Below are 46561 nucleotides of genomic sequence, written 5' to 3'. Positions count from 1 at the left end.
GGCGTTCAACTTCCGAAGTGAGGGCAGCGGTTTGGGGTGCTTCTTCGAGTATCACGTGGGCATTAGTTCCACTGAACCCAAAGGAGCTCACACCTGCCAGGCGTCGGCGGTTTTTGTCGCGGGGCCAAGGAGTCGTCTTAGTCGGAACTTTGAGAAATGACTGGTCCCAGGCTATATAGGGATTCGGTTTATTGAAGTGGAGATTCGGCGGAATTGCCTGGTTTTGTAAACAAAGTAACGTCTTAATGAGTGACGCCATACCTGCCGCCGATTCTAAGTGGCCAATATTCGTTTTGACAGCACCTAAAAGCAATGGGTTGTCTTTCGTTCTGTTCCTACCCAAAACATTTGAGAGAGCCTGAACTTCGATAGGGTCACCCAATGGTGTTCCAGTACCGTGTGTTTCAACGTACTGAATATCGCTCGAGTCAACTCTAGATTTTGAGAGGGTCTCAGAAATCAACGCTTCCTGCATCGGGCCGTTAGGAGCGGTTAATCCATTAGACTGGCCATCGTGATTAATCGCAGAATCGACTATGACAGCAAGTATATTGTCTCCTGCGTCGACAGCATCGCTCATTCGCTTTAGGACAACCATTGCACAACCTTCCCCACGCACGTATCCATCGGCATCTGAATCGAAGGTTTGGCAACGTCCGCTGGGTGATAGTGCGTTTAGTCGGCATAAGCCTATGGTGGCGTCAGGCGTTAGCATCAAATTTACAGCACCGACAAGGGCAGTGTTGGTCTCACCTTGACGAAGACTTTGGATGCCGAGGTGAAGTGCGACCATAGAAGAGGAGCATGATGTATCAACTTGTATGGCGGGCCCATGAAATCCAAAAGTGTGAGATATTCTTCCGGCGGCAATACTTCGTGTCGTTCCAAGCGCGACATGAGAGTTAAAAATTGCCGCGTCAGGCGATTTGACCGACAAACGTAAATAGTCATCGGTACTCATGCCAACAAACACGCCGGTTTTCGAATTTTTATAACTATCTATTGGAGCGCAACTGGACTCAAGGCTTTCCCAAGCAGTTTCCAATAGCAATCGTTGTTGTGGGTCCAACCCCTCAGCTTCTCTGGGAGAAATACCAAAGACTAGAGGATCAAAATTCTCGATATTGTCGAGAAACGCACCATACTTGGTGTAAATTTTCCCATCGGCACTTTTATCAGTATCGAACAACTCATCTGCGGGCCAACGATTGTCCGGAATTTCACTGACGGCATCGACGCCGTCGACCAAAAGCTGCCAATAGGATTCCGTGTCTGTTACATTCCCGGGAAAACGGCAAGCAACTCCCGTGATTGCAATGGGTTCGGCGTTTTTTGAACTATATTTTTTAAGGTCTGACTTTAATCGAGAGATTTCGAAATATGATTTCTCTAGTAATTTTCTAAAGTCTATCTCGTCATCGGTACTCATGGCTATAATATCTTCCAGTTGAACGATCTGTTGTTATTTGCTGGGCTCAGAAATTTCATCCGAGAGTAACTTTGCTAGTTCTTTATTGGACAATTTGGAGATATCAATACCATCTTCGGCTTCCTGGTACGTTGTACCGGGGGTGAAAAAAATTTGAGCCTCTTGATCTGTCTCATCGCAACCAACTTTGTTCTGAATCAAATATTCCTCGGCTAAAAAAGAAGCTGCTTCCTTAATCGTGGGATAGTTCCACGCTAACATCGGCGAAACCGGGAATCCAAGGAATTTCTCCATCGTTGCGGTAAGCTCTACAGCCTCTACCGAACCAAGTCCTAGCGACGAAAATGTTTGTTCTGGATAAATATTGTTTTCACTAAGATTCTGTGATTTTGCGATATATTGTGTTATCCACGCCGTGATATTTTCTTGGTTCCACGGTTGAGATGATTGGAAAGATGATTTTTTTTCGACAAATGTTTGGAAGGCGTGGTCATTACGAATAGGCAATTTCCATTCATCAATTGCCACTAGTCCCTCGGATTTATAGAGCGATTTAGTTTGTTTGCGCTGTATTTTTCCGCTCGTTGTTCTAGGTAGAGTCCCTAATGAAACAAGAATGAGCTCACTTGGCGTGATATTAAAATCGCCACTAGTGGCTTGGCGAATGGCGTCCAGCAGTTTCAGGGTCGAACCTTTATAACGTTTGTCGATTTCCTGTACTATAATTAGTTGTTCAGCGCGGTTTTGATCACTAACCGAGAATGCTGCTGTACTACCTCTCATAAACGCGTTGTGGCTATTTTTTGCGCTAAACTCCAAATCCTGTGGGTATAAGTTCCTCCCATTAATGATGATTAAGTCCTTTAGTCGCCCTGTGACGAATATCCGTTCTTGAGAAATAAAGCCCAGATCACCAGTTCGTAAAAAGGGGCCCTGCGAGGTATTCTTTATATAAGCGTTGAAGGTATATTCAGACTCTATTTTATTATTCCAGTAGCCCTTTGCAATACTTGGACCCTGAATCCAAATTTCGCCGACAACGTTGTCGGCGCATTTTTCAAGCGAAGCAGGGTCTACAATAACGATATTTTGTCCTACTAGCGCGCTTCCGCAACTGACGAGTTCGACGTGTGTTTTCAGTTCCGCCGTGGTACTTATCTCGATCTTTCCGGTCTCCAGAGAAGATCGGCTGACCGAAACAGAAAACGGTTCGTGTGGAGTAGGGGAGCTAGAGGCTATTAGCGTTGCTTCGGCAAGGCCATAACAGGGCCTCAAAGTCGTTGGGCTTAAGCCACATTCTTTAAAAGTTTCATAAAATCGATGCAACGTTTCTTTTCTGATGGGCTCTGCGCCATTAAAGGCAACTTTCCAACTAGATAAATTTAGAGTTGACTTCTGTTCAGATGTTATTTTCTGACAACACAATTCATATGCGAAGTTTGGGGCGCCGCTATGGGTTGCACCGAATTCGGAGATTGCACGTAGCCAGCGAAAGGGGCTCTGTAAAAATTGGGTGGGCGGCATCAAAATCGACAATACGTCATCATATAAAGGATTGAGAATCGCCCCAATTAAGCCCATGTCGTGATAAGGGGGTAACCAACTGACGTTTATGCTTGTCGGTTCAACTTGAAATGCTAGCGCACTTTGCATCGAATTGTGACTTAGGTTCCGATGGGAAATCATGACGCCTTTCGGGAAGCCCGTTGAACCTGAGGTGTATTGGATGATTGCAGTTGCGTCTAAATCAATGTCCTTAGGAGATACTATGGGTGTACTATGAATGCTTTCTTCTAGGGTGTCCGTGGCAAGCAGCTCGACATTTTCGAAACTGTCAGCGAATCTTCCACGCAATTTTTCAGTCGTCAATATGATATTGCAATCGGAGTCCTTAATAATATTGCGGATATTGTGCATCAGTCGATTGTTCATTGGTGGATAGGCGGGTATGGCAATGACTTCAGCAGAAATACAACCAATCAACGCCTCAATGTAAGCCAGGCCGGGGGGAAACAGAAGAAGGCAGCGATCATATTTAGATACATGCTCTAGTAACATTGCTGCTATGATTTGGCTGCGAAGAAAGAGACGTTCGTAGGTAATATCCGTCGCAATTTGATCGCTGGTGTTGAGAAACTTGAATACTAATTTCTGCGGTGTTTTTGAAAACCGGTTATAAATTATGTCTACGAAGCTAAAATAATTGTGTATATCCATATGTTCAATATTGTACTTGTAGTATTCAGCATGCCCATGGACATATTTACTTGGCGCTACATCCATACACCAAAGGGTAAAACAGCATTCATTTTTTTGAACGAGTTTTTCTAATTATTTATATACAGCAGCCTATTTCGGTTGGCGGTCTCTATCCTATTCTTGCGTTTAACTTCAAAGCATTAAACTACAACGCGACCAAGCATAAACTATTGGTTAATCACGCTCAAGTCTATTCGTTGATTTTAGTTTGAGTGTAAAACTAGAGCTTGTCATTTGATGAGGCAGTTACTAAGTGATCGACCTTGGTCGGAAAGGATGATATGAAATATTTATGTCTTATTGTCGTATTGATCCAACAAATTGGCTTGTAAGAAAAAAATATATTCTGCATAATCCAGCGTGCGCTATAAGATTTAAATTTAAAATGGAGTTCAAGAATAATGTCGCAAGAAGAAGATTTAACTAATTACCTAGTCGTTGTAAATCATGAAGAGCAGTATTCCATCTGGCCCGACTTTAAAGAGATCCCTGTAGGGTGGACACAGGTCGGGGAAAGCGGTCCCAAAGACAAATGTTTGCAGTATATAGAAACAGTATGGACCGATATGAGACCACTAAGTTTACGTAAGCAGATGGAAGAGTGGGAGAGCAAAGGGCAGGAAGCACTTGCAGCTAATGATAAAGCGGAAATCTCCGCTGATGATCCAGGAACGACGGTGCCAAAGGGCGAGCCAGTCAGTGCGGCTTGAGACAGTCGGCTGCAACAAAAATAAGAATCCATAATAAGGTTATATATGCGTTGCGACGGACGATGTTGGGCTGCACTTGACAACGTCCGGCGTGAGGATCGATCGCCGTAACTTTGCACAAAGTTGCGGAATTGCTAGGACGCCCTCTCATTTATTATGAATGGAAGAAAGTGGTTTCGTGTCAATGCGCCCGAAAATGGTGCGTCAATTAGGCTGTTTTGTTTCCCCTATGCTGGCGGCAGTGAGCATGTATTTGCCAGCTGGTCAAAACAATTACCCAAAGAAATTGCGGTTTGTCCTTTGCTGTTGCCAGGTAGAGGGGCTCGAATTCGAGAGAAACCTGGCGTAAAGCTATCTTTTCTTCTGTCTGAACTATCCATAGCCATAAAAGAATATTCGGATCTTCCATTTGCGTTTTTCGGTCATAGTATGGGGGCCATGCTTTCCTATGAATTGTCCGTGCGAATTCGTGAAGATCATGGATTGGTGCCGGAACATCTTTTTGTGTCAGGTCGGGGTGCTCCCCAGTGTGAGCGTCCGCCAACAAGTCGCAGGCCCAAATCGATGGCTGCTTTGTCCGATAGTGAATTTATTAAAGAGTTAAAAAAATTTGAAGGCACTCCCGAACAAATTTTTAGTGACAAAGAGCTTTTGAATCTATTCCTTCCCATTCTTCGATCGGATTTTGAATTGGCAGACAGATATGAATATCAGCAGAAGGAGCCTCTCAATTGTCCAATAACGGCTTTTGGTGGTCGCGGAGAGTTGGATGAGGTTTCAATTGAAAATTTGCGCGGGTGGTCCGACCGTACTTGTGTACAGTTCGACAAATTTCTGTTTGAAGGAGGGCACTTTTTCATAAAAAGTGCGGAACGGAGAATTTTGGAGACAATCGCTCATAAATGTAGGAATGCGTTTAGTCGAGGAGCCGGTACGCTGTATCGAGCTTCCTCTGTTTATAGTATATAAACGATGTGGCATCGAAATTCTTTAGCTGGAAGATATTTGATATGAAAACTTTAGCAATTGCTGTACTTCTAGTGATTTCCGTGGCGCTAGCGACGAACCATTTTTTGCAGTTCGGGGGGAATGAAACAGCAAAAGTTGAATCGGTCAATGTATCACAGGAGTCTATAAAAGAAACGCTAGTCATACCTGGGTACGTATCACCGTTAAAGCGATTGGATATATCCAGTCAAATTAGCGGGAAAGTTGCTAAAGTACATGTGCGTGAAGGTGATTCAGTCGTTAAGGGACAATTATTAGTTTCTATGACTGACGATGAGATGAAAGTGACTGAAGAAAAAGAAAAAGCGAATCTGGAAAAAACAAGACAAGATGAAAAAGCGGCGAAACGAAGCTATGACAGGTTAAGTGAACTGTTGCGCTTAGGGGGGGTTGCGCAACAAGAAGTCATGGATGCGGAGATCAAATGGGAAAGTGCCAAGAAGTTAGTCGAGGTACAGAAGAAAAATCTAGAGCTCGTTGCGTTGGAGTCAAAAAAACTAGCGCTTGTCGCCCCGTTTACCGGCGTAATATCTGAATTGCTCGTCGAGGAAGGGCAATGGCTGACGTCGTCATCTGTGATTGGCGGGATATTAGACAATACATCAGTCGAAGTAATTGCGGAAACAGATCCCGCAGATCTTCAGAAATTGGCGCTTAGTCAACCAGTTTCTATTGTTTTAACCACCACCAACGAAAACAAGAGTGAATATAGCGGTAAAATTTCTCGAATTGGCGTTGAGGCAAAAAGCGAAAAAAGAAGCAACGTAGTAAAGGTGTTTATCCAGCTAACAAATGAGCGCTCAGATTTGAGAATTGGGCAACTAGTCGATGTTGAGGTGGTAACACGGTTGAGAAAGGATGTCGTCGCTGTACCTGCTGCTTCACTAATACAAAGGCGCGGTGGGGCGTACGTTGCTTTGGTTTATGAGCGGAAAGTCAAATTGGTAAAGGTAGAAACCGGAATTGCGGATTTTTACCATGTGGAAATAGTTAAAGGGCTTGAATTGGGCGAAAGTATCATTTATGACCCCTATTCATCGATCGCAGACGGCGACGAGGTTGAGTTGCTGCATCTGAGTGCAGCTGAATGATTTCCTTGCAAGACGTTTGTAAATCGTACGCATTAAATAGTGATGTGGTACCAATTTTAAAAAATATTTCACTCGATATAAAAGCCGGGGAATACGTAGCGATCGTCGGTCCATCGGGATCTGGTAAATCAACTTTACTACATATATTGGGGATGTTAGATCGGGCTAGCTCTGGCCAATATCATTTCTTTGGTAAAGACATTAGAGCTTGCAGTGATGATGAATTGGCCGAGATGAGACGTTATAGCATTGGTTTTGTTTTTCAAATGTTTAATCTTATGCCAAGAGTCTCGGCATGGGAAAATGCGGAACTCTCTCTAATCTATCAGGGATTGACAAAAAAGCGTAGAAAGGCGATGGCTATGGAGGCCTTAGAAAATGTTGGGCTAGCTGATTATGCGAACTACAAGCCGTCGCAAATGTCAGGAGGTATGCAGCAACGAGTTGCCATTGCAAGAGCGTTGGTCAGCAATCCAGATGTCGTGTTTGCGGACGAACCCACTGGGAGTCTCGATTCGAAATCAGGGCAAGATGTATTGGAAATATTTAAGAGGCTGCACTCAATGGACAAAACTATTGTAGTCATCACGCATGACGAAAAAGTAGCGCAACATGCGGATCGCGTCATCGGAATAAGGGACGGCGAAATAGAATACGATAGATACACTGAAGACAATACGGCTCTAACTGCATGAATAACATGTTGTGTAAGTAAATCATGACCTTACTGTTGATGAAATTGCCGAATGTATAGCAAAGTCGTTGGGACAGTATCGCTTTTGGAGCAGGCACTTGCGAGTGCTATGCGTAATAAGGCACGAACTTTTGCCAGTATAGTTGGTGTCGCCATCGGAATTTGTGCCGTTATGGCCGTGAGTGCGATAAGTAAGGGTGGGTATTATCATATTCTTGGAGAGTTAAAAACCTTCGGCCTTAATTCTATTTGGGTGCATAGAGATTTTTCAAAATTTGATCCAGGCAAGGGTGATCCGGCGGGGACAGGGATTGAAAACTCGGATTATCTCGCTATAAATGAGCATTGTTGCCCTTCGATTAGTAGGATTTCGCCAGTCGTTCATCCTCCTCGTGATTCTACAATTAGGTTTGGACAAACCTACTTGAAGCCTAGTCTGCAAGGTGTTGGCGTGGACTATCTTGGTGTTAGCAATGATCACATTGCGCAGGGAAGAGGTTTCATAGAACACGATATTATCAGCGCAAAGCAGATAGCGATAATTGGACCACAAATAAAGCAAGAACTTCTATCAGCCGGTGTCGAGCCCATCGGTGCGCATATACGAGTCGGAGAATATCGTTACACCATAGTCGGTGTCGTCGAGGAGAAAAGTCGTAGTTTTCTTGAAAGTATTGGGTCTGTTAGTAAGACTGGCGTGAATAATAGGATTCTCGTTCCCTATACTGCTTTACAGAAACAGTTTTCAATCTATGAAATAAACATGCTACATGTGGAGAGTAAGCAACTAGAGCTAGCGCAAAAAGCCGCAGATGAAATTACCGCATTTTTGGGGGCTCGACATAGTTACAAATACCCGTACGTATCAAGAACGATGCAAAAGTATATTCACACCACGGACAATATCGTCGGTACTGTTTCAATTATAGGGATCGTCGGTGCGGCGATGTCTCTAATTGTCAGTATTATGGGTATTATTAATGTCATGATAACCTCGGTGTTGGAAAGAACTCGAGAGATAGGTTTGAGACAGGCGGTAGGCGCTCGCAAGAAGGATATTTTAGTACAATTCATTTTTGAAGCAATGCTTATGAGTTTTATCGGTGGGGTTCTTGGATTGTTTTTCGGCCTAATCATAAGCGTTATTTTATCCAAGATTACCGGGTTGCCTCTGGTGCCATCATCCTCTGTTATTGCGCTTGCGATCGCGGTATCTATTGGTTTGGGTGTTTTAGCCGGTTTATATCCAGCATTAAGAGCCTCAAAGATTCCACCGGTTGAGGCTCTTCGCTATGAATAGACTCATGTGTGTGTTGATATTTCCGTGGCTGCAATTTCTGCCTTATGCCGCCAATTCAGAGGATAGCATTTATTGGGATATGGAAAGAGCAATTGAGCATGCATTGAATAACCGAGTTGAGCTAAGAATAGAAAAATTGCAGGGTCGAGAGTTGCAAAAGGCGAAGGATGAGAAACTGTCGGAGTTCTATCCACGACTAGATTTCGAAACTGATTTGAAGCACCGACCAGAATCAGATCCCTATGTGCCAATCGAAATCGATGCTGTCGTTAATGGGCAACCAATATTGATAAATGAGGAACCGGTATCCGTATTAGTTACGAATAATCCTCCCGAGTTTTCGTCACGATCCTCAATAGAACTCGCGTGGAATGTCTATAAGGGTGGGCATGATTTGGCTAAGGTTAGGGAAACGAGACAGAAAATTGAAGGCCAAAATCTCGCTGAAGCAATTGTCGAAAAAGATATTATAAGAGAGACAATTGTTGCCTTCACGGAATTACTGAAAGTACAATTACTCGAAGATAATAAAAAAAATGAGCTTCGATATTGGCAGGATAATCTGGATATGAGTAAACAGATGTTAGTGTCGGGTGGGATATCAAATATCGATTATCAACGAATTCAATTGAATTATGAAGAAGTCAAAATCGAGAAATTGAAAATTGAGCAGGACTTAAGGAGACGCTCGACACTGTTTTTAAGCGTCATTGGCGTCAGTGATTCTGAACCGTTTAATAGGATCGTTTCTGCCAACTTTGATGAATTACCGACTTTAAAGCGAATGTTGAGTTATCAGTTGGATATATCTACTTTAAGGTTAGACGAATTGGCTACCAGGATTGGATCAGCAGACGAGGTTGTAAAGCAACAACGATCAGATTATTTGCCTGAAATAGATTTATATGCTTCGTATGGCCACTATGGTCGTAGTCGAGAAAATGTTTTTGATGCTATTGTTGATAGAGGAAGTAATGACACCCAGTATGGTGTGAGACTAAGGTGGAATATTTTTAACGGTCTCAAGACCAGCGCAAGAATGCACAGGGCAATTGCAGAGAAGGAGCGCATTTCCTTAGAACGAATTCAAAAAAGACTAGAAAATGAGGTCTCTAAGCGAGAAAAAGAGATAACAGTTAGTCTAGTAAACAAAAAAATTCAATTGGCGGAACAAAAACTCGATATGTTGTATTCGGAGGAGCGACTCGCATATACAAAGTGGAAGAGTTTACATGAAATTACAGAGTTGAAGTATCGAGAAGCGAAGTTGAAGTTGATGGAAGCTGAGACCGAGCTAAAGGTGTTGAAGCTAGATTACTATATTTCAGTGATAGAGCTTGCGTCTGTTGGGGGAAACCCTCAGTCATATTGAAAATAGCGTTGTAACTTACATTAAATTAGCAGGAGAAAAAAATGGCACAAATGGGTAAGTATTGTAAGGCATATCTGGCTGCAAAATTCAGAGGGTATGAAAATTGGAGGGAAATGGCAGAGAATGCATCTTCTGAAGGCAATGAAGAGGGAAATGGAGTAAACGAGCCTAGAAAGTTGAGTGACGACTCAATTTTATACTTACAGGAAAATTATACGGTAACAGACGGTATTTTTGTCGACGAACATGTGATATTCGACGACGTCAACGACGACTGGAAAAACTTTTGCAAAAATGAACTGGAGTTTGCTGTTCCAGAATATGTGCTTCAGATGGCAGAAGGCGACGCCGAATCGGAGTCTATTGAAGTAGAAGCCGATGCTGAGGAAATTGAGCCAATTGCAGAGAGTGCTTAGTTTCGATTGGTGAGCAAAAAAATACTCTTTGTTCTCGTAAAAAGGGTTATCTAGCTGAATGAGCAATTAGTTGTTAACTCATTGGCGGTAAAATAATGCTGCATTAGAGATGTTATGGGTATATTAAAAAGGATTGCAAAGGAAAATAGAAAGCAGCTCGTGACTTTAGCTATTGTTAGCCTTATTGGAGGCGGGCTTAATGCATCATTTTTGGTTTTAATTACGAAAGTCCTATCGTTGGAAGGCGGGGTAGAAAAGTATGGCTGGCTTGCTTTTGTTCTTATATGCGGCTTTACACTATACGTGAGGCATTACCATAGAACGTTCGCGGTGAAAGTCGCTATGAGAATTAGCAATGCGTTGCGTATAAGAATGGCCGACTTAATCAAATCGTGCTCTGCTGAGTATCGTAATAAGGGTAGTAAAGCGGATCTTTTGGTTATAGTTACTCAAGATGTTCAGACCATTTCTCAATTTATTTTGGCAATTCCGACATTGCTTTCAAATCTTGCGCTTGTTTTGGGCGCTGCCTTCTATATCATCTATATTTCAGAAGCAAGTTTATATATGGCTATGATTGCTTCAATAGCGGCAGGAGGTATAGTCTATTTTAGAATTATGTCACGTACAACGCCTCTGTTCAGAAAGATTAGAGCACAACAGAGGAAGTTTCTGGGGTATTTCGACGATTTAATTAATGGGTACAAAGAATTAAAAACAAAACCTAGATACGGTGAATTGATTCGAGATAGGCATATAAAGTGCGCGACGATTGAGATGGCGGATTTACAGGTAAAGGCGGCATCAAAACATTCTCACTCTATGAACATCACTCAGTTTCTAATTTATTTTTTAATTGGATACATTTTGTTCGTTTATCCAAATCTAGCTGATACGGCATTCGATACGAGCACAATGGTTACTTACGTCGTTGTTGTGCTTTTCGCGGCAGCTCCATTCGAAACCATACTCGGGATATTTCCACAATTTAAACACGCGGGTGTATCTGCAAAACGTATCAGTCAGCTTGAGCAGGAATTGGTGGAGCATAACGAGTTCAGTGGGAAAAAAGAAAGCGGACAAGGTGTTTTTGATGACTTAAAAGAGCTGAATCTGGTAAATGTTGCGTATCAGTACAATACAAATTCCAGTGGTAAGAGATTTTCTATTGGGCCAATCAATATAACAATCAGGAAAGGAGAAGTGTTGCTAATTGCCGGAAAGAACGGTAGTGGTAAATCTACATTGAGTAAGATAATAAATGGTTTATATTCAGCTAGTAGGGGTGATGTATATTGGAACGAACATAAGTTAGTTTCTGAAGATATATTGACGTATCGATCTCACTACGCAACGGTTTTTAGTGACTATCATTTGTTCGAGGAAACCTTTAACGTATACGATTTGGAGAAGCATAAAGATAGTGAGTGGCTGGATGTGCTGGAGATAAAGAGCATCGTGCTTGAACTGCTGGAAAATAGAATCAGGTCAAGTGAGATGTCTCAGGGACAAAAGCGCAGGTTGGCAATATTTGTCATGCTGCTAGAAAACAGACCTGTATATATTTTCGATGAGCCTGGAGCGGATTTGGATCCTGATTTTAAGGATGTATTTTATTACCGAATTGTAAGGAAGCTCAGATCACAAGGGAAAACCATCATTATTGTTTCGCACGATAGTCATTACTTTAATATTGCGGATCGGGTGATTGAGATGGCAAACGGGAAAGTTAAATCCGATCGGGTTTGTGATAGCGTATTTTCTACTGAAGAGTTAGTTGGGGCCTAGTGTCGGAAATGAGATTATTATGAGTAAGTTGAAAATTTATTGTTAGGCGCTAGAGCGAGAAAATGAAAATGGATGAGGAATTGCTCGGAATAGTAGGAGGAATGGGGCCCTATACGGATGTATATTTTCTAGATAGGTTAATCGCGTTGAATAAATCCGCCCAATGTGATCAGGACTATCCCAGAACATTGCTATACTCAAATACAAAGGTACCATGTAGAGTTGCCTCATTTCCAAAAGCAAAAGATGCGGTGATTGTGGAGATCGTAGATGGATTTAAGAAGCTACGGGAGGCCGGGGCAACTATTGGAGTTATGACATGTAATACTGCGCATATTTTCTATGATGAAATTGCAGCTCAGATCGATATGCCAATTTTAAGTATCGTAGAGCAAACGACAAGAACTATATCAGAACAAAGTCGTAGGGATATATCAAGTATAGGTATCTTGGCAACCGATGCTACAGTGAATTATGATTTATATGGAAGAAGCTTTCGACGTCGGGGAATTTTGGTATCCTATCCGAATGAAAGCGAACAAAAGCTCATATCTGAGGCTATTTTCGATAAACGCTTTGGCGTTAAGGCAACTGTTCCTGATATCTCAAACGAGGCTATGCGTAATATTGGTTACGTGATTTCTGAAATGAGGGCGAGAGATGATAGGATCAGGTTTTTGGCAGGTTGTACTGAGTTGTCACTTGCATTTGGCAAGATGAAAGATCGCGAAAAAGATATTATTGATCCATTAGAAATACTTGCAAGCGTTTGTCTGGAAAGAATTAGATCGGCGAATGGACGTGTTAAGGTTGCGTCGGCACCCCACGTCACGAATAGAGAAGTGTGTCATTCCTAGTTAGTATGTGAATTCATCATATATGCTTCATCTCAAACCACTTGAGAGCGATCCTGTGATCGAGACTAAATGGGTGACCGGGATAAAATAGGTTGCTCAGAAGTGCAGGAAGTAGAAATGAGGGTTGCGAGTAGTGAAATTCATCTTTGGATTTGCCGCAGTGAACAGGTAAAAGAATTTAACCTGCTATCGGGTTACTATGATATGTTGAGCGCTGATGAACGTGAGCAACATGATAGATTTTTCTTTGAAAAACACAGGAATCAATACTTAGTTACTCGTGCGATGATTCGAACAGTATTGTCTCAGTATGCGCGCGATATTGCACCAGAACAATGGGAATTCGAAAAAAATGAATATGGAAAGCCGTACGCTAGCAATAGTAATCTGAAAATACCTCTTAAATTTAATCTTTCCCATACGGATGAGCTAACTGTGGCAGCAATTACGCTTGGAGGCGAAGTAGGCGTGGATGTTGAGAAGATAAAAGAAGTAGAGGATATTCCAAATATTGTAAACAGTTATTTTTCGCCTATAGAACGCGAACAACTTACCGCATTACCATTTGATAAACAAACCGAAAGGTTTTTTGACCTCTGGACGTTAAAGGAGTCCTATATTAAGGCCTGTGGAAAGGGGTTGTCAATGCCACTGGATTTGTTTAGTTTTTCCATTTGTCGACATGGAAGTATAAGCATAGAGTTCTCTCCAAAAATTTATGATAAGGCGGAGCGTTGGCATTTTTGGCAGATTCAGTACAGCAATATACACAAAATGTCTCTCGCAAAAATGGATTGCGGGGAAAAAGAACAGAAATATTCAGTACGAATAAGAAATATTGTTCCAGGCAAGAATATAAGAGAAGTAGATTTGCCTATTTCATACAAGAAGTTGATTACGCATTGAACTGGTTTGTTTTTCGAGGAATTGTTTCAGTCTATTTGTATTTTTCAGGGGTAAAGGAACTAACGATAACAAGCAGTAAAAGTGGGAGAACATGTTTTATGTGTTACAAAGCTGGTTGCCTGGCATATGCGCGGATTTTGTTGTGGAACAGTCTATTTGTCAGGTTTCAGTTAAGTAATATTGTTCTATTGTCATTTTCGATAATTATATTTTCCTGCGATAGTGTGGAGGTAGAGGTAGAGGGAGAGCTAGCTCGTACCTCATCTCGAATTGATAGCCCGTTTGAAAGCCCCATCTGGAGTGGGAAACATGCTGTCGGTGTAAGAGACTTTTGGCTTGAGGACGAATCCAGGGATGAGACCTTGGCAAAGGAAGTGGGTGGCAAGCGCTCTATTTTTATACGTGTCCATTTTCCAGCGGTTCTTGATGAGTCTCTTCCTAAATTCAAAGTTGTAAACGACTTTGAGAAGGAACAATTTGCTTTCAGACTTGGTGGTGTCTCTCCTGACATAGCGTACAGAAATTTCGATAATGCCTTTTGGAATGTTTATTTAAATGCTGAAATCGATAACCGGTTAGACGCTTACCCCCTGTTAGTCTATTCCCATGGGCACGGGGCACATGCCTTATGGCAGGAGATCGTAAGCGCAGATGGGTACGAATTGGAATTTATTCAGGGCTTGAATCCCGCATGGATAGCTGACATTGCAAGTCACGGCTATATAGTTGTCTCGATTATACACCCCTACGGCATAGCGCACGTGCATTCTGACGGTAAGTTTCGGCCAGCTGTTAGTCTACCAAAGAATGACTTTGGGGCACATGGGCCTATTTGGATTAAAGATCAACGCTTTGTATTGGATGAAATTGAATCGATGAACCGGGATCCAAGCAGTTTTTTGTTTTCTCGTGTTTCAATGAATCAGATAGGAGTATTCGGTCATTCTTATGGTGGTGCGACTTCGTATCATACTGCGGTACAGGATGATCGAGTGAAAGCGGGAGTCGATATGGATGGAACGATTTTCCATAGTGATGATACAAATCTTTCAAAACCGTTTGCATTGTTCGTTAGAGACGATACGTTGATAGAACATATGTTCGATGGTGAACAATTATTCGCAACGATGCATGATGATACCTATCTTTTACGCTTTAAAGATTTTACCCATTCGTCGTTCGGAGATGGGGCACGTCTGCAAGATCAGTGGGATTTTCCGGATTCTCGGATTGGCAATAGTGATTTAAATGCCTACCGTGTGCATGAGTTACTTTCAGAGAGCATAAGACAGTTCTTTGATAAATACCTTAAACTCGACACTGCGACTTGGATCGATGAGACAGCGAAGAGCCCTCCAGAGATTAGTGTAGAGAAAATACATTAATGCCAATTGTGTGTTCGTAAGGTAAGCAAAGATTGCTATCCTATGCTTGCGTATAGTGGGCTAAACACCGATAGTAGAACGAGGAATTATACGATGTTAGCAGTTGTAAAGAATCAGATCGTGAGAAAATTATACCAGTTTTCGTCAATCAATAGGAAAACGAATATGCTTGAGGAATTGTCTGATCGGCCAACTGATATATTTAAATGTTCCTAAGAAATATCAGGAACGACGTGGATGCAAATGATAATGTTTCAACTACTAACGAAAGGCGAAATTACGGAAGGCAAGCAGGATTGGATGGATGCAAACTTGCCTGTGGAAAGCTCCCCGATACAACAGGCCGGGTGAGGATTGAAAGCTCTAATAAAAAAATCCCTCTTCCAAAGGAAGAGGGATTTTTTTTGGAACAATAATTAGGCGGCTTCTTCTTTCGCGTCGTCGTTCGCAACTGGGGTTTCGAACTTAGGAGCCTTTGTTCCTTTTGGCGGACGTGCGATCTCTTTGCCTGTCCGTCTCTTGATTTCTGCTCTGGCGTGTTCACCGGCCTTACCAGGGTGACCAGCCCAACCTTCTAATTGGATAAGCGACATCTCGGCAACTACTTTGCCTCTAATTTTCATACTCATTCTAAATCTCCTAGCAGTATTTGCTAGAATATTTATCGTCAAAAAATGCCGGAAATATAGGGAAATAGGTCTTTATAAATGAAAAAGATACATGAAATATGTTGACCAGTTTCTCAGATTTATATTTTGAAACAAAGTGGGACAAGGGCAAGCCCAAGATCCTTTTTGTAGATAAGTAAGCCCTACTGTGGTGGGATTGCGAAACCCCAGGATCTAAATACTGGGTCAATCAATAAGCAAAATGCTGCGCAGAGGTTGACACATGACAACTCGTAGAGAGTCAGCTTGTATTGACACCTCAATGGCATCCTTCAGAGGATAACTAGATGCAAAAGCATGTAAACAAGGTATCCATTTTTATATCAGCACAGTTTCCATAGAGCGAACAAGACCAGATATCAACCATTGCATTACCGTTTTCACTCGCATATTGCAGCGTGTTTGATTTTGGCAGATGGGAGTGACAGTAAAACTTTCGGCTATATTATTTTCGTGTGTTGTCGGTTGGTGCTTAACAATTCAATTTGTACACATTTCAATGCTGAAGTTAGTTACCAGTTACATATTCGCGTTACTACAATCTACATACACTAAATTGCAGATGTCATCAGGCTATTGCAGTTGATCTGCGATGTCTCAAATTAATATCCGATTGTAGCGATAGGGAATGAAACGATGGCATAACAATATGAATTGTTTTCGTTTGTTCAGCATTATATATTGAATAGATGCTGTGCAAGGAGTGCTTGATATGAAAAGAATAGTTATCTGTGCTGATGGTACTTGGAATATTCGCGATCAGATCGACAAGAAGACTGGAAAAAGACGCCCAACAAACGTAACTAAACTAGCGCGTGCTATCAAGCCTCGGTCAAGTCAAGGTGTAGACCAGATAGTTTACTATCATGACGGTATAGGTACGGGGGGATTTACTGATCGATTTACGGGCGGAGCCTTTGGTCATGGAATCGAGGAGAATATTCGCAATCTATACCGCTTCATCGTTTATAACTATGAGCAAGATGATGAACTTTATTTCTTTGGGTTTAGTCGTGGCGCCTTTACTGTACGTAGCCTTGCTGGATTCATGTATAAAATCGGTCTTATCGAAAAGGATGACGACTATTATGTTCCGGAAATATATGCCTGCTATGAAAGAAATGATGGACCCGATTCACCTCAGTGGAAGAAGGCATTTCGAAAAGTCAAGGGAACACGCCCTTGTCCGTTAATCCGCATGATCGGTGTTTGGGATACAGTTGGCGCGTTAGGTGCTCCTGGTTTGCTTGGACAAATATTCAACAAGAAAAAATACCAATACCATGCCGTAGGTTTACATTCGAAAATTGAAAATGCAATACACGCCATCGCAGTAGATGAAAAAAGAAAGCCGTTCGTTCCAGATATCTGGAGGCGCCCCGCTGACTGGAGTGGGCAGCTAGTCCAAGCCTGGTTTCCTGGTGTTCATAGCAATGTGGGTGGAAGCTATGACCCGGATGGCTTGGCTAATGAATCTTTACATTGGATAGTAGAACATGCAGAGGTACTTGGTCTTGAAGTGGATAATAATTATATTCAATATTTTCGTCCGTGCTTCAATTCAGTCTTAAACGATTCGATGACGACTATGTATAGAGTAATGGGGCCAATCACGAGGAAGATCGGTCAATATACTGACAGTTGCGAGGTACTACACCAAACCTGTATTGATCGTATGCATCACAGTGCTAGCCATTATTCGCCGGAGAATCTTGGAGTCTATCTCGAGAAAAGTCCCAATGCCAAAACTGTCAATACCACACGAATAGTAAGAGGAAAACCGTGTGTATAGCTTTCTCGTGGTTAATTGGGGTAAATCGATTTGCTCGAGAAAAATGTAGGGAGGTATGTCCATGCGAGGAATATTGGGAACTTGGGGTGCGCAACTTTCTGAGTCAGATCTAGCGATAGCAATTCTTGCTTTGGGATTGGTGCCGGAAGAGTTAAGAATTGGACTTTCCACGTCTGAGCAAGAGAACGGCCTATTGTCTCTCCTAGAAAATAATAGGGAAAATGTACTTAGCTGGTTTGTGGATTCGTTGCCAATAGAGGCGGGTAGTTGGTCATCAAAACTTCGATCCGAAACTTTAGTAGCTATAGTAAGAAAAGCACAAATTTATGAGAGGCGAATATCTCTGAAATGTTCAGGACAGATAGACCCTATTGCGTTCTGGATTTATTTAAAACAGCACACAAGCCAAGTTACACCAGGTATTGATCACTGGTCGTATTTCGTTTCTATGCCGGCACCCAAGACTATTCCAAGATTTCGCTGGCCAATTAGAATTGGCTACTTTTCTCATCCTGTTGGATGGGGCATTGGTCATTCACTCCAGGGAATGGATAGATGGAATGGTTGCGTTTATAAAGTCTTAGAATTGAACAGGCGCCATACAGAGTGCGATATTCTTGTTTGCGAAGGATTAAGTCTCAGTCACGTAGTTGAAGAATTATCAAGGGAATCTTTAAGACTGGGAGGCGTATCCGCCGACCTTTTATATTTGTGCATTAGTCAACCAATAGATCCTGGTATGCGTTATGAAGATCTGTCGCCTCTTTTCCGAGGGGTAGAAGCCAATGGTGCATACCTAATTAATGCGACGAATCCTGCATCTGGTGCAGAAAATCTGATCAAGGCGATAGAGGTGCTGTCGCACAATCTTCCAATAGATTGTGCGTTTACTGAGGTATCGGGAGGCAATGGTTTGCTGGTGATCGATGAGAGGCTTATTGCGAAGTCACGGATCTCAGATCGAGTTCATACCTTGGGAAAAATTTTGCAACGTCCGGAGAATGCCTCAAGGTCGATTACCATCGATAATTCTTCGGCTATGCTCTTGCGTCTGCCGAAGTCTACTCTTCTTCGGGAAGAAGCGGGGCGGGAAATCGAAAAAGTTCATCTGGATTATGGCTTTTTGCGCGAGTCGGATGAGGCGAGTGCTATTGGGCATACAGTAATGCAACTTCAGCAGGATGACGACAAGAGTAACGTCCCTCGTTACCTTCAAGCAGGTATATCCATGCCGGGGAAAGACAGCCCGGTTACCGATAAGCCTCTGGTTCGAAATAAACCGTATGAAGTACTTGTTTTTGTGGGAGCTCGAAATTCAGAATATTTGGCGAGTGTTGAAGCATTTCCAAAATTACAACCACTTGACGATGGTCGGTCTCATCAACTGACAGTCGTATTCTGGGAGCAGAATGTAAGCGAAGCTCCTCAGGTTCAACACATAGACTTGCCATCAGTTGGCGATAGTGAGGTATGTCGATTTTCTATCCACACGCCTGCCAGAATTGTTGAACTTCACGCGCGTATAACTCTACTACATAAGAATCGAGTATTGCAGACCGGGATATTAATTGCCCCAGTAGGACGTAAATCGTGTGAGTACTCTTTTGTTCTCGATGCTGTGCCAAGAAGAGTATTAAACGGACTTGATGAACGTTTAAATTTTGATTTAGCAATGGTTGTCAATGATATCGCTGGTCTGTCTCAAGTACATCTCTCAGGGGGAAGCCAGGCCGCGGTACTGAAATGGGACCATCAGGATATACAAGGTCTTATAAAAATCATTGGTGCATCTATAGGACAAATAACGGAAAATCCAGATGATTTTAGTGGCCTGTTCGCGTCCGGAAGTACCAAATTGTTGCGCCGTCTTGCTCAAAAAGGTGCCTCGTTTCGTAAGTACCTCCAGACGGTTCAGGGCTTCAATCTATCAAATGTTTCGCATATACAACTCATTATTGCTGATCCGACAAAAGTCCTCCCTATCGAATTCTTTTACGACTTTCCAGCTCCCGAGCCAACCGCTGCATTATGTGTCAATGCTGCAAGGGCCTTGGAATTTGCGAGAAATGATTCACTAGACAGCGGTCGATGTCCAGGAGGTTGTCCTGATCAACCGGAAGATCAAATTATTTGTCCAGTAGCTTTTTGGGGGATTCGATGCATTATTGAACGTCGTGCGCACAGACCTGATGAGGAAGATATTAATGGAGACGCAAGAGTGATCTCTGAGCCAGTTCTTTTAGGCGATAGAATTCTTAATCCGACTGTCTCAGCTGTTGTCGGTGCAACAGACAAAGCGAATCCTCCGTCGGACCCAGATGCAACCAAGAAGATGATTGAACGGATTAAGGCTGTAGTTGGCAAGTTTCGGGAAGTTCACAACTGGGATGAGTGGAAAGGTGCGGTTGCAGATATTAATCCGTCTTTGCTGACTTTAATTGTGCATCAGGAGGAAGATGACTACGGTACACCCGAGCTCGATATTGGTCAGCCACCGAATCTCAACAGCGATCTGATCAAAACTGCTCATGTACCGCAACTAACGCATCCAGTATTTCTTTTAATCGGCTGTGAGACGTCTCTGGCTGATATTAGTTATGAAAATATCGCGTTTCGTTTTCATACGGAGGGCGCGGTAATCGTTGTCAGCACAATTGCGCGAATACTGGGGCGCCAGGCTGCTCCTCTCGCAGCGGAGATAATCGAAGAATTAGCAAATCTACCTAGTTCAACTCCCTTTGGAAGTGTTTTGAGAAATGTACGATGTCGTATGCTTGAAAAAGGTACGCCAATGGTTATGGCATTAACGGCATTGGGCGACGCGGACTGGGAAGTTGTTGGGCAATCGGGAGTATAATTCATGTTTACTATTGAAATGTTACCCGCAAGAGAAGGTGATGCACTTTGGATAGAGTATGGAAATCCAAAAAATCCTAACAGAATTCTAATTGACTGTGGATATAAATCAACATACAGGCTCATTATGGATCGAATTGATAAGAATCCAGATATCACGTTTGAGCTTCTGGTTCTTACGCATATTGATGGAGATCATATTGCGGGTGCAGTGCCGTTTATTGCAGACAAACGCGTTACGACGGACCATATAAGTGAAATCTGGTTCAATGGACGTGAAATGATCGACGATACGTTGGGTGCTCGCCAAGCGGAATATTTTACAAAATATATTGAGGATAAGGGATTTAGTTGGAATTCTCAGTATGGAAATCGGGCAATATATTTACAAGATGTTGAGCATGTAGATCCAGTAAAGCTTCCCGGTGGATTGATTATTACCTTACTTTCTCCCGGAGGCGAACAACTGGATGATCTACTAAACAAATGGAATAAAGATCTCGACTCTCTACTAAAGGAGCAGACTTTAGATGAGATGCTGGAGGAAACTCCAACTGCACTTCAGCCCGATGTGCTCGGGGAGCCAGATATTGAACAACTGGCCAGAGGGACTTTCGAACCGGACAGCACTGCCCCTAATGGCAGCAGTATTGCCTTTCTCGCAGAATATACGGATATATACGATGACAACCGAGTAAAGCGAATTATTTTTAGTGGTGATGCCCATTCTCATGTTTTGGAAAGCTCAATAAAAAAGGTGCTTGAACAAACGGGGGCAGAGACACTCAATATTGATGCACTGAAGGTGTCACATCATGGAAGTAAGTCGAATACGAGTATGGAACTACTTAAGCTAATAAATTGCCAAAAATACTTATTTTCGACAAACGGTAGTAGGCACTCTCATCCGGATGTTGAAACTATTGCGAGAGTTATAAAATCAAACAGAAAGCCTGTTAAACTCTATTTTAATTACCTTTCAACAACAAACAAAATATGGAAAAAACCAAAGTATATAAACAAATATAAGTATGAAGCGTATTACCCGTCAGAAGATAATCCGGGATTGGTAGTGCCAATATAAAGTTTTCGTATATATCAATTTTGTATTTTCGTGGTTTTCATTTTCGAATTTCTGTAGTTTTAAATTTTTATAAGGTGTACAAAAAGCGAAAATATTAACTCGAATAAAAAACTAAATGAGTAGAAGAAACCTTTAAAAATATAGACAAACAATTCGATTAAGAAGGGTCTTCACCGTGATTATTTCTGAATTTTAAAATGAGAATGGAAATTCAACCAATAATCCAAGTTGACATACTTCGTCATGGCTGGTCAATTCGCAGTTTAGTACATGGATAAAAGATTTGCCTTGGCATATATTTTCTGTGAAGAAGATATTTAGAGACTGTGAGCTACGATCGTCCAGCAATAAATATATAGATGAAATGATGCTTTAGTCGGTTGTCGATATGCCGCTTATGTACCTTGTGTCTAATTCAAGCGAAACCGTATCGGAATTCGATAACGGACGGCCACCGCCACACCATCAACATTGGCTGGCATGAAAGTCGAATGACGAACACTGTCGAGTGCGGCAATGTCGAAATCTGCACCGCCGGAGTTGATGACCTCTGCCTGACGGATCTTGCCTTGTTTGTCGATCAGTATTTCTATCTTCACGGTCGCCTCACGTCCCAGGGCTTTCATTTGCGTGGGATAAACCGGCGCCTGCCAGTGAACGACACGCGGCAGTGTTGTTACCTGAAAAAGTGGTACGGGCACGGGCACGCTGTCTTGTGTGTCGTTCTCGACGACTTCCTCTATTGGTTCCGCTTGTACCTGTTCCTGGGCAGGCTCAATCGCGTCGGTGAGCACCGGTTTTTGTATAGGTGCTGGCTTAGGTGGCGCAATCGGTTTCGGTTTTTCCGGCTTAGGTTTAGGCCGCGGGTTTGGCGGCGTCTTTTTTGGCTTGGGGATTTCAGCCGGCATCTGTTTAACCGGTTCCTGCCAGGTAATAAAGTCCAGTGTGATTACTTTGGGCTCGGGCATTTTTTCATTGCTACCTAGCGCAGGCAGTACAGCGAACAAAAAGAGGTTTAGGATGCTGCCTACAAAAAGCGCGGTTAGCCAATAGCTATGATTGTTTTGTTCGATCAGCGTCATTGGTTGCAATTCCGACCTGTTTAGCACCACCGAGTTTGCAGGCGTCCATTACCTGGATAAAGATTTCGGTTGTAGCCTGTTTGTCTACATTCATCAATACGGCCGTGTCTGGCGCCGCGTTTAGTTGTTCTCTTACCAGTCTTTCGACGTCAGCAGTTTCCACGTGGCGATCCTGAAAAAACACCTGTCCGTTTTTGTCGATCTGAAAAACGATTTTCTTCATCGCCAATGGTTCGCTATGCGCGGATGCGGGTTTGTCTATGAGCAGGCCACGGTTTTCCGGAAAGACCGTGGTCACCATGAAGAAAATCAATAACAGAAATACCACATCGATGAGCGGCGCCATGGAGATTTCCGGGTTGCCGGTGTTTATCTCTGGCATCGTGAACGGATTGTTTTTCGCTGCACTCATGCCGTTGCTCTCTCTTTGATACCCTGTGCATAGATGACGTGCATGCTCTGTTCAGTTATGGAAAGCACGACGCGCAGCTTTCTTACAATGAGATGGTGCGCGAAGATTACGGGTATGGCGATCACCAGTCCGCTTGCGGTGGTGAGCAGCGCCTGCGAAATTCCGTGTGCCATTTCTTGTGGATCTCCGGTGCCGTGTAAGGCGATGACTTCGAAGACGCTAATCATTCCCGTCACCGTGCCGAGTAGTCCGAGCATCGGTAACAGTCCACCAATAATTGCAATCGTCGGTAACGAGCCTTCCAGGCGCGGCAGAATTTCTGACAGTTGCACGCTTAGTTGTTTGGCGATGTCGTCCTGGTCTCTGACGTCTTTCCAGTCAACGCGATCTACCAATACAGCGATCGGACTGTGCTGCCGTGAGCCGTTCAACACGGGGCGATAATCTTTGTTTTTGTCCATCGCCAATTGATCCCGTTGCGCGCTCTGATACCACCTGTGTATGCGTAGCGAACGTTCCACCAGCATCACCAGTGCGACCCAGGCGGTGACGAATATCACCCACATCACCGGTCCGCCTTTGTCCATGAATGCCATAAAACTGTAATAGAAATTCATTGCAATACTCCTTTGTATGCTGCGCGAAGATTCAATACTAGATTTCGATTTCCAGTCCGAAGGACGGAAGTATCGGCGCGGAGGTAATCTTTTTCGGCGTGTCGATGTTTTCAAAACGACTGCCGTAGTCATAGCCGGTGACGTTTTTCGTGTTGAGCACATTCAAAATGTCGATATACATATTCATCTTCCAGTTGTTGAACAGGAAATGACGATCCAGTCTCAGGTCGAGTTGATAAAACAGAGGCAGACGTGAGCTGTTTTTCTGCGCATAGTCGGCGCGCCAGTAGGCGAAGTCTGGGTTGTCCGAGCCGAGACTCTGATCGGCACAATCGGCCACGCCGCTTCCGCCACTGCACAGCGCGGTGCGTGTAAGCACAGGTGTATACGGTTTTCCGGAATAGAGACGTGAACGCAGACCAAGACTCCACTTGTTCATAAAGCCCGGCAGTTTTTGACTCCACACCGCGGTAAGACTATGACGTTGATCGCCATCATAGGGCAGTGTCACACCGTCGAAGGTGCGTTCTGTTCTGAGATATGAATAACTCAGCCAGCCCATAGTGCCGCCACTGCTTTCACGTTTGACCAGGACATCGAAGCCGTAGGATTGACCGATGCCGTCATTACTGTAATTGTCTGGCGGTGATTGATTGTTATTGATCTTGATCAAATCCCACATCGGGATGTGATAGCCTTCGATCTGCATATTCCACAACTCATTCACACGGTGACGCAATCCGAGTATGCGATGTTCGGAACGTGTCTCGTGTAAGCGCGGATTACCGGCATCTTCCACCCATTGCACGCCATCCGGGAACTGGCCATACCTTCCCCAAGCACCGGTCAACGTAGTGGCTTTCGATAGATCAAGTTCGAATGAAGAGCGCGGCGAAAATATCGATTCAGGTTCTCGTGCGTTCGATCGCAGGTGCGTGACTCGTCCGCCTAATTGCAGTTTGAGGCGATCGAAGAACGTGCCATACCATTTCGCATACAAGGCGCCGATGCCGGTTTTATAGGTGCGGTCGATGCGAAACTTTTCCATCGAGGTCAGATTGTAATCTTGCTCACTGAGTTGCGGTGGACGCGCGATATAGGCATCGACGGGTGTGTTAGCCAGAACACCTTCGGCACCGAGTACCAGTTCCTGATTTTCGGCAAACGTATAGCTAATTTCCGGCTGCCACACATAATCCAGTTCATCGATATTCATGCGGTACGGCGTACCCGAAACCGGATCGCTGCCCATACTAATCTCTTGATGCATCTTGAGCGCGTAGAGTGACGAGGCAGTCTTGAGACGCGGCGTCCAGTTTTGCATCCACACCAGACTCAGGCTGTCGTAGTCCATGGCGCTGGACAAACTACCCACTAGCTCGGGGTCAGTATCAGCAACCGAGTTTAAGTTGATCGTTATAGAGTCTGCAGCACGAAAATATTGCAAACGCACGTCACCCTTTTCGAGCTGGTGATGCCAGACCGCATTAATATCGTGAAACACGGGCACTGTTGTTATTGCGTCGCCTTCATCACCCATGCCCGCAAAGTCGGTAAACTGTTGCGGGTTCAGTAGCGCATCTACATAGCTGCGTCGCGCCGAAAAATAACCGCTGTCGGCACCGTTTTTTTTCAGCAAAGGCCCTTCCCATACCAGTGACGATTCATACGTGCCGAAGGAATAACTCTGGTGCAGTCTGTCGTTACGCGGTTTGCGCAAGGTAATGTCGAGCGCGCCACCCATGGCATCACCGTACTCCACCGGGAAACCACCGAGAAACATATTGAAGTCTTGCACCAGTTGCGGACTGATTGTCGAATGCAGTCCGCCGAAGTGATAGAGATAGCCGAGTCGGCCGCGGTTGGCCCACACAATACTCTGGTTGGGTTCACTGCCGCGAACATACATCAGCCCCGTCCCTTCCTGCGCTGTAACAACACCGGGAAGCGACTGGATGGCCTTGAGTGGATCGCCCTGAGTGCCCGGTGCGCGACGCAGCTCTTCGACATCAAGTACTACCTTGGATGTTTTTTCGCGCACGCGATCAGCGGTAATCACCAGGGCCTCGCCTTCGAAGGCCAGCGGTTCAAGATAGATGCGTACACGACCGGTTTTTTGGTCGATGTTTTTTGTTTCCAGTCGCGTCAACAGGGTTTGGTAGCCGGGGTTGAGAATCTTGAATTCCCCTGGCAACTGGATGTCGTCGAGACTCGCGAGTCCCTGTTCATCGGTTTCGGCAAACTCTCCGCTGGTGGCGTCCACCACTGTCGCATTGGCAACCGGATCGCCGCTGCCTTTTTGCAATACTTGAATTTGCAAGGCTGCAGGCAGTCCGGCAACAGGAAAAAGAATGAGTACAATTAGCGCGATTACTCGTTGATACATGGTATTACACCCCGTTTTCTCGGTGGATTTACCGGATGAAACACCTCGGGTGTCACAAAGTGTTACTTTTGTTTTTCGGTGGACTATGTAGTGGTGGGTTTTTACGCGGCTGCTGGTACTGGATATGAGTTGAAGCTGCGTTTACACTGCCTATCAATCAAGCGTAAGCTTATGTTTTTTAAATGCTAAAAAAGAGTGACACTTTGGCTTTGTCGCGGTGTTTCATATTGAAACCGACGAGGAGAATGAATTGGCGCTGGATGTAGAGTCCTTATATCGGAAATACGGCCCTATGGTATTGCGCCGTTGCCGCCAGCTATTGGAAAACGAGGCGCACGCGGTCGAGGCCATGCAGGATGTGTTCGTCAATCTGCTGGAAAAGCGGGACAGCCTGGAAGACCAGGGACTTTCTTCGCTGTTATACACCATGGCCACCAATATATGTCTCAACATCATCCGCAGTCATCGGCGCAAGAGTGCCGATTCCCTCGACGAACAGGAAGGAGTGTTGGAAAGGATAGCCGTACTGGAAGAACCGGAACAGGGGATAATAGCCAACATGATGCTGAACCGAATTTTTGATCGTCATCCCGAGTCCACGCGCACGATTGCGACCTTGCATCTGCATGACGGCTATACCCTCGAAGACACTGCCAGAGCAGTCGGTATGTCAGTTTCCGGAGTGAGAAAACGACTACGCCAACTCAAGGCTCAGGTCAATGAACTGGAGGGCAGAGTGTGAACGCCAAGACAGGAAAATCCTGGACCGATCTCGATCTCGAGCAATACATGCTCGGTGAACTCGACGAAAAACGTACCACGGAAATTCGGATTCAAATCACGTCCGATGCAGAATTGCGCGAGCGCGTAGAACAGTTGCAAGAGTCGAGTGATGAAATACTTGACCAATATACGCCGGAGTACATGGCGCAGCAGATTCAGAGGAAGCAGGCGGAGCGACAAAAGCAAAATTCGGGAAGCCGAATTGAAATACGACTCAAGCGTAAGCCGAAAAATCCTGATAGTGTTCGACCGGTGCTGGCGTGGTCGCGGCTCGCGTACGCTTTACCGGTATTAATGGTCGCCACTTTTGCCTTTCTTCTGATGCAGCCCGACGCAGTGCAACAGCATGTACAAAATGGTCAGCTGATTGATGGTATCCCAATAGAACGCATGAAGGGAGATGAACTGACACTCAGTTTGTATCGCAAGACCGAGGCGGGCCAGGAAATATTGGAGAATGGTGCGAAGGTGTCTCAGGGCGATGTTGTACAGTTGCGCTATTCGGTGGCACAGAGTGGTTATGGCCTGGTCTTTTCCATCGATGGTAACGGGGTGCTTACGGAGCATCTTTCCCATAATGGCCGTGCGCTATTTATTGAGGTGGGAGAGTCGGTGGCGCTGAATCATGCCTATGAGCTGGATAATGCCCCGACCTTTGAGCGCTTCTTTTTGGTCTTCAGGTCTGAGGTGTTCGATCTTGAGTCGCTTCACATTGAAGAACTGACACGTAAATTGAGAGACGATTTTTCCCAGGACGTCGATTTTGGTAAAGACAGTCGTTCAACTTCCCTGCTGTTGAGGAAGTAATTATGAAAATACATCATTTGATTTTGGTTTCCATGCTTGTTGTTTCGCCGGTTTTTGCGCTTGAGCAGACGGCGGTCAATCGCTACGCGCTGATTATCGGCGCAAATAACGGCGGCAAAGATCGCGTGTCATTACGTTATGCGCAATCGGACGCACGCCTGGTGGCGAAGGTGTTTGACGATCTTGGTGGCATAGACGCTACCCGTAGCGAAGTGTTGTTTGAGCCTACAGCCGAGAATTTGATACAGCGCCTCACGGCCATGGGCGAAAATATCCGGTCTCACAGCCGCTCCGACGCACGCAATGAATTCATTTTTTATTATTCCGGTCACTCCAACGAATCGGGAATTTTACTTGGCGAGGAATTGCTGGAATACAAACGTTTGCATAAGGCCATAGGTGAAATCAGCTCCGACGTGAAGGTTGCGATACTCGACTCGTGTGCCTCAGGTGCATTTACCCGTATCAAAGGCGGAAAACGTCGTCCGACGTTTTTGATAGACGAGTCTTCGAAAGTATCTGGCCATGCCTATCTCGCGTCCAGTTCTGCGGATGAATCGGCGCAGGAGTCCGATGCGATAGGGGGTTCCTATTTTACGCACTATTTTGTCTCTGGTCTGCGAGGCGCGGGTGATCTGTCCAATGATAAGCGGGTAACACTTAACGAAGCCTACCAGTTTGCCTTTCATGAAACGCTGGCACGCACTGAAAGCAGTCTCTTTGGCGCGCAACATGCCGCCTATGATATCCAATTAGCAGGGGCGGGTGATCTCGTGCTTACTGACTTGCATCAGGCGAGTTCGACCTTGGTGATACCAAAAGAAGTTAGTGGTCGCGTGTATATACGTAATAGCAAGGAACAACTCATTGTCGAATTGAAGAAGAATACAGAACGAGAAATCGTCCTCGGCATGGAACCCGGCGACTATACCATATTGGTCGACAACGGTGAGAAGTTGCTCAAGGTCGGCTTTACATTGGTGAATAACAAAAGCTTTGTATACGACGAACAATATGCGACGGCGGTAGATCGCAAGGTCGCGCTCGCACGCGGTGACAAACCGCCGATAGATCGCAGTGAATACGCAGAAGTGGAAGTGAAGATTTCTTTGTTTCCCGATATGGAGTATGAGAATCCACCATCAATGGGAAAAAAGGAAATCGTAAAATTCGATGTTAATCTGCTTGCGGGTCAAACCGACAGATTGGAAGGTGTCGGCTTAGGCAGTTTGATTACCTTTTATCGTGAAGATGCGAAGTGGTTTAATGCGAGTTCGATGGTTAACTTTGTTGGAGGTGATTTTGAAGGTGGGCAGGGAACCGGTATCGCGAATATTGTTAACGGTAATTTGAAAGGTGGGCAAGGGGCTGGTGTTTTCAACTTTGTCGGTGGCAATCTGGAAGGCGCCATGGGAAGTGGCGTGTTCAATATTATTAGTGGTGACCTGATCGACGGCGGTGTCGGTGCCGCCGGCTTTAATGTCATTCGAGGCGATATGAAAGGCGGCATGGGCGCTGCCGGATTCAACATCGTTGGTGGAAGGTTGAACAATAGCGGCATGGGTGCCGCCGGGTTCAACATCGCGCTTGGTGGCGGAAAAGGTGGCATGGGCGCCGCCGGTTTTAATATCGTCAAAGGTGATTTCGATGGCGGACAAGGGGCGGCGGGTTTCAATATCGCCTACGGAAACATGCGCGGTACTCAGGGAAGCGCCGGGTTTAATATTTCAGCTGGCGACATGAACGGCGTGCAGGGTACGGCGGGATTTAATGTCGCGAAAAATCTCAAAGGCGTTCAGGTATCGGCGGGTTTCAATGTCGCAAAGGAATTGAAGGGCGTACAGGTTTCTTCGATTAACGTCGCAGGAAAGGCGACCGGTGTACACGTCGGTCTTTTTAATTTCGCGCGGGAGTTTTCCGGTGTCCCCGTCGGCTTGCTGTCCATCTATGGTAATGGTAGACACGATATCGGTATTAGTCTTGATGAATTGTCAGACATGATGTTGTCGTATAAGACTGGTACAAAGCGGATTTACAATCTTTTAGGTCTGAGTACTGATAGTACACAATCGCACTGGCGTTCAAAGTGGGCGATCGGTTTCACTTATAACGTATCGCCTCGTAGCTATATTGATAGCGATATTATGTTTGCTAGCGATATACGCTATTACGGCAGCCAGAGCGGTGATACCGAAACCCAGGTATTGGATATCGCCAGTCAGTTAGGTATTGATCCGCTGTGTGTCTTTTGTTCACAAAGTAACAATACGGTTTCCATACGCTCGGCCGCGCACCTGCGACTGGCGCGTTTTCTGAGTGTACATGCTGGCGCGAGTCTGAACTTTCTGGTCGATCCACGTAGTGACGGAAAGGAACTTAAGGCTTCCATTCAACCTGTGAACTTCAGCATCGGGCGGAGCAGCTTCAGTTTTTGGCCAGCGGTGTATGCGGGTGTAGAGTTTTAATTGTGTTTGCTGATGTGGATGGGGTACCGCAACTTTATTGGCTTCGAACCAAACGGACAGCTTGTGCCTCGGTAATCGGCGTGATTTTAGTGCGGTTGCTGGGGTAGCTGAAAGTCAGGCTATACGCTGTATTTGTATCAACATAATTTTCATTCTCATCACGAAATCGGGTTGATTTTCGGCTCGGCGTCGAGCTCCAGTAAGAATTGAAAGGCAAATCGAATACGGCAAGGTCAATTGCATAGTATGAACTTGGTGTTATACAAGCGGGGTCATATATCGAAGCCAGCTCCTTTATATTTGGCAAGCGCCAATCGTTATGTGATGCAAATGCGTTTTGTTGCGCACGCTCCAAAGCATTTTTCCAATTCTGGCTATCTATAATCGGAAAACCAGACTCATTTTTTTCTGTTTCACAGATTCCGGTCTGTTCGTTCCAGACTGCACCAAGCGTACATTTTTGCCACATCAAGTTGGTCATTTTGTCGGAAATTGTGCCATCCTTATTGTCGATATACCGATTTAGATAATGGCCGGGAATGTTGTCTTTACAAGCAAAGACCGTAGCCGGGATGCTAGTGATAGCAACGAGAAAGCAGTAGCCAACGAAGGAAAAAGTTGTCTTTGTTTGCGGAAAATTGATGTGTTTCAACGTAGTATTCTTCATAAATCGTACTTTTTCGATGGCTTTATTCATTGTTTGTTGAAAAGGAGAGTGACGGTTTGTCGGGACTACGAACAAGCATGGCGCTGTTGGTAAATACCCCGGTCGGGGTACAATGTTTTGTATGATCTTCTGCGCTACCATCGCTAAGATGGAACCCGTACGCTCTTTCCGAATCTATACCGCTGCTAATCGATGTCCATTGGTGGCGGCGAATTATGTTTGGAAAATAATTGGAATCCAGTAAATTCCATGAGCCTTTATTTTGGGTATCAACTCCGTAATCGACTATAGAACGAATCTCTTCAATTGTGGGTAATCGCCAGTCGGAAAAGCCACACCACTGTTCGCTATTGGCAATTTGTATGTGTTGTAGCGTATTGCTTTCCAGATACGGTTTGGCACACGCAGATGGATCTTCCATTCCAGAATTGCCGCCATTGGTATTTTCATTCGGGTCAAACCATGTGAAAAGTTTCTGGTATGCACGCTCACCGGCAAGGGATTTCACTTCCCAATGCAAGCCTGTGTTGTTGTCTCGTGTACAATTCCATGTGCTGGTGTCCGTGTGATCGTTGGATAAAGTGGCACCCGAGTTATCCAATTTAGTAAAGCTTAAACTCGTGCCTATCGTATTGGTATGATTGACTCCGTCCTGGCCTTTAAATGTCTCTGGTTCCTGTAGAAATATTTGTGGATATATTTTTCCGTCCGTTTTCGTTTCTTGTGCCTCTGTGATGAAAAAGGAAACACCGGTCTTGTTTAGCGGTACCTCCATCACAGCTTGATAATAGGCGGACTCAACATGAGCGGCATCTGAGGGAAAGCTGTCTCCCTTTGCATTGCTCGCAACGAGGTAGTAATAAATACTCGACAATGGTTTCACGCCTTGATGCGTGAGCGTTTTCTCGGTGGTCTCGCCGAGCTTCTCTGCTATGTCATAAGAATCGGGTTCAAAAGAAAAATATATCTTATACGAATTTGCCAAACCGACTGCTGACCAGGTGAGAATGTTTTCACCTTTTTGTGTCATAACCTCTGGTATCTCAGGTTTCTGCGGGATATCAGCAGTATTTACTTCGAGTGCATCTGAAGGAAAACTGTCACCGGATGGATTTCGGGCTACAAGGTAGTAGTGTATTGTGGATTCTGATGCGACATCGTCATGATCAAAGCTAAGTTCTTCCGTTTCGCCCAATAGCCTGGCGTTCTCAAATGTTTGATCAAAAGACGATGAGTAGATTTTATATGAGGTAGACGACTCAATCGCATCCCAGGATAGTGAGTGCCTGTTACTAGCAATATTGATGCTTTTGAATCCGGGCTTGGCCGGGACAAACAAAACGGATTTTTCGTCAGAAACACGGCTATGCTTTTTGTTTGCAGCCTCGAGAGAAAAAGTGACTTCCTTTCCGAATTGAGGCTCAAACACGAAAGGCGAACTGATCCCCTCAATACGAGAATTCTCTGTGATTTCGCTGCTATGCCAGAGAATCGAATACTTGTCCGCTCCGCTCACCGACTCCCATGATAATGAAACGCCCTTATCGTCAGTAAATTCGCCAACGACCAGTGTCGGGGTACTCACTTTGTCGTCATGCTTACACGCGGAGCCGAAAGAAATCGTTAAAATGCAGAAAAGTAGAGACGCTAGTCTTTTGGTATTGGTCTTTATAGCCATTATTCAAATTATTCTATTAAATAGGCAGATATATTAGCCTAACTCACACAATTTGACTATTATTTTGTATCGCTGCCCAGCCTGTTAGTATAGTCGATAGGTGTTAGCCCTAATTGGTTCTGGTCTATTTGTTTTAATGTCTTTATAAAGAAGGACTATGGGCGAGAAATGTAGAGTAGGACGGGTGGATTCGTTAGCGTTTCAGAAAATCATACGTAAATAATAGCGGGTTTTGTATCTCCTTTTGTAATTTGTATACATCAACCTATTAAATCATAAGCTCAGAAAACTATATGAAAAATTGCATAATAAAATACTCGTTGATCGTAACTTGTTTTCTTCAAATTTTGCCTGAAAATGTCGAAGCAATAGAAAAAGTAGAATCGAGAGAAAAGTCAGATGCGTTCTGGTATCTGCTGGGTCGGTCCTAAGACTGCCAGGTATTTATATATCGACGTCTATCTATGTTAAAGTGACGCACTTTACCTGAAGGACATAACAGTGCTTGTACAGAACCCTTTCAAAATTGAATATTTAGACGACCCGAAGGCGGGTGTTCGTGAATTGCACTTTACCTTTACCGGTCTATTTAAGGCGATGGGTCTGGAGCAGCGTGTCGCGACCTTTGAGGCCTATATCAATCAACTCGTGGACGATGCAAAAAGCACAGACGATTTGGCCAACAGGGAAGGTATCATCACTATCATCCAAATCTCGCAACAGCTATATCCACATTTACAGGCCAACGAAATACCACTCGATGAGACACTCATTGTTGAGATGGGTGATAATGCCGAGGGTTCTTCCTTGGCGGAACTATTAAATGGCTCTGGTCTGAATTGACCACGACAGCTAGAGTTCGCTCGCGGCTTTTTGTATTTGTCTCCTTTGTCTGTAAATATTATTACAAAGTCTCTGTACCGGGAATGGTTTAGGACCTAACGTTCAATATTTGTAGTCGAGACTTGGCTGAAACCAACAAAACCAATTTCAAGAAAGCACCAAATAGTGTTGCCAACACGATCATCCTGGAAGCCATTCAGCCACACTTACATCTCATTCCAACAACACGATAGAATTTTTTGAAAGTGGCAGAGAATTCGGGTTTTATCATCTATACTTGCGTGATGGAAGGCCAAAACCTGAGGAAGACGATGAAGCATAAAGGAATGTCGCTAGTGTTTATACTTCTGGTTTCACCTGCTGTCGCAAGTGAGCTGGAGCAAACAATTGTCGGTGGACGCTTGTATGACAAGTGGTGGGTAGACACCAAACTGACGCCACCGGAGGGTACGCATCCAGCCTACAAGGATGGCGAACAAAAAGGTAGCGCTACCTGGCGTTGCAAGGAATGTCATGGTTGGGACTACCGAGGAAAGGATGGCGCCTATGCGAAGGGTAGTCATTACTCCGGTACCAAGGGTATACGTGAGTCGGAAGGTAAATCTATTGACCAATTGCTTGAGGTATTGAAAAACTCACAACACGGTTATGACAAACATCTCAGTGTCGAGGATTTAAGAGCTGTCGCCCAGTTTGTCAGCCAGGGGCAGATCGACATGACGAAGTACATTTCCTACGATACCAAGCAGGTTAAAGGTGATGTGACGCCGGGCAAGCAGCACTTTGAAAAGCATTGTGTCGACTGTCACGGTAAGACGGGTGAATCGATGAATCTGGCACCTGGAAAAGACAAACCCGAATATGTCGGCACGATAGCCAACAAGAATCCCTGGGAAACGCTACACAAGATACGCTTTGGCCATCCCGGCGCGTTTATGAATATGAAAAAGATGCACAATATGTCAGGTCGCCAACACCATCCCGCTATGCGTAAGATGTGGGAGCATATGCCACCGATGTTGGGTGTCTTGAGCGAACAAGAACAGATTGACTTACTGGCCTATTTGCAGACCTTAACTAAATAAGGCATTAACGTTTGGGGGCCAGAAGCTAACGTTGTATCTGCCCCCACATTTTTTACCAAGTAGGTATACATATTATTTGAGAGTGTTTACAGATGCGAGTATGTGTCCGAAGACAGCAAGCGGTGTTGGTGCTTATCTCATCGTTTATGAAAACGAACCTGTTGGTCTCGTGGATGAGTCGCGAGTTCAGCGGAAAGAATTCAATAACACTCGCTCAACTCGACTGGAGTTACAGACGCTTCTTTGGGCATTGAGCGATCTTGACTGTTCTATAAGAAAAATCGAAGTATTCACCGATTGCCAGAATATCTTAAACTTGCCAGGGCGACGTGATCGCCTTGAAGCGAGTAATTACATCGCAAAGAATAATCGCCAGCTAACAAACGCAGACCTCTACCAACAGTTCTATCAGTACATGGATCAATTGGAATGTACAATTACCAAAGTAAAAGGGCATAAGTCTGCCGCACAGAGGAATGACAACGATAGACTATTTGCTATGGTCGATAAAGCGGCAAGAAAGGCATTGCGGGCGCGTAAAGTTCGTGTGCAGTAGGTCGCTGATTTCAGGTGTTCCCAACTCATATGCAGGGGCTGTAAAAACTCGACATTCATTTCAGTTCAGATAGGGTAAGGAAAGTCATACCCCGTTCAAAATGAACGCTGAAAAACAGGTAAGGTCGTGGGACAGAAAATGCTGCGTGGAATAAGGTGGCAGAGTTCGAATTACTTTCATTAATATCAAGTGTAGCCAGAAGGGGGAGTAACCCTTTTAGGTGATAGATATCATTGTCACTTTCTCTTCACGACTATTAAAAAATACAGTGGTACATTGCAAAATTTCATGGTATGAAATCTCCAATTCCTCAGCCCAGCTGAGTTCTGGCATGTATTTCGGATAGGGGACTCGAACTCAAATCAAAGGAATATCAAAATGGCAAAGAATATCATTTTGTGCGCCGATGGAACCGGCAACAAGGGTGGTTATACACCGGACAGCAATGTCTATAAGATGTATAAGGCCATCGAGATTCATGACAAGTCGGTTTCTCAATATACTTTTTACGATAACGGCGTTGGCACTTCGACCAATAAATATTGGCGCGCCTTCACCGGGGCGATCGGAATCGGTATCAAGCACAATGTCATGGATTTGTACCGCTTTCTTTCGCTGAACTATGTGCCTGGCGACAAGGTGTTTTTATTTGGCTTTAGCCGAGGCGCGGCAACGATACGTGGATTTTGTGGTTTCATCAATGCAGTGGGCCTGGTCAATGGCAAGCCTCTGTCAGACGAACAGTTAAAAGATTATACCTGCGACGCATTTGAAGCCTATGAGTCTCACCGTAAAGACCCGCAACGGGCAGAACGATTTCGCACCCATCGACATTCTCATGGGATTATCGATATTCATTTTGTTGGTGTATGGGACACGGTATCGGCTCTTGGCTTTCCCAAGCGCACCGACAGAATGGGGATTACATTAAATATACTCAGTGTTGTGTTCTGGTGTCTGGAACGACTTAGTAATCTGGTCTGGCCTCATCTCTTTTATAACTACGAATTGTCGAAGAACATCAAACATGCCTATCAAGCGCTGGCAATAGATGATGAACGCACGGCCTTCTGGCCCAAGGTTTGGGACGAGGTAAAGGCAGGGCGTACTCCGCAGGATGTTGAACAGGTATGGTTCTCGGGGATGCATTCAAATGTGGGTGGGGGTTATGAACGTCAGGGTATGGCCAATGTCACTATGCACTGGATGATGCTTAGGGCGCAGCAACAGGGTTTAAAGTTTAAACCGGGATTCGTGGAAGGTGTTTATCAGGATAGTAATATCCACGGGCGTCTATACAATTCCCGTGATGGGTTTGCGATTTATTATCGCTATCACCCACGCATCATTACCAGGCTGTGCGAGGGTAGGCTGTTAGGAAATATCAAGGTCCATGAAAGTACCTGTGAACGTCTGAAAAAACGCACGGCCAATTATGCGCCGTTTGTGTTGCCGAGCAAGTGCGATATTGTCGGTTCTGACCTGGATGCAAAAGCAAAAACGATAGACTTAAGTGAGGACGATGAGCGCAACAAGCAACAGAAAATCATCAATCGTGGAATTAATATACGCAAATGGTTGTATGGCGGGCTTGCCGATCTAACGGCCTTTGTCGTGGCATATGTGGTGTATTACTCGATATATGATGAAGACGACAATGTGAGTCTGTGGAGTCTGATCATGAAGAGCATTACCACAGGCGACTATGTTTCTCTGGGAAAGAATTTGATCGAGTATCATTTGCATGCGGTGTTGTTAGTGACTTTGCTGCTATTGTTTATGTGGTTGATCAGGAAATCGGCAATCGCGCGGATGAAAGATGCCGCCGAAGATATCCGAAGCTTGGTAGTCAGCAAGCTCAGTTAAGCAATATGTTGCCACATATTGAAAGGGAAGCTTGATATGCGCAAATCATTTTACCTTGTCGGCGTTTTAGCCGGTGTGGTTTCGTCAAATTGCTTTGGGTTTGGACAGACGGGCCATCGTACCGTGGGCGAGGTGGCGAGTTATCATTTGTCAGCGAGCGCAAAAAAGGCAATTGATGAGATACTGGACGGTGAGGGTTTGGCGTTTGCCGCCACCTGGCCTGATGAGATGCGCTCATCTCCCGAAAACAAAGAATTCTGGGGATACGACGCGGCTGCCAATTGGCATTTCATAAATGTGAACCCAGGTGAGACTTACGAAAATTCGGCTAAGAATCCCAAGGGTGACTCCTATGTTGCTTTGAATACATTTGTCGCCATACTTGAAAACAAGACGATTCCCCAGGGTCCAGTCGCCTCCGCATTACAAAAGTATTTCGGTGATCTCACAAATCCAAAAAAGCAAAAAGAGATTAAAAAATTTGCGCTACGCTTTCTCGTTCATATCGTCGGCGATATGCACCAACCACTCCATGCCGGTTATCCTTCAGATCTGGGCGGCAACAAGATTAAGGTCAAGTGGTTTGGTAAAACCACAAATCTCCACAAAGTATGGGATGAAGAACTTGTCGAAGAACAACATTTGGGTTTTACCGAATTGACTCGAAAGATTAACAATGCGAAGGCTTCTGCAGTCAAGGAAATACAAAAGAGCAAGCCTATCGATTGGGTCCACGAGACAATACAAATACGCACTCAGGCCTATGATGTGGACTCCTTCAAAGGGAGTTTCTCCTACGACTATGTCTACAGGTTTGTTCCGATGATCGAATCGCAAATGTTCAAGGGCGGACTTAGAGCCGCGGCATTGTTGAATCGAATATTTAAATAAGTGAAACTAGATATAATTCTTCTATAATATTAGCGAAAAGTTGCATCTAACCGGGATTTTTTACTAACAAGGAGAGTTATATGAAAAAACGCCTATCGTCTATTTTGTTTTTCACTGGATTGTCTGCGGTAATTCCCCTGAGCGCACACGCGGCTATGATCAGTGTCGACTGCACGAATTCACCACCCGGCGCATTAGCAACTGCGCTTGCTAGTGCCGGTGAAGGTACTACGCTGGTTGTCAGTGGTGTGTGTAATGATGCTCTGTATATCAATAAAAATGATATTACTATTTCGGGAAACAATGCCGTTCTAAGCGGATTTTTCCCCCAGGATCGGATCGTTATCGATGGTGCTCACCGCGTGATATTGTCTGGTCTGAGTATCGAAAAAGGCGTAATGGGTATACATGCAACCAATAATGCGAGTTTTCAAATGAGTGATGTGAGCTTAATTGGAAATGTCCATGGTGTTGTGATCGATAATGGTGCGTCAGGAGTATTCGAAAACAACAATCATATCGCGCGAAATTTTGTGTTTGGTTTGCAGGTTTTAAACGGTTCCAAGCTTCACATCACCCGTTCCGGCGATGCAGATAGCATGGTAGAAATCTCGGATAACACCTTAGGGGGGCAGATATCGATAAACTCCAGTCTATTTGTAACTGAGAATGCTAAGGTCAATGTTCACTCCAATCGTACCATCGGACTTTCCGTTAATACCGGTTCCACTGGGATGTTGTTCAATGCCAGCATTCATAGTCACGACAATGGCCGTGACGGACTTGATGTAGTTTCCAATAGTAATTTTGAAATTGATGGTGATTCGGAAGTTATTAGCGAGAATAATGGACGCGAGGGAATTAGTATCGACAATGCGGCTATGAACTTGTTTGGTTTTTTTGCGAGAGAGTCCGGTTTTCCACGAATAACTGCAAGAAATAACGCAGGTACAGGTGTTTTGGTGGAATCCACCAGCAAACTCGATATTGGGCAAAATGCCTCTATACGTGCCAACAATAACGTAAAGGCCGGTGTCATGCTTGATGATGGAAGCAGCGCTATACTGCAACGATCTGATATCAACGGGAATCGAGGTACCGTCGACCCTATGAACATGCATCGCCATGATGAGGCATCAGAAAAAGTATTTAACGCAGATGTCATTGTGACATTTGGTTCCAGAATTACCTTCAGGACCGACCCGGATAATGGAGGCACCGTCGCGGGTAATGATATAGGCAAAGCTTTTTGTGACCGCACATCCTTGTCCCGAGGTGATGTGCGTTGTCGGTACTGATTTTAAATGGCAATATGTGGGGTCAGATACAGCTTATCTGACCCCACTTAAATATTTATAGCTCCGGAAACGTAAGGTTCATTGCGTCAATAAAGTCCTGAAAACTTCCCATGCCGCCGTGTGCGCCGATTATTGTTTTTATTTCCAGCTTGCGGGGGAGGAGATCGTTATACAAATCCAGACCCCAATACGAAAACTGTGGCGGTATTGGCGCCGTAAAGAAGCCGGGGCTGTAGAGATCAGAGATAAATAGTATTTTTTGATCTTCTATATAGGGCGCGATAAGTCCGGGGGCATGTCGATTGGCAATCTGTAGCAAATGAATGCGTCTCTCACCGTCATCAATGACATAGGTTTCACCGTCGTTAATCTCGAGCATACGAGCTTTTTTGTGCATGAGTGCGAGCAAGTCAGGATAAACAATGTGTTTGGATTTGAGCACGTTTTCATAGAAGTCTTCATTACGTTCGGTGGTGACGAGTTGCGCACCGTCGGCGACATAGCCACGTAAGCCTCCGCTGTGATCGACATGGAAATGCGTCGGTACGACATACTTGATTTTCTTATTCGGCCACTGTTGTTTAATCACAGGCAATACCAGTTGCGTACGTTCTTCGAGTAATACGGGATCGAATAACACCAGATAGTCCGACATCTCGACAATCAAGGAATGATGAGTAAATCCCTGTAGGTAAAACACGCCATCGCCGACCGGGTGTAAGAATACCGATTCGGGTGAGTACTGGTTAAGGTCGAAGGGGATGCCAACCAGAAGATAGCGGTGAAACCAGTTCGCATATTTCACGCCTATATTGTACAGCCCTGTATCCAAGTCTACGTTCAGAGACGCGGGAACCTCAAACGGGTCTGCGATAAATGCGATGTCAAATTCAACAGACCGGCGTTGGATGCGTACCATTTCCATTCCCTGATCTGATTGCTTAATCAACATTGGCACTTTGATACCTGCAGCGTCTTGCCAGTCGCTATACTGTGTAACGATTTGTGTATCACCGTATGAGGGATTCGAATCCCAGTAGCTTGCCTTGATGGGCAAATGCGTATTGTTATCTATCCACAGCTGTATATCTTTGCCGTATTTTTTTATCGCCAGAACGGTTTCATTTCTTTCTCTATGTTCGAGAGAGCCAAGTAAGACGACTTCAGTCGGCGCGGCTAGCATGGCTTTGACGACGGCCACCGGCGAGGTGACGAAATGGTTAATCTTGCGCGCGCCGAGACGTATCGCCTGCATCGGCGCTTGTGGCGTTTGCAGAATGCTATCCACACCGAGTACTGCGCCATGTTCGCCGTTGATAATCTCAGTGAAGGCATAGTGTGTCTTCAACGGAAACTCGATATCGAGCGTCCAATGCGTGTTGAAGCGTTCGCCATCCAGGGCGCGTGTTATCGTGTAAGTGATATTGTCGAATCGTTCAGGCTCGCCGCCGGGAACGGGCGCCTGCAGCGGCGCGATACCGGTTATATCCGCCGAAACCGTTTGATTGCTCACTGAGCGCAGCCGTTCAAGCCCGCCCATGGCGTCAGCGATGCGCGTTATTTCGGCGGGGGAATCGGCGAGGCTGTTGGCCGTCCAGCCTATACTTGTTAGCAGCAGACTGGAAACCGTCAGCGTTTTTGCTAGGTGTTTCATTGTACTTCTCCTTCCTGGGGAAATGTTTGAGATAAAGCGTAACCACGGCCATGTGCGCACATGCCTGACATAGCTGGAATGATCGTTCCAACATGGAACGATCATTCCAGTTTTGGTAAACTGTGTCAAGCGTGAGATAATGAAAAACTTGTTACAAGATGTAACACACTGGTTTTATGTAGAAAATTAGAAATCTTGTAGAGAATAGTGAAGGTAAGACACTATGGTCGGCCCGCAAAAGCAATTTGATAAGGATGCAGCACTGGATCGCGCGCTTGCGGTTTTCTGGCGGCAGGGCTATGAACTGACATCGATGCAGGACCTGGTCAAGGGCATGGGGATTAACCGCGCCAGCCTGTATGACACCTTCGGGAATAAGAACCAGTTATACAAACTCGCCCTGCAACGCTACAAAGATCAGGCAATAGCCACAACCCGCGCATTGCTGCTCGATGCACCAGGATCGGTGCGGGAACGTCTGCTCAATTACTTCTACTCATTGAAAGATGCGCACAAATCCGATGAAGGCAACTTCGGATGTTTTCTCAACAATACCGCAGTGGAACTTGGCCCACATCAGCCCGATATCGCAATGGCGGTGCGTGGGGGCTGGACGGATATGGAGAAAATTTTTCAGGAAGCGCTCGATCAGGCCGTCAATAATGGCGAACTCTCACCGGATACGAATACTGCCGCCATCGCCGCCACCATCAATATGATGTTGCAAGGTATCAGCGTCATGGCCAAGGCAGGTACTCCGGAACAACAACTCGGACAAATAATTGAGACTGTGTTGAGTCTGTTGGGGAATCCTGAGCCAAAAGGCTGATTCCGAGTAGAAACGTATACCCCGTCTGCGCTACACACGTTATAATCGCGCCCAATAATTCAAATAATTTGTGGGGCGAAAAAATGCGTATCAGCATATTCATTCTGTTGTGTCTAATTCCTGTCATTTCCCAAGCGGATGTTTTAACGGTAAGAGGATTCCTCGAAACACTTGTTGACGAGCACCCTCATCTTGAATCGCGCAATCAACGATTTCGTCTTAACGTCTTGAATGCTGCCCAACGCACGACGCAATATGGAGTGACGGTATCGTTATATGGAACGTCGTCGACGGGTGTTCTGCACAGTGAAGACCGTGAGACAATTTTTTCCAGAGACATAGGTATGAAATTCAATGCCGTTGAGGCTCATACTGGGTTACGTTTTTCTCTAACGCCAAGATTGAATTACATAAGGCGAAGTGGGACGTCTACTATGTATGATGCTTCACTGACAAGTTATGAAAATTATCAGATGAACCGCAATACCGTGGATGTTAACGCAACATTGCCACTGGTAAGAAACATGTTTGGCAGCAACGATAGAAGAAACCTGCGGATCTATAACAATAGTATTCAGACGTATGATTTAGATCGCATGGAACATATAGAACAATTCCTGCTGAAACATATACGCATCTACCTCGACTGGAATCAACGCTATCGACTTCGAGACAATACTGAGGAATTTCAAAGTTTGCTGGAGACTATTGCGAAGTCGACGTCGTCTGCGTTTACGACGCCTCTCGATATGGCGAGAATTGCGGAACTAAGCAGTTTTTTAACCCAGGAACAAAGAGTACATCAAACAGAATACAATTCTATAGCGAAGCATATAAAGGTTTTAACAGGCCTGGAGGAGACTTCCGAGATCACGCCTCAATACCGTAAAACAGGTGACATACCGACACTTTCCTATTCAGAAGAGGATTTACGGAATGTACGCGAAATGCAGGAGGCCGAGTTGACCATAGACAGTGCCGAACTCGTAAACCGAAAAGCAGCGAATGAGAAACTTCCTGGCGTATTTTTAGAAGTGCAGGCCAATCTACATACGAGGTCTTCACCAGCAGAATCATACGATCAGGATTCACGCTTTATTGGACTTAGGTTCGACTATGCACTAATGGATGCGTCAGCTAACAATAGGCTCGATCATAGCGAGGCCGCGCTGTTGTATGGGAAGTCTGAGGCAGAATCGCTTTTGTTAGAAAAGACGATTCAATACAAAACAACAAAAAGCAAACTCGACGACTATCAACAACTTTTGGCGAAAGCCGATGATCGTGTCATCAAGGCCACTGAATTATTGGAAATTGAAATGAAAAATACCACGGTTTCGGGATCTAGCAGCCACACGCTGGTGGAGGCTTTTATCGCGGCGTACTACGCGCAGAAAGAGCGCATAAAAATCGAGTTCGATCGTCGTCACGTCTATCTCGACTACCTGGATATATTCGACCGAGTCTACGACGAAGCCGACGGTCAAAGCAATATCTTGATCGAGATGTAAACGAGTGGGGGCGATAGCACTTTTTTCTAAAATGTAACCGGCCCGCAATATGCTTCTGATGGACCTGTGATGACAGGAGTCGGCAGCGTTTCACATCGACTAAGTCGAGAGAACATCAATCACTGAGTAAATGAATGGGAATCCGCTCTTTTTCTTTTGCCTGGTTTGGTGTAGTCTTGCGACCTGTGGCGGGGTTTATAAATATATAAAAAACAGGGAGGTGTCCTGGGTTCTTAAAGTTGTCAATTTTTGGAGTATCTGTTTTGATGGCATTTTATCTGGCGAGTATTTTGTCTGTCGCTCGAGCGCAATCGAGCATATTGAAAACCATTCTGGCGCTTCTTCTTTTCTCATCCACACTTTCGGTCGTTTCTGCGGAGGAAATTCAACGCAAATCGCTGCTGTTTATCGATTACGTGGATCTCAGCTATGGGTCGGAATATAACTTCTGGATGCCAGAAGAAATCCCTAATATCGAGTACAAGACCAAAGGCTTCATGAGTCACTATCTCGATCTGAATACCGGTATCGATGGCGTACCGGTCGAGGTAAAAATTACCTCTCAAGGGTTCAAATCAGATTCTGCGTTTCGTGTCAGTGATAAAGACGTTTGGAACAAGGAACAATTGATCGCAGACGATCAGGAATCGAATCTCGAACAATCGTATAACAAATTGCAATTCTGGCTGGGCTTCGGCGCCGACAATATGGAAAAGGCGCCGCTAAAGATCAGTTATGCCAAGGAGTTGTTCAATATCCAGGTGACCCCACAGAATTCCACGATGAATTATTTTCCCTTTGTCGGCGGTAGTAGCAATTTGGTGGCAAACGAGACGCTACATTTGCAAACCAAGTTTGAAGAGATCAAGTTCACCTTTGATAGCGGCGGTTTTCCCTGCGTGGATTCCATGGTTTCGGCTTTGTTTAATATCAAAATCGATCAGTTCAAAGGCAAGGACAGTCGTTGTGGCTTGTACTATCTGAAGTATCAAAAGCCGTACAACTACAGCCAGCTGGTAGGTGGGAATCCCGAGCCTCTGGATTGTTCGTTTGTCTATAACTACGGTGGTACCTACGAAGAATATGATATCTGTCAGCAGGCCGCGAATGAGGTTTATCTGGAGGAACTCGCTGATCGCGCGGCGAAGGAGAGAAATATTTACGACGCCAGGGTCTATACCTATGGCGTGATACAGGAAACCACAATAGAGAAAGAGAATATCTATTTCGGTTATCGTCCACGCTTAGGCACCTGGCGTATCGAGCTGACCTCAGCCGAGGAACTGGACTTCGGGCTTTTTCCCATATTTTACGCACACGAACTCGAGTTGTTCGTTAAATTCAATCCGATCAATGTGAAGGGTCTGGACTTCTGGTTAGGTGCAAACTGGAAATACATGTTGTTTCTCGGCGCTGAGCCGGGAGCAACGGAAGACAGTCCTATTTCGATTGCAGGCTTTGCCAATATGGATAGTCTGTTCAAGGTGGTCGGCATGATTAATTGGGCGCTATGATGATGAAGAATTCTAAAATGTATCTGGTACTGATTGTTTTCCTGTTTAGCGTTAGCACAGCGATGGCGGATTCGGTTGCCTATACGAAATTCCATTTTGAATACAATTGGGATCTGGATGAAAAAGACGGCAAGGACAACGCCGGGTTGTATAGTCGTTCATCGCTTATTGGTGTTGATGGCAGCAAGGATAGATATTTTTGGCGTATCGAATGGCAAATGGACGGCAATGTTGATTTGGGAAAAGATGTCTTTAATGTACAAATTGCCAAGAGAGATCAATATATCGGTTTGAAATTGTCAGGCTGGGAGGTATTGGCAGGGAGAATGTTGATGCCCCATTCAGCACTGACGGGTAAAGCGAATATATTTGAAAATTCATTTGTTGATTATCGAAATGTCTTAAGCTCTGCTGCAAATCAAAGACAGGGAAATAGTCTGCGTGTGAAAAAGACGGTTGCTTCCAACATCCAGCTTGATTTCGGCACTACAGTTGGCAATGTCAAGAATGGTGTTTATGACTTAGGTTTCAAGGGTTCAATAGTCAGCGCCAGCGTACGTAGTAGTATCTCGGCAATTTCTGCGGGTCTAGCAGTTGCAAAATTTAGTCAGCTTGGTGATGGACTGGATGATGAGTCATCGATACAGGCTTTGATTAGCCCGGATCTGGGCGAGGGCAGCCTCGCCTTAAGCGCCGTCTATGAGCGTTTAAACAATGCCAAGATTGATGCCGTTTTTGTATCCGGGAGATCGCTTGAGATTAACCATTTTGCGTTTGTAAGTGGCTTCTATGGACACAAATGGCAGGATGGCGAAAACTTCGAACGCCAATACGGTGCTGGTCTTGAATTAGGTATGGGCAAGGAAGCTAAGCTCTATGCGGTATTTACCAATAAGGCCATCTATCAAGCTGCCGATGAGGAATGGAAGGGCGAAGATTTGTTGTATATCGGATTAATTAAACGTTACTAAATATTTGCCATATCGATATGCGACAGGAATTCTGTCGCATATCGAAACAGCAATTTGTCACAGTGCATCCGGCGCCCGCGTTATCGCAAACTTTCCTGCGATGTCGATATAATATCCCGGTGTTGTACAATCCGGCGCACCTTGTAGACACAAACGTACAGAGTAGTTTCCGACTATTGGACTATAGGCCACTGATGCGCCGTATTGGTCTACGTTTATCGTCACACTCGCACCTGGATTGGCAATCGTATCCCAGGTATTTACACCATCGTAATAGACGGCGTCTGCATTTAGCCCGGCGAGCGTATAGCTTCCCGTTGTGTTCGCGTCAAAATACAAAGTGAGTTCCTGGTCAAACTGTGGGACGGCTGTATTGTAGTTGCCAAACAGATGCACCTCGGTTCGTTGAGGCGCGGCCAGGGTATCCCAGAAAGCCTTGACGGTCGTTTCACCATTGAGTGAGGCCAGGGTATTGTCGACCAGGTTTTCACTTGATTTGATTTCACCACCGGCATTGATGTCCAGACTTATCCAATCGGTTTCCACCGTCATATTGTATGTAACGCCTTCATCCCCCGCGCCAGAGTAGTTTACTTTGTAGTAGAACTCCCACTCTGCAATGTCTAAGGTCATTGCGCAATATTGCGTGGGCGCGACTCCGTCTGTTGAACACAGTGGTGCATCGAGAAAGTCTACTTGAAAGTGCACATCCAGCTTGGCAGCGGTGTTAATGTCGGTTATACCGATAACATATTCCGTGTTTTGCTGATGCAGTATGTGATAGTAACTGGGCGTGCCAGCGTTCGCCTGATGAAGGACTGGTGGAGTTTGCAATCTGGAATCATATGGGAAGCCAGACAAAGATATCGGTACGTATGCAGCACCTTCAGAAGCGTAATGCAAGTCAGCATCGTGGGTAACGCTAAAGCTGCCGCTGAGGTTGACCATAAAGCCCGCGGAACAATCGGAGCCGGGTATACACAGCGTTACATTATACGTGCCTTCGATCAGGCCGTTACCACCCAGGTCAT

Annotated in this window: 37 protein-coding genes and 1 pseudogene; 27 read left to right on the top strand and 11 right to left on the bottom strand. The window is 44.9% G+C overall.

Annotated features, from left to right (window positions below; genetic code table 11):
- Both OEZ43_20710 and OEZ43_20705 read right to left on the bottom strand, forming a co-directional pair.
- Positions 1-1429: polyketide synthase (locus OEZ43_20710; protein MDH5548006.1), on the bottom strand; the 1429-nt coding region annotated here is incomplete at its 3' end.
- Positions 1430-1462: 33 nt separating this feature from the next.
- The gene (locus tag OEZ43_20705) at positions 1463-3712 is read right to left on the bottom strand and encodes an AMP-binding protein (GenBank protein MDH5548005.1); all 2250 of its coding nucleotides are present in this window, start codon (positions 3710-3712) and stop codon (positions 1463-1465) included.
- A gap of 377 nt (positions 3713-4089) precedes the next feature.
- Here OEZ43_20705 and OEZ43_20700 point away from each other — a divergent pair.
- From OEZ43_20700 to OEZ43_20650, 11 genes and pseudogenes are all read left to right on the top strand, one after another.
- Positions 4090-4290 (top strand): annotated as a pseudogene (locus OEZ43_20700) (MbtH family NRPS accessory protein).
- Between the two features lie 264 nt (positions 4291-4554).
- Positions 4555-5367: a thioesterase domain-containing protein gene (locus OEZ43_20695; GenBank protein MDH5548004.1), complete on the top strand. Its 813-nt coding sequence runs from the start codon at positions 4555-4557 to the stop codon at positions 5365-5367.
- Between the two features lie 41 nt (positions 5368-5408).
- Positions 5409-6497, top strand: coding sequence for an efflux RND transporter periplasmic adaptor subunit (locus OEZ43_20690; protein ID MDH5548003.1), 1089 nt, complete (start codon positions 5409-5411; stop codon positions 6495-6497).
- Positions 6494-7192: an ABC transporter ATP-binding protein gene (locus OEZ43_20685; GenBank protein ID MDH5548002.1), complete on the top strand. Its 699-nt coding sequence runs from the start codon at positions 6494-6496 to the stop codon at positions 7190-7192. Before OEZ43_20690 ends, OEZ43_20685 begins: the two co-directional genes overlap by 4 nt.
- Positions 7193-7243: 51 nt before the next feature.
- Positions 7244-8491 (top strand): ABC transporter permease, encoded by a 1248-nt coding sequence (locus OEZ43_20680; GenBank protein ID MDH5548001.1) that lies wholly within the window; start codon positions 7244-7246, stop codon positions 8489-8491.
- Between the two features lie 79 nt (positions 8492-8570).
- Positions 8571-9863, top strand: coding sequence for a TolC family protein (locus tag OEZ43_20675; protein ID MDH5548000.1), 1293 nt, complete (start codon positions 8571-8573; stop codon positions 9861-9863).
- Between the two features lie 41 nt (positions 9864-9904).
- On the top strand, positions 9905-10279 hold the full coding sequence (locus OEZ43_20670) for a hypothetical protein (protein MDH5547999.1): 375 nt from the start codon (positions 9905-9907) through the stop codon (positions 10277-10279).
- A 114-nt stretch (positions 10280-10393) separates the two neighbouring features.
- Complete coding sequence (locus tag OEZ43_20665) at positions 10394-12067, top strand: cyclic peptide export ABC transporter (GenBank protein ID MDH5547998.1); 1674 nt, start codon at positions 10394-10396, stop codon at positions 12065-12067.
- 68 nt (positions 12068-12135) lie between these two features.
- Positions 12136-12924 (top strand): amino acid racemase, encoded by a 789-nt coding sequence (locus tag OEZ43_20660; protein MDH5547997.1) that lies wholly within the window; start codon positions 12136-12138, stop codon positions 12922-12924.
- A 69-nt stretch (positions 12925-12993) separates the two neighbouring features.
- Positions 12994-13830, top strand: a complete 837-nt coding sequence (locus OEZ43_20655; protein MDH5547996.1) for a 4'-phosphopantetheinyl transferase superfamily protein — start codon at positions 12994-12996, stop codon at positions 13828-13830.
- Positions 13831-13928: 98 nt separating this feature from the next.
- Complete coding sequence (locus tag OEZ43_20650) at positions 13929-15215, top strand: hypothetical protein (protein MDH5547995.1); 1287 nt, start codon at positions 13929-13931, stop codon at positions 15213-15215.
- 416 nt (positions 15216-15631) lie between these two features.
- On the opposite strand, the gene OEZ43_20645 is transcribed toward OEZ43_20650, so the two are convergent.
- Positions 15632-15844 (bottom strand): hypothetical protein, encoded by a 213-nt coding sequence (locus OEZ43_20645; GenBank protein MDH5547994.1) that lies wholly within the window; start codon positions 15842-15844, stop codon positions 15632-15634.
- A 751-nt stretch (positions 15845-16595) separates the two neighbouring features.
- Between OEZ43_20645 and OEZ43_20640 the strand changes: the two genes are divergently transcribed.
- The 3 genes from OEZ43_20640 to OEZ43_20630 all read left to right on the top strand — a co-directional run bounded on the left by OEZ43_20640 (position 16596) and on the right by OEZ43_20630 (position 21615).
- Positions 16596-17675: a DUF2235 domain-containing protein gene (locus tag OEZ43_20640; protein ID MDH5547993.1), complete on the top strand. Its 1080-nt coding sequence runs from the start codon at positions 16596-16598 to the stop codon at positions 17673-17675.
- 739 nt (positions 17676-18414) lie between these two features.
- The gene (locus OEZ43_20635; protein MDH5547992.1) at positions 18415-20532 is read left to right on the top strand and encodes a hypothetical protein; all 2118 of its coding nucleotides are present in this window, start codon (positions 18415-18417) and stop codon (positions 20530-20532) included.
- A gap of 3 nt (positions 20533-20535) precedes the next feature.
- Positions 20536-21615 (top strand): MBL fold metallo-hydrolase, encoded by a 1080-nt coding sequence (locus OEZ43_20630; protein ID MDH5547991.1) that lies wholly within the window; start codon positions 20536-20538, stop codon positions 21613-21615.
- Positions 21616-22025: 410 nt separating this feature from the next.
- Here OEZ43_20630 and OEZ43_20625 read toward each other — a convergent pair whose 3' ends face one another.
- From OEZ43_20625 to OEZ43_20610, 4 genes are read right to left on the bottom strand one after another with little or no spacing between them, the layout of a single operon-like run.
- A complete protein-coding gene (locus tag OEZ43_20625) occupies positions 22026-22697 on the bottom strand; it encodes a TonB family protein (protein ID MDH5547990.1) in 672 nt (223 codons plus the stop codon).
- The gene (locus OEZ43_20620) at positions 22669-23109 is read right to left on the bottom strand and encodes a biopolymer transporter ExbD (GenBank protein MDH5547989.1); all 441 of its coding nucleotides are present in this window, start codon (positions 23107-23109) and stop codon (positions 22669-22671) included. Before OEZ43_20620 ends, OEZ43_20625 begins: the two co-directional genes overlap by 29 nt.
- Positions 23106-23726: a MotA/TolQ/ExbB proton channel family protein gene (locus OEZ43_20615; GenBank protein ID MDH5547988.1), complete on the bottom strand. Its 621-nt coding sequence runs from the start codon at positions 23724-23726 to the stop codon at positions 23106-23108. Before OEZ43_20615 ends, OEZ43_20620 begins: the two co-directional genes overlap by 4 nt.
- Before the next feature lie 37 nt (positions 23727-23763).
- Positions 23764-26112, bottom strand: a complete 2349-nt coding sequence (locus OEZ43_20610; GenBank protein ID MDH5547987.1) for a hypothetical protein — start codon at positions 26110-26112, stop codon at positions 23764-23766.
- 217 nt (positions 26113-26329) lie between these two features.
- Here OEZ43_20610 and OEZ43_20605 point away from each other — a divergent pair, with 217 nt between their 5' ends.
- Genes OEZ43_20605 through OEZ43_20595 form a run of 3 tightly spaced genes read left to right on the top strand, consistent with a single transcriptional unit; the run spans position 26330 to position 30167 of the window.
- Positions 26330-26854, top strand: coding sequence for an RNA polymerase sigma factor (locus OEZ43_20605; GenBank protein ID MDH5547986.1), 525 nt, complete (start codon positions 26330-26332; stop codon positions 26852-26854).
- Positions 26851-27702, top strand: a complete 852-nt coding sequence (locus OEZ43_20600; GenBank protein MDH5547985.1) for a hypothetical protein — start codon at positions 26851-26853, stop codon at positions 27700-27702. The genes OEZ43_20605 and OEZ43_20600 overlap by 4 nt, the downstream gene beginning before the upstream one ends.
- Positions 27703-27704: 2 nt before the next feature.
- A complete protein-coding gene (locus OEZ43_20595; protein ID MDH5547984.1) occupies positions 27705-30167 on the top strand; it encodes a caspase family protein in 2463 nt (820 codons plus the stop codon).
- 34 nt (positions 30168-30201) lie between these two features.
- On the opposite strand, the gene OEZ43_20590 is transcribed toward OEZ43_20595, so the two are convergent.
- Together OEZ43_20590 and OEZ43_20585 are read right to left on the bottom strand one after the other, a co-directional pair.
- On the bottom strand, positions 30202-30819 hold the full coding sequence (locus OEZ43_20590; GenBank protein ID MDH5547983.1) for a DUF1566 domain-containing protein: 618 nt from the start codon (positions 30817-30819) through the stop codon (positions 30202-30204).
- Between the two features lie 37 nt (positions 30820-30856).
- Positions 30857-32419, bottom strand: coding sequence for a DUF1566 domain-containing protein (locus OEZ43_20585; protein ID MDH5547982.1), 1563 nt, complete (start codon positions 32417-32419; stop codon positions 30857-30859).
- A gap of 594 nt (positions 32420-33013) precedes the next feature.
- Between OEZ43_20585 and OEZ43_20580 the strand changes: the two genes are divergently transcribed.
- The 6 genes from OEZ43_20580 to OEZ43_20555 all read left to right on the top strand — a co-directional run bounded on the left by OEZ43_20580 (position 33014) and on the right by OEZ43_20555 (position 39051).
- Positions 33014-33355 (top strand): transcriptional regulator, encoded by a 342-nt coding sequence (locus OEZ43_20580; protein ID MDH5547981.1) that lies wholly within the window; start codon positions 33014-33016, stop codon positions 33353-33355.
- A gap of 311 nt (positions 33356-33666) precedes the next feature.
- On the top strand, positions 33667-34440 hold the full coding sequence (locus tag OEZ43_20575) for a cytochrome c (GenBank protein MDH5547980.1): 774 nt from the start codon (positions 33667-33669) through the stop codon (positions 34438-34440).
- An 82-nt stretch (positions 34441-34522) separates the two neighbouring features.
- Positions 34523-34996, top strand: coding sequence for a ribonuclease H (locus tag OEZ43_20570; protein ID MDH5547979.1), 474 nt, complete (start codon positions 34523-34525; stop codon positions 34994-34996).
- 378 nt (positions 34997-35374) lie between these two features.
- On the top strand, positions 35375-36862 hold the full coding sequence (locus tag OEZ43_20565) for a DUF2235 domain-containing protein (GenBank protein ID MDH5547978.1): 1488 nt from the start codon (positions 35375-35377) through the stop codon (positions 36860-36862).
- Positions 36863-36898: 36 nt separating this feature from the next.
- Positions 36899-37753: a S1/P1 nuclease gene (locus OEZ43_20560; GenBank protein MDH5547977.1), complete on the top strand. Its 855-nt coding sequence runs from the start codon at positions 36899-36901 to the stop codon at positions 37751-37753.
- An 80-nt stretch (positions 37754-37833) separates the two neighbouring features.
- The gene (locus tag OEZ43_20555) at positions 37834-39051 is read left to right on the top strand and encodes a hypothetical protein (GenBank protein ID MDH5547976.1); all 1218 of its coding nucleotides are present in this window, start codon (positions 37834-37836) and stop codon (positions 39049-39051) included.
- Between the two features lie 55 nt (positions 39052-39106).
- Here OEZ43_20555 and OEZ43_20550 read toward each other — a convergent pair whose 3' ends face one another.
- The gene (locus tag OEZ43_20550) at positions 39107-40705 is read right to left on the bottom strand and encodes an MBL fold metallo-hydrolase (GenBank protein ID MDH5547975.1); all 1599 of its coding nucleotides are present in this window, start codon (positions 40703-40705) and stop codon (positions 39107-39109) included.
- 223 nt (positions 40706-40928) lie between these two features.
- Between OEZ43_20550 and OEZ43_20545 the strand changes: the two genes are divergently transcribed.
- From OEZ43_20545 to OEZ43_20530, 4 genes are all read left to right on the top strand, one after another.
- Entirely contained in the window at positions 40929-41534 is a 606-nt protein-coding gene (locus tag OEZ43_20545; GenBank protein ID MDH5547974.1) for a TetR/AcrR family transcriptional regulator, read from the top strand.
- A gap of 83 nt (positions 41535-41617) precedes the next feature.
- Complete coding sequence (locus OEZ43_20540) at positions 41618-43045, top strand: hypothetical protein (GenBank protein MDH5547973.1); 1428 nt, start codon at positions 41618-41620, stop codon at positions 43043-43045.
- Positions 43046-43311: 266 nt separating this feature from the next.
- Complete coding sequence (locus tag OEZ43_20535; GenBank protein MDH5547972.1) at positions 43312-44559, top strand: hypothetical protein; 1248 nt, start codon at positions 43312-43314, stop codon at positions 44557-44559.
- Positions 44560-44576: 17 nt separating this feature from the next.
- Complete coding sequence (locus OEZ43_20530; protein ID MDH5547971.1) at positions 44577-45530, top strand: hypothetical protein; 954 nt, start codon at positions 44577-44579, stop codon at positions 45528-45530.
- A 57-nt stretch (positions 45531-45587) separates the two neighbouring features.
- On the opposite strand, the gene OEZ43_20525 is transcribed toward OEZ43_20530, so the two are convergent.
- A partial coding sequence (locus OEZ43_20525; protein ID MDH5547970.1) for a hypothetical protein occupies positions 45588-46561 on the bottom strand: 974 nt, incomplete at its 5' end.

It is taken from the genome of Gammaproteobacteria bacterium (assembly GCA_029881255.1).
Taxonomy (GTDB): domain Bacteria; phylum Pseudomonadota; class Gammaproteobacteria; order S012-40; family S012-40; genus JAOUMY01.
This window is presented reverse-complemented; position numbering and strand designations above follow the sequence as displayed.

Excerpts from the sequence above, each read along its gene's own strand:
- OEZ43_20625 (MDH5547990.1), bottom strand. The coding sequence starts at position 22,697 with ATGACGCTGATCGAACAAAACAATCATAGCTATTGGCTAACCGCGCTT.
- OEZ43_20535 (MDH5547972.1), top strand. The coding sequence starts at position 43,312 with ATGGCATTTTATCTGGCGAGTATTTTGTCTGTCGCTCGAGCGCAATCG.
- OEZ43_20645 (MDH5547994.1), bottom strand. The coding sequence starts at position 15,844 with ATGAGTATGAAAATTAGAGGCAAAGTAGTTGCCGAGATGTCGCTTATC.
- OEZ43_20685 (MDH5548002.1), top strand. The coding sequence starts at position 6,494 with ATGATTTCCTTGCAAGACGTTTGTAAATCGTACGCATTAAATAGTGAT.
- OEZ43_20545 (MDH5547974.1), top strand. The coding sequence starts at position 40,929 with ATGGTCGGCCCGCAAAAGCAATTTGATAAGGATGCAGCACTGGATCGC.
- OEZ43_20595 (MDH5547984.1), top strand. The coding sequence starts at position 27,705 with ATGAAAATACATCATTTGATTTTGGTTTCCATGCTTGTTGTTTCGCCG.
- OEZ43_20540 (MDH5547973.1), top strand. The coding sequence starts at position 41,618 with ATGCGTATCAGCATATTCATTCTGTTGTGTCTAATTCCTGTCATTTCC.
- OEZ43_20690 (MDH5548003.1), top strand. The coding sequence starts at position 5,409 with ATGAAAACTTTAGCAATTGCTGTACTTCTAGTGATTTCCGTGGCGCTA.
- OEZ43_20680 (MDH5548001.1), top strand. The coding sequence starts at position 7,244 with ATGTATAGCAAAGTCGTTGGGACAGTATCGCTTTTGGAGCAGGCACTT.
- OEZ43_20555 (MDH5547976.1), top strand. The coding sequence starts at position 37,834 with ATGAAAAAACGCCTATCGTCTATTTTGTTTTTCACTGGATTGTCTGCG.
- OEZ43_20530 (MDH5547971.1), top strand. The coding sequence starts at position 44,577 with ATGTATCTGGTACTGATTGTTTTCCTGTTTAGCGTTAGCACAGCGATG.
- OEZ43_20695 (MDH5548004.1), top strand. The coding sequence starts at position 4,555 with ATGAATGGAAGAAAGTGGTTTCGTGTCAATGCGCCCGAAAATGGTGCG.
- OEZ43_20670 (MDH5547999.1), top strand. The coding sequence starts at position 9,905 with ATGGCACAAATGGGTAAGTATTGTAAGGCATATCTGGCTGCAAAATTC.
- OEZ43_20575 (MDH5547980.1), top strand. The coding sequence starts at position 33,667 with ATGAAGCATAAAGGAATGTCGCTAGTGTTTATACTTCTGGTTTCACCT.
- OEZ43_20620 (MDH5547989.1), bottom strand. The coding sequence starts at position 23,109 with ATGAGTGCAGCGAAAAACAATCCGTTCACGATGCCAGAGATAAACACC.
- OEZ43_20655 (MDH5547996.1), top strand. The coding sequence starts at position 12,994 with ATGGGTGACCGGGATAAAATAGGTTGCTCAGAAGTGCAGGAAGTAGAA.
- OEZ43_20610 (MDH5547987.1), bottom strand. The coding sequence starts at position 26,112 with ATGTATCAACGAGTAATCGCGCTAATTGTACTCATTCTTTTTCCTGTT.
- OEZ43_20665 (MDH5547998.1), top strand. The coding sequence starts at position 10,394 with ATGGGTATATTAAAAAGGATTGCAAAGGAAAATAGAAAGCAGCTCGTG.
- OEZ43_20660 (MDH5547997.1), top strand. The coding sequence starts at position 12,136 with ATGGATGAGGAATTGCTCGGAATAGTAGGAGGAATGGGGCCCTATACG.
- OEZ43_20560 (MDH5547977.1), top strand. The coding sequence starts at position 36,899 with ATGCGCAAATCATTTTACCTTGTCGGCGTTTTAGCCGGTGTGGTTTCG.
- OEZ43_20635 (MDH5547992.1), top strand. The coding sequence starts at position 18,415 with ATGCGTTATGAAGATCTGTCGCCTCTTTTCCGAGGGGTAGAAGCCAAT.
- OEZ43_20615 (MDH5547988.1), bottom strand. The coding sequence starts at position 23,726 with ATGAATTTCTATTACAGTTTTATGGCATTCATGGACAAAGGCGGACCG.
- OEZ43_20705 (MDH5548005.1), bottom strand. The coding sequence starts at position 3,712 with ATGGATGTAGCGCCAAGTAAATATGTCCATGGGCATGCTGAATACTAC.
- OEZ43_20565 (MDH5547978.1), top strand. The coding sequence starts at position 35,375 with ATGGCAAAGAATATCATTTTGTGCGCCGATGGAACCGGCAACAAGGGT.
- OEZ43_20550 (MDH5547975.1), bottom strand. The coding sequence starts at position 40,705 with ATGAAACACCTAGCAAAAACGCTGACGGTTTCCAGTCTGCTGCTAACA.
- OEZ43_20640 (MDH5547993.1), top strand. The coding sequence starts at position 16,596 with ATGAAAAGAATAGTTATCTGTGCTGATGGTACTTGGAATATTCGCGAT.
- OEZ43_20630 (MDH5547991.1), top strand. The coding sequence starts at position 20,536 with ATGTTTACTATTGAAATGTTACCCGCAAGAGAAGGTGATGCACTTTGG.
- OEZ43_20650 (MDH5547995.1), top strand. The coding sequence starts at position 13,929 with ATGTGTTACAAAGCTGGTTGCCTGGCATATGCGCGGATTTTGTTGTGG.
- OEZ43_20675 (MDH5548000.1), top strand. The coding sequence starts at position 8,571 with ATGGAAAGAGCAATTGAGCATGCATTGAATAACCGAGTTGAGCTAAGA.